Annotated in this window: 48 protein-coding genes (1 of these 48 cut by a window edge); 17 read left to right on the plus strand and 31 right to left on the minus strand. The window is 69.3% G+C overall.

Annotated elements, in window-relative coordinates; translation table 11 throughout:
- The 6 genes from ATCM_RS07235 to ATCM_RS07260 all read right to left on the minus strand — a co-directional run.
- On the minus strand, nt 1-598 hold a 598-nt coding region (locus ATCM_RS07235), incomplete at its 3' end, for a response regulator transcription factor (RefSeq protein ID WP_207911790.1).
- 304 nt (nt 599-902) lie between these two features.
- The gene (locus ATCM_RS07240) at nt 903-1,592 is read right to left on the minus strand and encodes a response regulator transcription factor (protein WP_207911791.1); all 690 of its coding nucleotides are present in this window, start codon (nt 1,590-1,592) and stop codon (nt 903-905) included.
- Between the two features lie 178 nt (nt 1,593-1,770).
- Nucleotides 1,771-4,350: a fimbria/pilus outer membrane usher protein gene (locus ATCM_RS07245; protein WP_132863767.1), complete on the minus strand. Its 2,580-nt coding sequence runs from the start codon at nt 4,348-4,350 to the stop codon at nt 1,771-1,773.
- Nucleotides 4,351-4,541: 191 nt separating this feature from the next.
- Entirely contained in the window at nt 4,542-5,291 is a 750-nt protein-coding gene (locus ATCM_RS07250; RefSeq protein WP_132863769.1) for a fimbria/pilus periplasmic chaperone, read from the minus strand.
- Nucleotides 5,292-5,398: 107 nt separating this feature from the next.
- Nucleotides 5,399-5,920, minus strand: coding sequence for a fimbrial protein (locus ATCM_RS07255; protein WP_132863771.1), 522 nt, complete (start codon nt 5,918-5,920; stop codon nt 5,399-5,401).
- 503 nt (nt 5,921-6,423) lie between these two features.
- A complete protein-coding gene (locus ATCM_RS07260) occupies nt 6,424-7,659 on the minus strand; it encodes an EAL domain-containing response regulator (RefSeq protein WP_165931141.1) in 1,236 nt (411 codons plus the stop codon).
- A gap of 177 nt (nt 7,660-7,836) precedes the next feature.
- Between ATCM_RS07260 and ATCM_RS07265 the strand changes: the two genes are divergently transcribed.
- Nucleotides 7,837-10,836, plus strand: a complete 3,000-nt coding sequence (locus ATCM_RS07265; RefSeq protein WP_165931142.1) for an ATP-binding protein — start codon at nt 7,837-7,839, stop codon at nt 10,834-10,836.
- A 28-nt stretch (nt 10,837-10,864) separates the two neighbouring features.
- On the opposite strand, the gene ATCM_RS07270 is transcribed toward ATCM_RS07265, so the two are convergent.
- The 4 genes from ATCM_RS07270 to ATCM_RS07285 form a co-directional block, all read right to left on the minus strand.
- Nucleotides 10,865-11,863 (minus strand): fimbrial protein, encoded by a 999-nt coding sequence (locus ATCM_RS07270; RefSeq protein ID WP_132863776.1) that lies wholly within the window; start codon nt 11,861-11,863, stop codon nt 10,865-10,867.
- A gap of 675 nt (nt 11,864-12,538) precedes the next feature.
- Nucleotides 12,539-12,841: a monooxygenase gene (locus ATCM_RS07275; protein ID WP_132863778.1), complete on the minus strand. Its 303-nt coding sequence runs from the start codon at nt 12,839-12,841 to the stop codon at nt 12,539-12,541.
- A gap of 95 nt (nt 12,842-12,936) precedes the next feature.
- The gene (locus ATCM_RS07280) at nt 12,937-13,956 is read right to left on the minus strand and encodes a fimbrial protein (RefSeq protein WP_132863780.1); all 1,020 of its coding nucleotides are present in this window, start codon (nt 13,954-13,956) and stop codon (nt 12,937-12,939) included.
- A 663-nt stretch (nt 13,957-14,619) separates the two neighbouring features.
- The gene (locus ATCM_RS07285; protein ID WP_132863781.1) at nt 14,620-15,369 is read right to left on the minus strand and encodes a ferredoxin--NADP reductase; all 750 of its coding nucleotides are present in this window, start codon (nt 15,367-15,369) and stop codon (nt 14,620-14,622) included.
- A gap of 98 nt (nt 15,370-15,467) precedes the next feature.
- On the opposite strand from ATCM_RS07285, the gene ATCM_RS07290 reads away from it, so the two are divergent.
- From ATCM_RS07290 to panE, 3 genes are all read left to right on the plus strand, one after another.
- Nucleotides 15,468-16,418 (plus strand): ABC transporter ATP-binding protein, encoded by a 951-nt coding sequence (locus ATCM_RS07290; protein WP_132863783.1) that lies wholly within the window; start codon nt 15,468-15,470, stop codon nt 16,416-16,418.
- Nucleotides 16,415-17,221, plus strand: coding sequence for an ABC transporter permease (locus ATCM_RS07295; RefSeq protein ID WP_132863785.1), 807 nt, complete (start codon nt 16,415-16,417; stop codon nt 17,219-17,221). Before ATCM_RS07290 ends, ATCM_RS07295 begins: the two co-directional genes overlap by 4 nt.
- A 263-nt stretch (nt 17,222-17,484) precedes the next feature.
- Nucleotides 17,485-18,423: a 2-dehydropantoate 2-reductase gene (panE, locus tag ATCM_RS07300; protein ID WP_132863786.1), complete on the plus strand. Its 939-nt coding sequence runs from the start codon at nt 17,485-17,487 to the stop codon at nt 18,421-18,423.
- Between the two features lie 9 nt (nt 18,424-18,432).
- Here panE and ATCM_RS07305 read toward each other — a convergent pair whose 3' ends face one another.
- On the minus strand, nt 18,433-19,224 hold the full coding sequence (locus ATCM_RS07305; protein WP_132863788.1) for a TatD family hydrolase: 792 nt from the start codon (nt 19,222-19,224) through the stop codon (nt 18,433-18,435).
- 245 nt (nt 19,225-19,469) lie between these two features.
- On the opposite strand from ATCM_RS07305, the gene hrpB reads away from it, so the two are divergent.
- Both hrpB and ATCM_RS07315 read left to right on the plus strand, forming a co-directional pair.
- Nucleotides 19,470-21,986 (plus strand): ATP-dependent helicase HrpB, encoded by a 2,517-nt coding sequence (gene hrpB / locus ATCM_RS07310; protein ID WP_132863790.1) that lies wholly within the window; start codon nt 19,470-19,472, stop codon nt 21,984-21,986.
- Between the two features lie 194 nt (nt 21,987-22,180).
- Nucleotides 22,181-22,543: a hypothetical protein gene (locus ATCM_RS07315; RefSeq protein ID WP_132863792.1), complete on the plus strand. Its 363-nt coding sequence runs from the start codon at nt 22,181-22,183 to the stop codon at nt 22,541-22,543.
- Nucleotides 22,544-22,615: 72 nt separating this feature from the next.
- Here ATCM_RS07315 and ATCM_RS07320 read toward each other — a convergent pair whose 3' ends face one another.
- A complete protein-coding gene (locus tag ATCM_RS07320) occupies nt 22,616-23,161 on the minus strand; it encodes a pseudouridine synthase (RefSeq protein WP_132866098.1) in 546 nt (181 codons plus the stop codon).
- Nucleotides 23,162-23,214: 53 nt separating this feature from the next.
- Nucleotides 23,215-24,717 carry a PLP-dependent aminotransferase family protein gene (locus ATCM_RS07325; RefSeq protein ID WP_132863794.1) on the minus strand — a complete coding sequence of 501 codons (1,503 nt, stop codon included), beginning with the start codon at nt 24,715-24,717 and terminating at the stop codon, nt 23,215-23,217.
- A 116-nt stretch (nt 24,718-24,833) separates the two neighbouring features.
- Here ATCM_RS07325 and ATCM_RS07330 point away from each other — a divergent pair, with 116 nt between their 5' ends.
- Together ATCM_RS07330 and glyA are read left to right on the plus strand one after the other, a co-directional pair.
- Nucleotides 24,834-26,108, plus strand: a complete 1,275-nt coding sequence (locus ATCM_RS07330) for a benzoate/H(+) symporter BenE family transporter (RefSeq protein WP_132863796.1) — start codon at nt 24,834-24,836, stop codon at nt 26,106-26,108.
- A complete protein-coding gene (glyA, locus tag ATCM_RS07335; protein WP_132863798.1) occupies nt 26,101-27,387 on the plus strand; it encodes a serine hydroxymethyltransferase in 1,287 nt (428 codons plus the stop codon). The genes ATCM_RS07330 and glyA overlap by 8 nt, the downstream gene beginning before the upstream one ends.
- Before the next feature lie 63 nt (nt 27,388-27,450).
- Here the strand turns inward: glyA and ATCM_RS07340 are convergent, their stop codons facing one another.
- Nucleotides 27,451-28,308, minus strand: a complete 858-nt coding sequence (locus ATCM_RS07340) for a class I SAM-dependent methyltransferase (RefSeq protein WP_132863799.1) — start codon at nt 28,306-28,308, stop codon at nt 27,451-27,453.
- 186 nt (nt 28,309-28,494) lie between these two features.
- On the opposite strand from ATCM_RS07340, the gene ATCM_RS07345 reads away from it, so the two are divergent.
- Nucleotides 28,495-29,454 carry an aldo/keto reductase gene (locus ATCM_RS07345; protein WP_132863801.1) on the plus strand — a complete coding sequence of 320 codons (960 nt, stop codon included), beginning with the start codon at nt 28,495-28,497 and terminating at the stop codon, nt 29,452-29,454.
- Between the two features lie 81 nt (nt 29,455-29,535).
- Entirely contained in the window at nt 29,536-29,823 is a 288-nt protein-coding gene (locus tag ATCM_RS07350; protein ID WP_132863803.1) for a hypothetical protein, read from the plus strand.
- A 57-nt stretch (nt 29,824-29,880) separates the two neighbouring features.
- Here the strand turns inward: ATCM_RS07350 and ATCM_RS07355 are convergent, their stop codons facing one another.
- On the minus strand, nt 29,881-30,783 hold the full coding sequence (locus tag ATCM_RS07355) for a LysR family transcriptional regulator (protein WP_132863805.1): 903 nt from the start codon (nt 30,781-30,783) through the stop codon (nt 29,881-29,883).
- A gap of 123 nt (nt 30,784-30,906) precedes the next feature.
- Between ATCM_RS07355 and ATCM_RS07360 the strand changes: the two genes are divergently transcribed.
- Nucleotides 30,907-32,121, plus strand: coding sequence for an MFS transporter (locus ATCM_RS07360; protein WP_132863807.1), 1,215 nt, complete (start codon nt 30,907-30,909; stop codon nt 32,119-32,121).
- Between the two features lie 63 nt (nt 32,122-32,184).
- Nucleotides 32,185-32,988, plus strand: coding sequence for a 2,5-didehydrogluconate reductase DkgB (gene dkgB / locus ATCM_RS07365; protein WP_132863809.1), 804 nt, complete (start codon nt 32,185-32,187; stop codon nt 32,986-32,988).
- Between the two features lie 218 nt (nt 32,989-33,206).
- On the opposite strand, the gene ATCM_RS07370 is transcribed toward dkgB, so the two are convergent.
- The 3 genes from ATCM_RS07370 to mgtE all read right to left on the minus strand — a co-directional run bounded on the left by ATCM_RS07370 (nt 33,207) and on the right by mgtE (nt 38,194).
- Nucleotides 33,207-33,905 (minus strand): alpha/beta fold hydrolase, encoded by a 699-nt coding sequence (locus tag ATCM_RS07370; RefSeq protein ID WP_132863811.1) that lies wholly within the window; start codon nt 33,903-33,905, stop codon nt 33,207-33,209.
- Nucleotides 33,906-33,978: 73 nt separating this feature from the next.
- Entirely contained in the window at nt 33,979-36,678 is a 2,700-nt protein-coding gene (locus tag ATCM_RS07375; protein WP_132863813.1) for a bifunctional acetate--CoA ligase family protein/GNAT family N-acetyltransferase, read from the minus strand.
- A 145-nt stretch (nt 36,679-36,823) separates the two neighbouring features.
- The gene (mgtE, locus tag ATCM_RS07380) at nt 36,824-38,194 is read right to left on the minus strand and encodes a magnesium transporter (protein WP_132863815.1); all 1,371 of its coding nucleotides are present in this window, start codon (nt 38,192-38,194) and stop codon (nt 36,824-36,826) included.
- A gap of 322 nt (nt 38,195-38,516) precedes the next feature.
- Here mgtE and ATCM_RS07385 point away from each other — a divergent pair, with 322 nt between their 5' ends.
- Nucleotides 38,517-40,325 carry a monovalent cation:proton antiporter-2 (CPA2) family protein gene (locus ATCM_RS07385; protein ID WP_132863816.1) on the plus strand — a complete coding sequence of 603 codons (1,809 nt, stop codon included), beginning with the start codon at nt 38,517-38,519 and terminating at the stop codon, nt 40,323-40,325.
- Nucleotides 40,326-40,530: 205 nt separating this feature from the next.
- On the opposite strand, the gene ATCM_RS07390 is transcribed toward ATCM_RS07385, so the two are convergent.
- On the minus strand, nt 40,531-43,869 hold the full coding sequence (locus ATCM_RS07390; RefSeq protein WP_132863818.1) for an ankyrin repeat domain-containing protein: 3,339 nt from the start codon (nt 43,867-43,869) through the stop codon (nt 40,531-40,533).
- Nucleotides 43,862-44,137 (minus strand): YcgL domain-containing protein, encoded by a 276-nt coding sequence (locus tag ATCM_RS07395; RefSeq protein WP_132863820.1) that lies wholly within the window; start codon nt 44,135-44,137, stop codon nt 43,862-43,864. The genes ATCM_RS07390 and ATCM_RS07395 overlap by 8 nt, the downstream gene beginning before the upstream one ends.
- 243 nt (nt 44,138-44,380) lie before the next feature.
- On the opposite strand from ATCM_RS07395, the gene ATCM_RS07400 reads away from it, so the two are divergent.
- From ATCM_RS07400 to ATCM_RS07410, 3 genes are read left to right on the plus strand one after another with little or no spacing between them, the layout of a single operon-like run.
- Nucleotides 44,381-45,583, plus strand: a complete 1,203-nt coding sequence (locus ATCM_RS07400; RefSeq protein WP_132866099.1) for a beta-ketoacyl-[acyl-carrier-protein] synthase family protein — start codon at nt 44,381-44,383, stop codon at nt 45,581-45,583.
- Complete coding sequence (locus tag ATCM_RS07405) at nt 45,583-46,380, plus strand: beta-ketoacyl synthase chain length factor (RefSeq protein ID WP_132863822.1); 798 nt, start codon at nt 45,583-45,585, stop codon at nt 46,378-46,380. The genes ATCM_RS07400 and ATCM_RS07405 overlap by 1 nt, the downstream gene beginning before the upstream one ends.
- Nucleotides 46,373-47,161: a glycosyltransferase family 2 protein gene (locus ATCM_RS07410; protein ID WP_132863824.1), complete on the plus strand. Its 789-nt coding sequence runs from the start codon at nt 46,373-46,375 to the stop codon at nt 47,159-47,161. Before ATCM_RS07405 ends, ATCM_RS07410 begins: the two co-directional genes overlap by 8 nt.
- An 11-nt stretch (nt 47,162-47,172) precedes the next feature.
- Here ATCM_RS07410 and fabG read toward each other — a convergent pair whose 3' ends face one another.
- From fabG to ATCM_RS07450, 8 genes are read right to left on the minus strand one after another with little or no spacing between them, the layout of a single operon-like run.
- Nucleotides 47,173-47,898, minus strand: coding sequence for a 3-oxoacyl-ACP reductase FabG (fabG, locus tag ATCM_RS07415; protein WP_165931143.1), 726 nt, complete (start codon nt 47,896-47,898; stop codon nt 47,173-47,175).
- 34 nt (nt 47,899-47,932) lie between these two features.
- Nucleotides 47,933-48,364, minus strand: a complete 432-nt coding sequence (locus ATCM_RS07420; protein WP_132863827.1) for a phosphotransferase — start codon at nt 48,362-48,364, stop codon at nt 47,933-47,935.
- Nucleotides 48,351-50,711, minus strand: a complete 2,361-nt coding sequence (locus ATCM_RS07425; RefSeq protein WP_132863829.1) for an MMPL family transporter — start codon at nt 50,709-50,711, stop codon at nt 48,351-48,353. Before ATCM_RS07425 ends, ATCM_RS07420 begins: the two co-directional genes overlap by 14 nt.
- Complete coding sequence (locus tag ATCM_RS07430; RefSeq protein WP_243693973.1) at nt 50,687-51,340, minus strand: LolA-related protein; 654 nt, start codon at nt 51,338-51,340, stop codon at nt 50,687-50,689. The genes ATCM_RS07425 and ATCM_RS07430 overlap by 25 nt, the downstream gene beginning before the upstream one ends.
- On the minus strand, nt 51,252-52,220 hold the full coding sequence (locus ATCM_RS07435) for an acyltransferase (protein ID WP_132863831.1): 969 nt from the start codon (nt 52,218-52,220) through the stop codon (nt 51,252-51,254). The genes ATCM_RS07430 and ATCM_RS07435 overlap by 89 nt, the downstream gene beginning before the upstream one ends.
- A complete protein-coding gene (locus ATCM_RS07440) occupies nt 52,217-52,513 on the minus strand; it encodes a beta-hydroxyacyl-ACP dehydratase (protein ID WP_132863833.1) in 297 nt (98 codons plus the stop codon). Before ATCM_RS07440 ends, ATCM_RS07435 begins: the two co-directional genes overlap by 4 nt.
- A gap of 50 nt (nt 52,514-52,563) precedes the next feature.
- The gene (locus tag ATCM_RS07445; RefSeq protein WP_132863834.1) at nt 52,564-53,286 is read right to left on the minus strand and encodes a ketosynthase; all 723 of its coding nucleotides are present in this window, start codon (nt 53,284-53,286) and stop codon (nt 52,564-52,566) included.
- A gap of 5 nt (nt 53,287-53,291) precedes the next feature.
- A complete protein-coding gene (locus ATCM_RS07450) occupies nt 53,292-53,561 on the minus strand; it encodes a phosphopantetheine-binding protein (protein ID WP_132863836.1) in 270 nt (89 codons plus the stop codon).
- Nucleotides 53,562-53,760: 199 nt separating this feature from the next.
- Here ATCM_RS07450 and ATCM_RS07455 point away from each other — a divergent pair, with 199 nt between their 5' ends.
- Entirely contained in the window at nt 53,761-54,771 is a 1,011-nt protein-coding gene (locus ATCM_RS07455) for a pteridine-dependent deoxygenase (protein ID WP_165931144.1), read from the plus strand.
- 25 nt (nt 54,772-54,796) lie between these two features.
- On the opposite strand, the gene ATCM_RS07460 is transcribed toward ATCM_RS07455, so the two are convergent.
- The 3 genes from ATCM_RS07460 to ATCM_RS07470 form a co-directional block, all read right to left on the minus strand.
- A complete protein-coding gene (locus ATCM_RS07460; protein WP_132863838.1) occupies nt 54,797-56,137 on the minus strand; it encodes an AMP-binding protein in 1,341 nt (446 codons plus the stop codon).
- 94 nt (nt 56,138-56,231) lie between these two features.
- Nucleotides 56,232-57,245, minus strand: coding sequence for a cytochrome d ubiquinol oxidase subunit II (gene cydB / locus ATCM_RS07465; RefSeq protein ID WP_132863840.1), 1,014 nt, complete (start codon nt 57,243-57,245; stop codon nt 56,232-56,234).
- Between the two features lies 1 nt (nt 57,246).
- Nucleotides 57,247-57,671: the final stretch of a cytochrome ubiquinol oxidase subunit I gene (locus ATCM_RS07470; protein ID WP_132863842.1), read on the minus strand. The gene runs 964 nt beyond the window's last position; the window shows 425 of its 1,389 coding nt (coding positions 965-1,389); the start codon falls outside the window, past its right edge — the gene reads right to left on this strand; its stop codon occupies nt 57,247-57,249.

Genomic DNA, 57,671 nt, shown 5'->3' on the forward strand with positions numbered 1-57,671 from the left:
CGCGCTTGAGGCCGAGCTTGAGCATGGCCGCACCCTTCTGGCTGCTGATGGTCTTCTTGCTGCGGTTGAGCCGCTCGGCGATCTCGTTGACGGTCATGCCCGATACGTACAGCCGGATCACTTCCAGCTCGCGTCCGCTCAATGCATGGATCTGCGCGCGGCTGGTGGTGATCGAATCGGCCACCTCGGCGATGGTCGGCGACAGGTAGCGGCCATCGGCGTAGGCCACGTGCACGGCTGGCATCAGGTGGCTCATCGAGTCGGACTTGCTGAGGATGCAGGTGATGCCCAGCTTCAGCAGCGAGTGCACGATGCCGGTGTTGTCCAGCATGGTCAGCACCACGATGCGCAGCTCGGGGAAGCGCTGGCGGATCAGCCGGAACAGGAACATGCCGTCACCGTGCCGGCCACCGGGCATCGCGTAGCCGGTGATCAACACGTCGCACTCCACCCGGCCAAGCAGCTCCAGCAGTTCGCTGGAATTGCGCGCGGTACCCATGATCGATGCGCCACCGGAGGCTTCGATCACGTGATGGATGCCGGCACGGACGGCGGAATGATCGTCCGCGATGACGACCCGGAGGCTGAGTGGTTTCATGATGGTCAGAGTGGTGAAGGTAGGCGGGCCGATGCACCGTGCAGGCACGCGCGGACATCGTCGTGTGCCTGGACCGACCCGTTGGTTGTTCCGGCACAATTTGTTAATTAAATGTATGTGCGGGCGCACAACGATGTAAGCGCCCAGGTCCGAAACCGGTCAGGCGGCCGATAGGACAGGTCTGAATTGATGCACGCAAGGCATCATCCGCCGTTCAAAGCGTGATCTTCGTGGGTGCATCCTTGCAAAAGAAACTGCTTATGCCGCGTCGTCGTGGCTCACGCCATGGACATGCGGGCCGCACTCATTCCACGGCCGGGTCGACGCCGCCCGACGATGCCGGTGCGACCAGACCATTCTCCATCGCGTAACGGAACAGGTCCACGTCACGCTCCACGCCCAGCTTCTCCATCGCCTTGGCCTTCTGCGTGCTGATGGTCTTCTTGCTGCGATGCAGGCGCTCGGCGATCTCGTTGACGGTCAGCCCCGACGCGAACAACCGCACCACTTCCGCTTCGCGCTGGCTCAGCACGCCGTCCGGGTTGCGGCTGCGGCGGTTCCAGTCGACGCCGCTCACCACCCGTTCGATGCTCGGCGAGAAGTACCGGCCCTGCGTGCGCGCGGCATGGATGGCCGGCACCAGGTGGGTGATCGCATCGGACTTGCTGACGATGCACTGCACGCCCTGGGTCACCAGCGTGTGCAGCACCGCCGGGTTGTCCAGCATGGTCAGCACCACCAGCTTCACGTCCGGGAAGCGACGCCGCATCAGGCCGAACAGCGCCACGCCGTCGCCCACCTCGCCGCCAGGCATGGCGTAGTCGGAAACCACGACGTCGCACGGCACTTCGGCCAGCAAGGCCATCAGTGCCGTCGAATCACCGGCCGTCCCCACCAGTTCGATGGTCGATACCGAAGACAGTTCATGCCGCACGCCGGCGATCATCCCGGGATGATCGTCGGCCAGTACCACCCGGATCCTGAAACTGTCCACGCCACCCCCTCCAACGACCACCGCCCGCCGGCCGGTTCCGCCCTTGAAGGGTGCACCCATCGGCACACATGGGGACCATGTGCTGGGGCGATTCTATGTCAGTGGCCAGCCCGCCGCGCAAGCGCGTGCAAGCGCCGGCGGACCTGCTGCGACGTGCAGGCGCAATCCGTGGCGCGGCTCACTCGCCGCTGACGAAGTTCCACACCGGCGCGGCGTCGTCCTCGCGCAGATCGGCCACCTGCGTGACGCACTGGCCCGGCACCACCTGGATGCCCTCGTCCTTGCCGCGTGCCGGCAGGTGATAGTCGATGCGGCACAGCGCGCGCGCATCATCGGCCCAGCGCACGGTCAACGTGCCGGTCTCGCGCAGGCCACGCACGAAGATGCGACCGCCCTGCCCGACCACGCCGACTTCGCGGTCATCCTCGTCGATGACATTGGCGCCGAACGGCAGCACCGAACCGTCCTGTCGGCGTACTTCCAGCACCGCAGAGCGCCCGGACTCGGTGGCGAAGCGCACCTTCGCCACGGCACCGGCGCGCGGAGTTACCTGCTGGCTGTTGAGCTTCAGTTCCACGTCCGTGGACAGGCCCTTCGGGTCGATGCTGATCGTGTTCGCGCGGTACGGGGTCAGGTACGGGATGACCGCGTAGCCGCGCCCGTCCACCTTGACGCCGGCGGCGTTGAGCAGGCGCGCGCCCTTCGCATCGGGCACCTCGACGATGCCGAAGGTTTCCGACAGCGGCTGGGACAGCGTCCAGCCATCGGCATGGATCACCACCGCGCCGCGCGCGCCCACCGATGCCTGCGAGTGGTGGCTGCCCACCGCCATGCTGGCCTGCAGGTCGGCCTTGCCAGCGCGGTACATCAGGTTGGCATTGAGGTCGGAGGTGCTGTCGATGTCGCCGCCGCGTGCATGTGCCAGCGACAGGCCGTAGGACAGCTGGTTCTCCTCGCCCATGGTGCCGGACAGGGTGCTCTGCGCACGCGAGCGACCGCCATCGTTGTAGGACAGGTTGTTGCTCAGGGTCCGGGACCGACCTGCGCTGCCCAGCGGCACCGTCAGGCTGGCATAGTACTGGGTATCGGCGCGGCCATCGGCGCTGTGCTGGCGATTGGCCGAGATGCCGTAGTTCATCCGCCCCAGCGAACCGCTGTAGCCGAAGGAGTAGTTCACGTCCGAGCCGGGCCGGTTCCAGTAGTCGGACAGCGACGCGGTGGCATGCAGGCGGCCATGGCGCTCGCCCAGGCGCTGCCCCATGCTCAGCGAGGCGCGATTGCGCTGGCGCTGCGGTGCCCAGACATCGCTGTGGCGTTCGGCCTCACGTGCCTGCATCGCTTCGCCCAGGCCATAGAAGCCGCCGGTCGAGTAGCGGTACGCCGCGATCGCGACGTGGGTACCGGTGGCGGCGATGTCGCGTGCATAGCTCAGCCGGTAGCTGGCCCCGCGCACCGCGTTGCCATCGGCCAGGACGGTGGAGGACTGGGTTACGTCAGCGCCCACCGCGCCGAGGCGGGTGTTCAGGGCCACGCCCACCATGCCGGCGGCATAGTCCGGCGCGGCGGTGACGCCGGCGTAGCCGGTCACGCGGTTGGACAGGCCACGCTGCCAGGTGCCCTGCGCGAACAACGGCTCATCGCGGCCCTGATGCTGGCGCAGCTCACCCATCGTGGCGCTGAAGCGGGTCGCCCCTGGGCGCAACGACAACGGCACTGCGGCAAACGGCACCGAGAACATGCGCTGGCTGCCATCGGCTTCCTGGATGGTGACCTCCAGGTCACCGCCGTAACCGGTAGCGTAGAGATCATCGATCTCGAACGCACCCGGTGCCACCGTGGTCTCGTGGATCAGCGAGCCGCCCTGACGGATCGTGATCCTGGCATTGCTGTTGGCCACGCCACGCACGGTCGGCGCGTAGCCGCGACGCGATTCGGGCAGCATGCGGTCGTCGGTTTCCAGGCGCACGCCACGGAAACCGACCGAATCGAACAGGTCACCGCTGGTGAAGGCCTCGCCGAGGGTCAGCTCGGCCGACAAGGCCGCCACCTCGCGCTTGGCATAGGTGGCCATGGCCTGGTAGTCGCGCTGGCCCCGGGTGTCGAAGCTGTAGGAGCCGTCATGGCGCAGGCGCCAGCCCCCCACGTTCAAACCGGCATTCACGCCAAGGTAGCCGCGGGTGACGGCGGCGTTGCCCCGCATCTTCTGCTGGTAGACATTGAAGCTGTAACCCAGCGAGGCGGCGTTGATGCCGGCATCCCAGTTGGAGGGATCCACGTAGCCACGCGCGCGACGCAGCATGGCGGCCTGCGGGATGCTCACCTCCAGGCGCTGCGCGGCGAAGTCGAAGTGCACGCGCGCATCGGCGATGACGTCCTCGATGCGCTCGCAGGCGGCCGCCGCGGCCAGGCGGTCGCGGATGGCAGGGTCCAGCAGCGACATGTCCGCGCCGAACCGGGCCAGCAGCGATTCATCGATGCAGGCCACCGCGTCGGTACCCGCCTCGAGGCTGCGGAACGTGACGTCCGCACGTGCGACGTAATCGCCGTTGACCTGCAGGTCGGCGCGATAGACACCGGGCAGCACCACGCTGCCCCGCTCGAAGCGGGAGATGTCCACGTTGCGGCCGCCACCGGCGACCAGGAACTCAGTGTCGAACTGGACCACGGCCGCGGCCGACATCGCCGTTTCCTGCCCCATCGCTTCCAGGCACTGCGTCGCGAGGATGGCAACGATCAGCGCCGGCAGGCGGCGGCGCACGGGGGTTGCAACGGGGCGGTGGCAAGCGGCGGCAGGCAGGTTCACGGCAATCTTCCAGGTACGCACCAGGCGTCCCCATGCCGGGGCACCTGCTGATCGATTCGGGATCCGCCCAGCGGCCGCTCCGTGCCGGAAGCCGCTGGTGCGGGAAAGTGGGGGTCAGCGGGGTGCCGCCACTGGCGGCACCTGGTTCAACGCGTGGGCGCGCTGACCGGCTGCACGCCTTGGGACGCACCGCCCCAATCATTGATCGCGCTGTACTGCACTTCGGTGCGGGCAAGGACGGCGGCGTCCGAAGCGGCCAGCGGGAACAGCTTGCTGCTGCCCGGCGCGACGTGGCCTCCGCCGGCATCAAGGGTGCCGTTGCCGGTGCCCAGGCTGATGCTGCCGTAGTTGACGTAGTACGGCGTCGGGTTGCTGGCCTTGAGCGCGTAACCGGTGCCGTCTTCCTGCCGGCGCAGCTCCCAGCGAACCGCGGCGGGGGCATCGGCGGCCTTGCCGGGCAGGCCGGCGGGGCGATACATCACCTTGATCCGGGTGCGCACCGCCAGCTGCAGGCGGTTGGCATCGTCATTCACCTTCGGCGGCACTTCCAGCACATTGAGCCAGTACAGGCTTTCCCTGTCACTGGGCAGGGCCGCCCCGGTGTGCAGCAGGCGCAGTGCCTGGCCGTTGCCCGGGTCCAGCCGGAACATCGCCGGGGTCAGGGTGAACGGCACGTTGATCGTTTCCGGCGATGCGGCGGCATCCCCGTCATCCAGCCAGGCCTGCACCAGCGCCGGCAGCTGCCCCGCGTTGTTCAGTTGAACCGTTGCTTCCTTGTCCTGGCCCGGAAAGATCACGCGGGCTCCTGCAATCACCACGCTTGCGTCGGCCTGCGAGGCAAACATGGCCAGTGCGACACTGGTGAACATCATCAATGTACGGATACCGTTGTTCATGGTCGTTTCTCCTGGGGGCCGTGGGACCCGGTTGCCGCGCCGTCGTCCGAAGGAGACGGCGCAGCGGAAATCCGTGCGTGGCGGCAGTGCCGCCACGCGGCTTCGGCTTACTCGTAGGACATGGTGTAACGGACGCGGGTCGCCACCGCGCCGGCTTCGGCGCCACCCAGCGAGTAGTACTGCGCGTAGTAGTTCAGGACAGCCGAACCACCGGCCAGGTCAACCTTCTGCGAACCCTGATTGCCAGCGGCACCCAGCATGATTTCATTGTGACTGTCGTTCAGCAGGGCCACTTCGACGTTCTTGGCACCGCCGGTGTCGACGCGCAGACGGCCGTTCTCGTTCACCTGGGCATCGGCTTCGAAGAAGGCCGAGATCTTGCCGGTATCCGGGGTGCAGCCGCTCACTTCGATCTTGAACGGGGTACGGCCGGCGACAGCGCCACTGGTGGCCAGCGAAGCAGCCGAGACGGTCGGCAGGACCACGTTGAAATCGGCATTGCCGCCGTTGATGGTGCAGGTGACGGCGGTCACGGCGCCGGTGAACTCGATGGTGCCGTCGGCGGCCTGGGCGGCCGGGGCAGCGAACAGGGCGAGGGCGAGGGCCGAAGCAAGGGAGAACTTGTTCATTTCAGTATTCCTGGATTGAGGGATTGGATTTCAACAAGGGCCTGACTTCCGTCCGGCCGGTCGTGCCGTGCGCCGTCTTGTCAGGGCAGGGGAAGTCTAGGGAGCAGGTTGCGGCGAGATAATCAGCGATGTCCGAATCCATGCAGCCTCAGATAAGACTTATCTGAAACAAATGAAATCGATTCGTTGAAAGGGTGCGCGATGCAATCGTGACGGGAATTACGCTATCGCCCGGGAGGAATCCCGACGCGCCCGCAAGCGACTCATTTGCACTGAAAAAGCCTTCCTCGCGAACCCGAACATTCCTACGACATCGTCTGCACTTGGCCTACCCCGCTTCGGTCGGCGACGTTGCACGGATGTGATGGCGTCACGACGCCTTCTGCTACTCGTGCACGATGCAGTGCGCTTCCGTCCGCAGGGCGCCCGCCATCGGCACACCGTTGCCGGAAACAAGAAGGGCCGGCGCAAGGCCGGCCCTTTCCAACGTGCGGCGTTGCCTGTCAGGCGTTGTCGCTACGCAGCACGTAACGCATGTAGGCGGCACGCGACATCGGCCGCGCATGCAGGTAGCCCTGGGTGACATGGCAGCCCAGGTTGCGCACCATCGCCAGGTCCTCCTGGTCCTCGATGCCTTCGGCCACCACGGTGGCCACCAGCTGCCGGCCCATGGCGATGATGCTGGCCAGCACGCTGCGCGCATGCACGTGCTCGCGTGCCTGCATGATCATCCCGCGGTTGATCTTGATCTCGTTGAACGGCGCACGCATCAACCGGTCCAGCGACGAATCGCCGGTGCCGAAGTCATCGATGGCGCACTGGAAACCACGCAACCGCAACTGCGCGACCACGCCGGACAGGGCCGCATTGCAGGCCGCGCCACCGTCCTCGGTGATCTCGATGATCAGCTGCGACGGATCCACCCCGGCCACCTGGGCAAGGTCGGCCACGCTCTGGGCCCATTGCACCGAACAGGCGACGCTGGCCGGGACGTTCACCGCCACCACCCGGCCGGCACCGTGCCCGTCCATGGCCATGACCTCGAAGGCACTGGAGAGCATGTACTGGGTCAGGCAATCCATCATCCCGGCCCGCTCGAAAGCCGGCAGGAAGGCATGCGGCCCCAGCACCCGACCGCTCGGGTGATGCCAGCGGGCCAGGACCTCGGCGCCGCGCAGCGCGCCGGTCAGCACGTCGTGCTGGGGCTGGAAGTACGGCTTGATCTGGTGCGACAACAGCGCCCGGCGCAGATCCTCGGCGCTGAAGCCATGCATCGACGGTTCCTCCGGCCGGGCCGCCTGCGGTGCCTGCGCGGCGCGGATGGCCTGTTCCTCCAGCAGGTCCTGCACCAGCATCGCGTCCAGCGGCTTGCGCAGCGCAGCGACCACGTTGAGGTCGCGCGCGGTGGCATGGCAGGACGCGGCATGCAGGATGCGGCACGGATGGTTGCTCATGATCACCACCGCGGCCTTGCTGCCACGGTCGGCCAGCAGGTCGATCAGCTGCATGCCGGTGACATCGGGCAGGTCCAGGTCCACGAACACCACGCCCCAGTCATTGCCGCGCAGCGCCTCGATGCCCGCGGCACCGGCATGCACGCCCTTGACCCGGTCGGCGCCGGCGCGTGCCAGCATCTTCATCACCGACGCCAGATGGAGCTCGTTGGCGTCCACGACCAGCGCACTGGGGACCGGCAGGGCAACGGTGGCAGGAAGGACATTGCGGATCTGGGCGTTCATGAAGGCGTCTCCGGGCAGTGGGCGGGGTACCGTCTGTTGCGTCGGGGGACATTGTTCCAACCGCTCGTACCCGCCCATATCGGCCCAGTCTTATTCTTCTCCCCAGCAGGTAGGACATCCGCTCAGGCGTGCCCGGTTGACCCTATGATGGAGCGCCGTTCAGCCAAGGGGCACGGGATGACAACACCGCCGGAACGCGTGGGCCGGGGCCGCGATGCCCTGAGCCTGCTCAGCCGCCACCAGCGGCTGCTGCTGTTCGTGGGCGGGCTGGTGACCTCGCTGGTGCTGGCCACCGTCACCGCGGTGATGCTGTACGCGCAGGTCAACGACTACGTCGGCGAACGCCAGGCCGAGTTCGTCATGCGCCGCACCGCGTTGCGTTCGCTGTTCGCCGTGCACGAAGGCGCCATGCGCATCAATGTCCGGCAGGAGGAGTACGCCTGGGCCAACCGGCAGGCCCCGGACCCCGCGCTGCTGGCCGCCTTCAGCGCCCATCACGGGCGGATGGTGCTGCAGCGCAACCGCAGCTTCCCGGCGGTGCTGGTGCGTGGTGACATCGACGCGGCGCACCCGCTGCAGGTGCACGCGCCTTACCTGCGCCTGGCCGACGAAGTGAGCTACCAGGCCGGTGCCTATTCGCATGCCCTGCTGGCCTCGGGCTACTTCTACAACCCCGACGGCAGCTTCATCGGGCTGGGCCCGCTGCAACCGGGCGACACCGCCACGCGTTTCGACACTGCCGGTGCCGCCGAGCTGATCGGCCAGGTGGCGCCAGACCTGGGCAACCTGCAGGACCCGCACGTGGTCGCGCGCCTGCTCGACCCTGCCCTGCCGTTGTGGCTGCCGCCGTCCACCGATCCGCTGAGCGGACAACCCTCGGTGCGCCTGGTGCAGGGCGCGGCACAGGACGGGAAGCTGTTCGCGGTGTTCGTCGCCGCGTACCCTTCCGCGTCGTTCGCTTCGCGGCTGGCGACCGCACGCCCGCACGAGGCGCTGCTGATCGCCGACCATGACGGCCGCATGCTGATGGGCCCCAACCCGGGCACGTTGCCGCCTGCGCTGCTGCGCACCGCGCTGGCACAGCCGCCGGCGGACGAGGCGTTCAGCTACCAGGACGGCCAGTTCATCGCCAGCGACGTGCTCTCGGCCAGCGGCTGGAAGCTGGTCCATGTGTTCACCTGGCGCACCGTCCTGGCCGATCTGTGGCCACGGCTGGCGGCCTACGCCGGTGCGATGCTGCTGGTGATCGGCTTCGTCTGGACGGTGCTGCTGTTGATCGACCGCAAGGTCTTCAAGCCCGGCTACGCCCGCTCGCTGCGCATCATCGAGAGCGAGGACCTCAACCGCACGATGGTGACGACCGCCCCGTTCGGCCTGTCGCTGCTGGCGCCGGACACCGGCCAGGTGCTGTTGCAGAACGCGGTGATGGATTCCTATGCCGGGCAGGTACGCGCCGGCGATGCCCCGCTGCACCAGCAACTGCTGCGGTGGTTCGGCCCGGTCGGTGCGACGTCACCTGCCCGCGAAGCCGAGTTCACCCTGGCCATGGCCGATGGGTCGCACCGCGACCTGCTGGTGGTGGCCGTGCCCACCCGCTTCCAGGGACGGCAGGCACTGCTGTGCAACTTCAAGGACATCACGCTGCGCAAGAAGGTCCAGCAGGAACTGGAACAGGCGCGCCGCGCCGCCGACGCGGCCAACCAGGCCAAGTCGGCGTTCCTGGCCACGATGAGCCACGAGATCCGCACACCGCTCAACGCCATCCTCGGCAACCTCGAGCTGCTGGAACGCTCGCCGTTGTCCGGCAGCCAGCTGCAGCAGGTACGCACCGTCACCTCGTCCTCGTCCGCGTTGCTGGGCATCATCAACGACATCCTGGATTTCTCGCGGGTGGAATCCGGGCAGATGCAGCTGGAATCCATCGCCTTCGACCTCAGGGCCCTTGCCGTCGAAACGGCGGCATTCTTCACGCCCATGGCACAGGCCAAGGGCCTGGTGCTGGACACCAGCCTGGACGATGGGCTGGCCCCGGCGTACCGCGGCGACCCCACCCGCATCCGCCAGATCCTCTACAACCTGCTGGGCAACGCGCTCAAGTTCACCCATGAAGGCGATGTGTTGCTGGAGCTGTACCTGCAGGACGAGGACCGGCCGGATTCACCCTTGGTGATCGGCGTCAGCGATACCGGCATCGGCATGAGCACCGAGCAGCAGGCCGGGCTGTTCCAGCGCTTCTCGCAGGCGGACAGCTCCATCGCCCGTCGCTTCGGTGGTAGCGGCCTGGGCCTGGCCTTGTGCCGGGCGCTGGTCGAGCTGATGCAGGGCGGCATCCAGGTGCACAGCGTCCTCGGCCAGGGCAGTACCTTCCTGGTCACGCTGCCGCTGGAACCGCTGCAGGCGGCAGCTCCCATTCCGGAACCGTCGCTGGCTGTTGAACCGCCGCATAGCCAGCGACGGGTGCTGGTGGTCGACGACCATCCCGCCAACCGCGAGCTGATGCGGATGCAGCTCGACGCCCTCGGCCAGCGGGCCGACATCGTCGCCAGCGCGGCCGACGCCTTGGCCCTGCAGGAACGGCAGGCCTACGACGTGGTGTTCACCGACCTCAACATGCCCGGGATGGACGGCTGCATGCTCGCCCACGCCCTGCGCGCGCGTGGCTTCGTGCAGCCGATCATCGCCATTACCGCGCATGCCTCCGCACATGACCGGCAGCGCTGCACGGAGGCCGGCATCAGCGAGGTGCTGGTCAAGCCGATCCTGCTGGAAAGCATCGGCCGCATCCTTGCGCAGGACCGCCCAGCGGCAACGGCGTCCGCCGCAAATGCCGCGGCCTCCGACCTTGCCACGGGCCCGCTGCCCGCCGCCGTGCACGCGGCCCTGGACAGTGCGTTCGAGCAGTCACTGGCGACACTGGATCAGCTGCTGGATCCCGCGGGCCAAGCCAATGCGACGAACGCGACGGTGCCCGGCGATGACCCCATCCACGCCATCGGCCAGCAGCTGCACTCGGTGCGCGGCGGCTTCGCGCTGGTCCATGAAACCGAGCTGGTGGCGCGCTGCGCCCGGATGGAAGCGTTGCTGCTGCAGCGTGACCTGGGCGCAGTGCGCGCCGAGCTGGTCCACCTGCGTGAACAGGGCCGCCGGGCCTTGCAGCAGCGCAAGCCAGGGGCCTGAACCCAGCTGCCACCGGTGCCGGGAGGCATCATTCGTAGCTCAGCACGAAGGTGGCTTTGGCATTCGCGCTCCCCGGTGTGATTTCTGCCCGTGTCTGCACGTACCGGGCCATCAACGGGATCTCGAAGCGGCCGTTGTGGGTGCGTCCGGCAAACCAGCGTGCATCGGCGGCCGGCTCGCCGGCGTTGCCGCCATAGGACAGCAGCGTGCCGCCGTGGAGCACCTGCAGGCCCACGCCCACAGCGGTCGAGCCTGGGGTGAGGGACAGCTGGGTGGAGCGGTTCGCCGGATCGCTCTGGTCCATCAGCACCCCGTACACCGCCGTGGAAATCTGCGGACGCCCGCCACCGCAGTCGACGGCGATGCTGAAGCCCCGCTCGCCCACCGTGGTGCCGATGCCGTTGAACTCCTTCAGCCGGGCCGAGCCCATCGGCACGGGCACCAGCGGCGTGGCGACCGTGCAGGTCGGCCGTCCCGCGTCCACATTGGTAGCGCCCTTGAACGCGAACACGCGCCATTGATGGTTGCCGTTGCTGGTCAGGTAAGCACCGCCCTGCAGCCCGGCAAGCGAACCCGACTGGCTGATCGGCCCGGTCTTGACCAGCTGCAGGCGCCCCGGCCAGCTATTTGTGTCTTTCTGGGGAAAGACAAAGCGGTTCTCCAGCGGAAAGGCGACGCCATTGAAGTAGAAGCGGATACCCACGCCGGGGATGCCGCTCTCGTAGGTGTTTTCGCCGAGATAAGCCCCGCTGGAGAGCATGTACTTGTTCGGAACCTCACCGGAGAGACCCGGGCAACGGGTCTCGGTGGGGGCCTGCAGGACCAAGGTCCCGCTGATGTCGGCCAGTACCTTGCCGTCGCCGAGGTCCGGATTGATGGTGATCGTCTCCGGCAGGGTCATCACGAAGGTCGTCGGCAGCCCGGTGTTGGTGGTGCAGACCTCGGCCATGGCCGTGCCACTGGTCGCCAGCAGCCCGGCCAGGACGAGCCACCGCGCGTTCGCGCATGCATTGCTTTTCATCGACATGGTTGTGCCTGGATCGAAATGGAGTGAAAGGGAGGCGACCCGCTTGCGCCACGTCACACGGTGCACCCGTCACCGGCCTCGGCGACGGCCTGCACGGCGACCAGGCTTTGCGAGGGCCGCCATTCTTTCAACCATGGCCATCGGAAACGATCAGCGATATCCGAATTCGTATGGAGAATTTCTAGGACCAGTCCCAGTTGGATGCCAAATCACCATCAATACTTGATCCCAGCTCGCACATTCGGTTCCGACCGAAAGTACGTAGATGCATCCGTTCGGCTATGTGTCGATGATGAATGCCCTGCGCACACCTTCTCGATCAAGGCTGTTGCAGATCAAGAAAGTCGGCACTTCCGACTGATGGGGCGTCAACCGTCACGCGCTTCATTGACGAAGCAAGGTCCGGCGATGGAGACAACGCCTCCTGACCGGAGCCCAAGCGCCTCGGCCTTCACGCAGGAGGCAATGCACGCCCGCGGCGGCAGCCACCGTAACAGGCGAGCGCATCGACGCCTTGGGCTTCCCTGATCAGACAGCAGTGGTCACCGGTGAAGTGCAGTATGTCTACTGAAACCACCGTGTTCAGATGAACCGCTGCAAGAGCGCCCCCATCGGGACTTCGTGCGTCCGGACTCGCGTGGCATCACCGCAATCGGCGCCCTGCCCTGCAAAGGCCTACAACGGAGCCCGGTCGATGGCCGACAGCGGCTCGTTGACGACGAAGATCAATCCCCGCACCTCCGAGATGCCGAACGTCGCCAGGCGTGCGGCGTGCATGTCGAGGTAGGCCTGCGCCTCTTCCCGGCCTTGGAACAGATAGACGCCACCGGCACGGCCGCTTGCCTCATCCTCGGTCCAGATCTTCCAGATCAGCCCCTTCTCCGTGGCGATCGATGCCGCCAGGTCCTGCATGGCGTGCGTCATCTCCACGCCCCAGGGGCCGGCATAGGCGAAGTCAACCTGGAGCAGATACTTCACGGGAACTCCTTTGGGTTTCGCTTCAAGGGAAGAGAGGAGATCGCCAAGTCTTCCGGCGATCGGTCCTCTCACACCGACATCCATGTCCGAGCCGATTATTCGTAGCTCAGGGTGAACGTGGCGCGCGCGTTGGCGGTGCCCGCCGAGACGACTGACCCGGTCCGAACATAGCGGGCCGACAGCGGGATGCTGTACTCACCGACGCCGGTCGATCCTGCCAACCAGCGATTCTCGGCATCGGAATGCTTGGAGTCAGGGCCGAAACGGATCACGTTGCCCTTGAAGAGTACCTGTACCCCCAGTCCACTCGCCGTTGAGTCGGCACTGAGTTTCAACGCATCATCCCGATTCTCCGGATCGCTCTGGTCAGTGAGCACGGCATGCACATCGACCTTCGACCCCGCTGCGCCGCCGGCACACTTCACGCCAATGGCGAGATCGCCCGCCGCCGATACCGAACCCATCTCGGTGAACTGGCTTCTGTACACCGGCGCCATCGACACGCTCACCAGCGGCGTAGTCACCTGGCAGGTAGGGATGCTGATTTCCAGCTTTGGACCGTAAATGGTGAAGCGCGTAAAGACAGTGAGATAGTTGGTGCCCACGCCCGCTTCGGCAATTTCGGTGCGGGCATAGATGGTCGGCAGGGTCCCAGGCGCCGGTATGGGGCCGATCTTGACCAGCTGGAGAATTGCCTTGCTCGGAGACGGTATGTACGTTGCGGGAGTCAAGGTGCCCTCGTAGGGAAACCACCTTCCGATGGGGTGCGCAAAGCGTATACCGATCCCCGGGACGCCTGTGTCATAGACATTGTCACCCAGATGGGTCAGGCCGGTGATCAACGTGACGGTGGGCGACGCGGTACCGGAGCACCTGACCGTCGCCTTCCAGTTCAAATACATCGTGGGTTCCAACTCTGCCAGGACCGCTCCGTCCGGTGCATTCGGATTGATCTTCACGGTCGTCCCCGATGCCTGCGCGACGAACTGAGGCGATCCAACATTGGTCGAAGTGTCATTGGACGAAGTACAGTAAATCGCTGCCTTTGCCGTTGCCGGCATTACCATGGCGGCTATCACGAACAGCCACGCGGACGGGAATTTGCAGGCTTTCATTGGACTACTCCATAGGTTCCAGTGATGAGGAAGCGGGCGTATCGCAATGAGAGCGCCCAGGTTTCATCGCACTGGCCCAAAGCCATGCGCGCTGCAGGAAGCCACCGTCGAACAACGGGTTCGCAGGAGAGTTCGTTGCCGTGCAATTGTTTCAATCGCACGGCGATACTTCGATCAGCCCGGCCCCAATATGGGGTGCGCACCCTTAGGAAAAGTCCTATCTCAGACACCCCTGCAGTGATCGCGATACCGGTACCGGTCCGCATGCATGCGTGCGTGCGTAGTGCTACGTCCACACGTACGACTGACGCAGCACGTGTCGCCCGCCGGCAAGCGCGATGTCTCGCTAGGGGATCTATTCACTTCACATGCAGGGTGCATCGTGGCGCTGGCCTGACGGGGCCAAGGATGCGCATCCGGATCCGTGCGAGGAGTCATTCCCTTCGATGGGACTGAGCGGGAATGCCACGGCATCGTGTCCCTGTGCGGTCCACGGCCATCGTGGAGTTCATTCACGCCTGGCGCGCGATTGTCCCGGTCACGGGCAGCATTGTCCCAGGGATGAAATGTGCCAAAGCGGACATGCGGTGACAGCACCTCGTCCCCGCACCCTGCCGTCGCATGCGGAGCGCTGCCGACGTGCAGCGCCCGATCAGACCGGCCTTACTTACTGCTGACGTACTTCTCGCGGCGGATCTGCGGCGGCGGCAGGCCGGCGGCCTTCAGCAGCTCGGCGCAGGCATCGACCATGTCCGGGTTGCCGCACAGGTAGGTGATGTCGCGCGTCGGGTCCGGGCCGATCTCGGCCAGTTGCTGCTGCACGTAGCCCTTGCGCACATCCGGGTGCGGGTCGGCCGGCAGCTCGCGCGACAGGCAGGGCATGTAGCGGAACCCCGGGGTGGCCTCGGCGAAGGCACGGAAGTCCTCGCTGTAGAGCAGTTCCTGCGGGGTGCGGGCGCCCTGCAGCAGCACCACTTCCACGCCGCGCTCGGCGATGGCCCGGCGCAGCAGCGGCAGCATCGAGCGGTACGGGGTAACGCCGGTACCGGTGGCGATCAGCAGGTAGCGGCCGTTGTGGTCGCCGGGGTTCAGGCAGAAGCGCCCGAACGGGCCGCTGCCGGTCAGGTGGCCGCCCAGCTCCAGCCCCTCGAACAGGGCCGTGGCGGCGCCGCCGGGCACGAAGCTGACCGCGATTTCCACCGCCTCACCCGGGCCCAACGCGTGGTCGTGGATGGTGGCCAGCGAGTAGCTGCGCTTGGTCGCGGTGCCGTCGGCGTACTCGAAGTGAACCTGAATGAACTGGCCGGGCTGGAAATCCAGCGGTTGCCCATCGTCACGGACGAACTGGTAGTGGCCAACGGTGGGCGCCAGCATGCGGCGTCCGACCAGCTTGAGGGGGAATTGGGCAGGCACGAAGGGAAAGCTGTGTTTGACCGGGCAAAGCCGCAGGGCCTTCTATAATACCGCTTTGCATTCACGCGGCGCCGCAGACCCGGCGCGAAGGCCCGAGCTTGGACTCCCGAATCCCCCCCGCAGCCCCCGCGCTGCGCATCACCGATCTGCGCAAGACCTACGACAACGGCGTGCAGGCCCTGAAGGGCGTGTCGCTGGAAGTAGCCCCGGGCGATTTCTTCGCCCTGCTCGGCCCCAACGGTGCCGGCAAGTCGACCATGATCGGCATCATCTCCTCGCTGGTAAACCTCAGCGAAGGCCAGGTGGAGGTCTTCGGTAGCGACCTGGTCAGCCAGCGCAGCGCGACCATGCGCCTGATCGGCCTGGTGCCGCAGGAGATCAACTTCAACCTGTTCGAGAAGCCCTTCGACATCCTGGTCAACTACGCCGGCTTCTACGGCATCCCGCGCGCCGAGGCCGAGGTCCGCGCCGAGCAGGAGCTCAAGCGCGCGCACCTGTGGAACAAGGCGCAGATGATGAGCCGCACGCTGTCCGGCGGCATGAAGCGGCGGCTGATGATCGCCCGCGCGATGATGACCCGCCCGCGCCTGCTGATCCTGGACGAGCCCACCGCCGGCGTGGACATCGAGATCCGCCGCGACATGTGGAAGACGCTGCAGGAGATCAACGCCGCCGGCACCACCATCATCCTCACCACGCACTACCTGGAGGAAGCCGAGCAGCTGTGCCGCAACCTGGCCATCATCAACCACGGCCGCATCGTCGAGCAGGGCCCGATGCGCGGCCTGCTGGCCAAGCTGGACGTGGAAGGCTTCATCTTCGACATCGACGGTGAACTGCCGGCGCAGCTGCCGCACATCGAAGGCGCCACGCTGCTGGCCACCGACACGCACACGCTGGACCTGGACATGCCGCGGGCGATGGACCTCAACCGCGTGTTCGACACCTTCAACGCCGCCGGCATCCGCGTGCGCTCGATGCGCACCAAGAGCAACCGCCTGGAAGAGCTGTTCGTGCGCCTGACCGGCAACCTGGAGAACAACGCATGAACACCTCCGTCACGTCCTCTTCCGAGACCGCCACCGGTTCGCGCAACTGGGTGGCGCTGGGCACCATCGTCCGCCGCGAGATCAACCGCATCCTGCGCATCTGGGGCCAGACCCTGGTGCCGCCGGCGATCACCATGACCCTGTACTTCCTGATCTTCGGCGGCCTGATCGGCTCGCGCATCGGCGAGATGGGCGGCTACAGCTACATGCAGTTCATCGTGCCGGGCCTGGTGATGATGAGCGTGATCCAGAACAGCTACGGCAACATCAGCTCCTCGTTCTTCGGCGCCAAGTTCGGCCGCCACATCGAGGAGCTGCTGGTCAGCCCGATGCCGAACTGGGTGATCCTGGGCGGCTACGTGGCCGGTGCGGTGGTACGCGGCCTGATGGTCGGCGTGATCGTGCTGGTCATCGCGATGTTCTTCACCCCGGTGCGCATCCCGCACCCGCTGGTGACGCTGAGCACGGTGTTGCTGGGCGCGACCATCTTCTCGCTGGCCGGCTTCATCAATGCCGTCTACGCCAAGAAGTTCGATGACGTGGCGATCGTGCCGACCTTCATCCTGACCCCGCTGACCTACCTGGGCGGCGTGTTCTATTCGGTCACGCTGCTGCCGGGCTGGGCGCAGGCCCTGACCCACGCCAACCCGATCTTCTACATGGTCAACGCGTTCCGCTTCGGCCTGCTGGGCAGCAGCGACGTGCCGCTGTGGGTCTCCTACACGCTGATGCTGGGCTTCGTCGCCGCACTCACCGCCTTGGCACTGTGGCTGCTCAAGCGTGGTGTTGGCCTGCGCAGTTGAGCTGGCTGGGTTGTTCTGCACGAACGGCGCCGGAAGGCGCCGTTTGCTTTTGCGCTTCTGTTGTTGCGCTCTTGTAGGCGCGGCTTCAGCCGCGAAGCTGGTGGTGCTGCAGCCGCCGGAACAACTGCAGTTGCGGATGAAATGACGAGCGGAACCATTGCCAGCTCCGCGGCGGACGCCGCTCCCGCAGGGGCGCACCGTGCTGTCGCTTGCGCCTATCATGGCCCCACTCGCTTCCTGTTGATGGATGGACGTTCAATCCCATGCGTATCCTGATCCTTGGCGCCGGTGGCACCGGCGGTTACTTCGGCGGCCGGCTGGCGCAGGCCGGCGTTGATGTCACCTTCCTGGTGCGGGCCAACCGCGCCGCGCAGCTCGACCGCGATGGCTTGGTGATCCGCAGCCCGTTGGGTGATGCGGCGTTCCCGGTCGCACACGTCACCGCCGAGGCGCTGCCGGAACTGGCCCGACAGCGCCCCTTCGACCTGGTCATCCTGAGCTGCAAGGCCTATGACCTGGACAGCTCGATCGATGCCATCGCGCCGGCGGTGGGCCCGAAGACCACGGTGTTGCCGATCCTCAATGGCCTGCGCCACTACGCGGCGCTGGACGCGCGCTTCGGCCGCGACCGTGTGCTGGGCGGGTTGTGCTTCATCAGCGCCACCAAGGCCGGGGACGGCGCAGTGCTGCACCTGGACAAGCCGGCCAAGCTGACCTTCGGCGAGCGTGATGGCGGTACCGCCAGCGCGCGCGTCGCGGCATTGGCCGCGGCCTGCGCCCAGGCCGGCATCGACCATGTCGCCTCCGAGGACATCGCACGCGAGCAATGGGTGAAGTACACCTTCCTGGCCACGCTGGCGGCCGGCACCTGCCTGATGCGGGGTGACGTCGGCAGCATCGTCGCCACCGACCACGGCACCGCATTGATGCAGGCGCTGTACGCCGAATGCCTGGCGGTGGCCGCGCACGCCGGCCAGCCAATCCCGTCGACCGCCCAGCAGATCGCGCTGGGGGCGGTGACCAAGGCCGGCTCGCCGATCAAGGCCTCGATGCTGCGCGACCTGGAAGCCGGCCAGCGGGTGGAAGCGGCGCACATCGTCGGCGACATGCTCGACCGCGCGTGCGCCGCCGGGCAGACCGCCCCGCTGCTGCAGGCTGCCTACTGCCACCTGCAGGTCTACCAGGCGCAGCGCGGCGATTGAACCGCGTGCTCAGCCCGGCAGGCGAAAGAACGCACGCGTGGCGGCGGTGGCGTTGGCAGCGGTGACGGCCACGTCCTCGCCACGGTCGCGCGCCAGCTCCTGGACGATATGCGACAGGAACGCCGGCTCGTTGCGGCGGTCCTTGGGCATCGGCTTGAGCGTGCGCGGCAGCAGGTAGGGCGCGTCGGTCTCGATCATCAGCCGCTCGGCCGGGATGTGCTTGACCAGCTCGCGCAGGTGCGCGCCGCGACGTTCATCGCACAGCCAACCGGTGATGCCGATGTAGTAGTCGCGGTCCAGGTAATCGAACAGGTCGCCGCGCTCGGCGGTGAAACAGTGCACCACCGCCGGACCAAGCTGGCCGTCGAAGTTCTTCATCATCGCGATGAAGTCATCGTGGGCGTCACGCTGGTGCAGGAACAGCGGCTTGGCGGTGTCCACGGCGATCTGCAGCTGGCGTTCGAAGGCCTTGCGCTGCGCCGGGCGCGGCGAGAAATCACGGTTGTAGTCCAGCCCGCATTCGCCCACCGCGACCACTTCCGGGTGCACGTGCAGCGCACGCATCTCCGCATCGCACTCATCGGTGTACTCACTGGCGTGATGCGGGTGCACGCCGGCGGTGGCGTACAGGAAGCCGGGGTGGCGTCGCGCCAGTTCCAGTGCCTGCGGCGAATGCTCGCGGCTGGCGCCGGTGACCACCATCTGCACCACGCCGGCGGCGCGGGCGCGCTCCAGCACCGCGTCAAGGTCGCGTTCGAAGGAGTCATGGGTGAGGTTGGCGCCGATGTCGATCAGTTGCATGGAACGGGAACCGGAAAGCGGTAAAGGCGGTAATTGTAGTCGTTGTGCCGGGGGCGCCCACGGCGTGCGGCTTACCCCTCCCCAGCCCTCCCCTGCTACGCAAGGGAGGGAGCGGCTTCACGCGCCTGGACAGATCACAGCAGGTAGCGTTTTGCCCCCTCCCTTTCGCGTAGCGAAGGGGAGGGCCGGGGAGGGGTAAGCCCTTAACGCATGGCTCCACGTCATCGGCCTTCTACAATGCACGCATGGCATCCGAATTCCCCATTTCCCCCCTGCTCCCGCAGATCCTCCAGCAGTTGGCCGCGCAGCCACGGCTGGTGCTGGAAGCGCCGCCCGGCGCCGGCAAGACCACCCAGGTACCGCTGGCGCTGCTGGACGCGCCGTGGCTGGCCGGTCGCAGGATCATCATGCTCGAACCGCGCCGCGTGGCCGCGCGCAGCGCCGCGCTGTTCATGGCGCGCCAGCTTGGCGAGCCGGTCGGCGAAACCGTGGGCTACCGCATCCGCTTCGAGAACAAGGTCTCCGCACGCACCCGCATCGAGGTCGTCACCGAAGGCATCCTGACCCGCATGCTGCAGGACGATCCCCTGCTGGAAGGCGTGGGTGCGTTGCTGTTCGATGAATTCCACGAACGCCACCTGGCCGCCGACCTCGGCCTGGCCTTGGCGCTGGACGTGCAGGGCCAGCTGCGCGAGGACCTGCGCATCGTGGTGATGTCGGCCACGCTCGATGGCGAGCGCCTGGCCGATTTCCTGGATGCGCCGCGCCTGTCCAGCGAAGGTCGCAGCCATCCGGTCGAGGTCAGCCACTTCCCGGCCCGCCGCGATGAAGCGCTGGAAGCACAGGCCCGCCGCGCAGTGGAACAGGCGTTGGCCGAGCATCCCGGCGACGTGCTGGTGTTCCTGCCGGGGCAGCGCGAGATCGCCAGGGTGCAGGCCGCGCTGCAGGCGGCATTGACCGCTGCCGAGGCGGGCCGGAACGTCGATGTCCTCGCCCTGCACGGCGAACTGCCGATCGAACAGCAATCACGTGTGCTGCAGCCCGATCCGGAGGGCCGCCGCCGCGTGGTGCTGGCCACCAACGTCGCCGAGTCGTCGGTCACCCTGCCCGGGGTGCGCGTGGTGATCGATGCCGGGCTGGCGCGCGAGCCGCGCTACGACCCCAACAGCGGCTTCTCGCGGCTGGATGCGGTGGCCATCTCGCAGGCCTCGGCCGACCAGCGCGCCGGCCGCGCCGGCCGTGTCGCCGCCGGCTGGGCGTGGCGGCTGTGGCCGCAATCGCAACGGCTGGAGCCGCAGCGGCGCCCGGAGATGGCGCAGGTGGAACTGGCTGCGCTGGCACTGGAGCTGGCCGCGTGGGGCAGCGACGAGCTGCGCTTCGTCGACCCGCCGCCGGCCGGTGCACTGGCCGCCGCGCGCGAGCTGCTGCAGCGGCTGGGCGCCTTGAGCGCGGGCAACACCCTCACCGCGCTGGGAAAGCGCATGCTCGGCCTCGGCACGCATCCGCGCATGGCCGCGATGCTGTTGTCGGCCAGGAACCCGCGCGAGCAAGCGCTGGCCGCCGACCTGGCCGCACTGCTGGAAGCACGCGACCCGTTGCGCCAGGGCGGCGACGCGCTCGCCGCCCGCTGGCGTGCGCTGGCGGCCTTCCGCGCCGGCCGCGCACCGCACGATGCCAGCCGCAGCGCGCTGGCCGCGATCGATGCGGCTTCGAAACAATGGCGGCGGCGCCTGCGTTGCGACGCCACGCCACCCGGCAACATCGAGGCACATGAGCTCGGCGACCTGCTCGCCCATGCCTTCCCCGACCGCATCGCCGTGCAGCACCCCAGCGATCCCCTTCGTTACCAGCTGGCCAATGGCCGCAGCGCGCGCCAGTTCGATCACAGCGACCTGCGCGGCGAGCCATGGCTGGTCATCAGCGAACTGCGCCATGACCCGCGTGATGCACTGATCCTGCGTGCGGCCCCGGTCGATGAAACGCGCCTGCGCACCGACTTCCCCGAGCGCTTCCGGCAGCAGGACGTGGTGCGCTGGAACGCCGCCAAGCGTGCGCTGGAAGCGCGCCGCGAAAGCAGCTTCGAACGCATCGTGCTGGACAACCGCCCGGCCGGCCGCGTGGACCCGGCGCATGCCGCGCGCGCACTCACCGATGCGGTGCGCGAACTGGGGCTCGACGCGCTGCCGTGGACCGAGAACCTGCAGCAATGGCGCGCACGGGTGATGGGCCTGCGCGCGTGGATGCCCGAACTCGCCCTGCCCGACCTGGCCGATACCGCGTTGCTGGAAACGCTGGAGGACTGGCTGCTGCCGGCCTTCAACGGCAAGACCCGGCTGGACGCGCTCACCGAGGAGGAACTGGGCGAGGCCGTGAAATCCGGCATCGACTGGAACACCCGGCAGCAGGTGGACCGCCATGCCCCGGTGCGCATCAGCGTGCCCTCGGGCATGGAACGCCGCATCGACTATGCGCTGGACGACGACGGCATCAACCCCCGTCCGCCGGTGCTGGCGGTGAAACTGCAGGAACTGTTCGGCCTGGCCGACACGCCGCGCATCGCCGATGGCCGCGTGCCGTTGCTGCTGCACCTGCTTTCGCCCGGCGGCAAGCCGCTGCAGGTAACCGGCGACCTGAAGAACTTCTGGCAGAACACCTATGCCGAGGTGAAGAAGGAAATGAAGGGCCGCTACCCACGCCACCCGTGGCCGGATGATCCATGGAGCGCGACCGCCACGCATCGGGCCAAGCCGCGCGGGACGTGAGGCCGGGCGGGCGCCGGGGGCGGCAGTCCTCCCCTTGGCGGAAGGCAGGGAGGGGTGCCGTCCGCACCTCCATCACCCAAGCGTGAACGCACACGTTTCATCCCGCGCTCAGCCCCGCGCTTTCCGGCTAACATCCCCTACACGCCCGTGCAGCGAAACTGGGCGTCTGATCCTCGCAAACAAGGAGCCCCCACATGAGCAAGTTCAGCGATATCACCGGACCGGCCCTGGAGCGGGCAATGGAACTGGTCAACCATGCCGGCGGCAGCCTCAAGGGTGGCGGTGCCAATGCCGCCGAATGGCTGAAGGCCGGTGCCGCCATCGGCGCCCTGAAGACCGGTGGTCGTACCGTCAGCCGCGTCGCCCGCCGCAACCCGACCGCCACCGTGGCGGTGGCCGCCGTGGGCCTGGGCCTGATCGGTTACATGCTGTACCGCAAGAACAAGCGTGACAACGAAGCCATCGAGGCCAAGTCGCGCCAGATCGCGCAGCGTCGCCGCCACGCGCACGCGGCCAGCGTCACCGACGAAACCAGCGACATCGGCAGCGATACCTGAGCCGCGGCGGCAACGCCAGCAGTTTCGCAGGAGCGCAGCAACGGCCGTCGGCCGTGCTGCGCTTCTTTCGTTTCAGCGTGCGCCCACTTCCCGCCACTGCCCCGGCTGCAGGTCCTCCAGCGCATACGGCCCCATCGCCGCACGCACCAGCCGCAAGGTGGGCAGGCCAACCGCCGCGGTCATGCGCCGTACCTGGCGGTTGCGGCCTTCGCGGATCGTGATGGCCAACCATGCATCGGGCACGGTCTTGCGGAAACGCACCGGCGGGTTGCGTTCCCACACGGCCGGCGCCTGTTCCATCCGCTGCACGCCGGCCGGCAACGTCGGCCCATCGTTGAGCTGCACGCCGTCACGCAGCGCCTGCAGCCTGTCCTCGCTCGGCACGCCTTCCACCTGCACCCAGTAGGTCTTGGGCTGCTTGTGCTTCGGGTCGGTCAGGCGATGGGCCAGGTTGCCGTTGTCGGTGAGCAGCAGCAGGCCTTCGCTGTCGTAGTCCAGCCGACCGGCCGCGTACACGTTGGCCGGCAGGCCGAACCCGGCCAGCGTCGCGCGCGGCGGCTGGCTGCGGTCGGTGAACTGGCACAGCACGTTGAAGGGCTTGTTGAAGGCGATCAGCATGGAAACGGCGGGCGACGGGCGGGACGCCATTGTCCCATCCCCGCCGCGCGACGCTAGCGCGGCGCGCGCCGGCGCCCGGCCACCGTCCGCCGCAGCACCGCGGCAAGCTGCGCCACCGCCCCCTCCATCTCCGCCACCGTGTAGGCGGCGAAGCCGAGCAGGAAACCGGCCTGCGGCGTGCGCGTGGCATGCAGGGCGCTCAGTCCCTGCAGCGCGACGCCCGCCCGGCGCGCGCCATCCAGCACCGCCTGTTCGTCGATGCCGGGCCGGAGCAGGCAGGGCAGCTGCATGCCGCCCGCCGGCACCTGGGGCACCAGGTAGTCGGACAACTGCGTGCGTACCAGGTGCAGCAGTGCATCGCGCCGCTGCACGTAGAGATGGCGCATCGCCCGCACGTGCGCGCCGAAGTGGCCCGCCTCCATGAAGCGCGCCAGCGTCAGCTGGGTGAGCGTGGGGCTATGCCCGTCCATCAGGCTGCGCGCCACCGTCATCGGTTCCACCAACGCCGGCGGCAGCACCAGGTAGCCGATGCGCAGGCCCGGGAACAGCGACTTGGTGAACGTGCCGATGTAGAGCGTGCGCTCGTGCGGGTCCAGCCCCTGCACGCATGCGGTGGGCCTGCCGGCGTAATGGAACTCGCTGTCGTAGTCGTCCTCGATGATCCAGGCATCGTTGCGCTCGGCCCAGTGCACCAGCGCCAGGCGGCGGTCCAGCGCCAGCGTCGCCCCGGTCGGGAACTGGTGCGATGGCGTGAGGAACACTGCCCGTGCACCCGCCGCCAACTGCGGTAGCCGCTCCACCTGCATGCCCTCGGCATCGACCGGCACCGGCACCGGGCGCAGCCCCGCCGCATCGAAGGCACGCGCCGCGCCGTGGTACATCGGATCCTCGACCAGGATGCGCTCACCGGCATCGAGCAGCACGTTGGCGCACAGCGTCAGCGCCTGCTGCGAGCTGGTCAGCACCAGCACCCGTTCCGGCGTGGCGTGGCCACCACGTTCGAGGTTGATGTAGTCGGCGATCGCCCGGCGCAATGCCTCCACGCCCTGCGCCGGGCTGTGCGCCAGCACCGCGCTGCCGTGCGCGCGGATCACCTCGCGCTGCAGGCGTTCCCAGGTCTGCAAGGGGAAGTTCCGCGTCTCCGGCACGCCGGGCGCAAAGGCATGCTGCGTGGCGCCGGTGACCCCGCCGGTGGCGCGCAGCACCTGGCCGCGCGTGCTCAGCCGCACGGCCTGCCGCGGCGCGTGGCCACGCCGTTGCGCCTTGCCGCCGGCAAACGGCCGTGCACGCAGCGACACCCGACTGCCACTGCCCACCTGGCGATCGATGAAGCCCTCGGCATGCAATTGGCGGTAGGCCGCCTCGACCGTATCGCGGGATACCCCCAGCGACTGCGCCAACGGGCGCGTGGCCGGCAAGGGGCGGCCCACTTCCAGCGCACCGTCCAGGATCAGCTGGCGGATCGCCCGCTGGATACGGGCATGCAGCGCCAGCCCGGCATGGGCGGGGTCGCCGATGCCGGCCTTCACCGACTCCAGTTGCGCGTGCCTGAACATCGCCGTGGGGGTCTCCCGGGTTGCCGCAATGGTCTGCCTAGCAGGCCATAAGTGGAGGGGCGCAACATGCCATTGCCCACCTACAAAGACAACCTGCCTTCGTCCCCGGATGCCGGATGTCCCCGCTACCCTCCCCCCCTCCCGTTCCTTCCCCGGCACTGCGTGCGGCCGACCTGCTGCATCCGACCATCGCGGCGCTGGTGTCGGTCATCGTCAATTACGGCGGCACCTTCGTGCTGGTGTTCCAGGCCGCGCGCGTGGCCGGGCTGGGCCCGGAACTGACCGCCTCATGGGTGTGGTCGGTGTCCATCGGCGTGGGGCTGACCGGCATCGCGCTGAGCGTGTGGGCGCGCGCGCCGATCATCACCGCCTGGTCCACCCCCGCCGCCGCCTTCCTGGTCACCGCACTGGCCGGCGTCTCCTACCCGGAAGCCATCGGCGCCTATCTGGCATCGGCCGCCGCGTTCGTGCTGCTGGGCCTGTCCGGCGGCTTCGAGAAGGTGGTGCGCTGGATACCGCCAGGCATCGCGGCCGCGTTGCTGGCCGGCATCCTGCTGCCGTTCGGCATCGGTGCCTTCGCTGGCATCAACATCGACCCGCTGCTGGCCGGTGTCCTGATCCTCGCCTACCTGATGCTGAAACGGATCAGCGCGCGCTATGCGGTGGTGGGCATCCTGCTGCTCGGCATCGCGCTGCTGGTCGCGCAGGGCCGCATCGACCTGGCGGCGCTGGAGCTGAAGATCGCCACCCCGGTGTTCACCGCGCCGGCGTTCTCGATCAATGCCCTGCTCGGCGTGGCATTGCCACTGTTCCTGGTCACGCTCACCGGCCAGTACATGCCGGGCATGCTGGTACTGCGCAACGACGGCTACACGACCAGCGCCAACCCGATCGTCGCGGTCACCGGACTGGGTTCGCTGCTGATGGCCCCGTTCGGTGCGCATGCCTTCAACGTGGCCGCGATCACCGCGGCCATCTGCACCGGTCGCCACGCGCACGAGGACCCGCGCAAGCGCTGGCTGGCCGGCGTCGCCGCGGGCGTGTTCTACGTGATCGTGGGGGTGTTCGGGCTGACCCTGGCGGCGTTGTTCATGGCCATCCCTGCCACCTTCATCAGCACCCTGGCCGGGCTGGCGCTGCTCGGCGCGATCGGCGGCAGCCTGGCCACCGCCATGGCCGATGCGCGCGGCCGCGAAGCAGCGCTGGTCACCTTCCTGGCCGCGGCGGCCAACATCCAGCTGTTCGGCATCGGCGGCGCGTTCTGGGGGCTGGTGATCGGCCTGCTCGCCCACCTGCTGCTCGATGCACGCCTGCCACGCCGCCGCACGCGGCCCGCCGCCGGAACCGCCACGCACCCCCAGCCCACCGCACCGGAGGCCCCCCATGTATGACCCCCACCTGCGCCTGGACCAGTTCGACCCCGAGCTCGCCCACGCCATCGAGAACGAGCGCCGTCGCCAGGAAGACCATGTCGAGCTGATCGCCTCGGAGAACTACGCCAGCCCGCTGGTGATGGCGATCCAGGATTCGGTGTTCACCAACAAGTACGCCGAGGGCTACCCCGGCCGCCGTTACTACAGCGGCTGCGAATACGTGGACGTGGCCGAGCGGCTGGCCATCGAGCGCGCCTGCGCGCTGTTCCAGTGCGACCATGCCAACGTGCAACCGCACTCCGGTGCGCAGGCCAACGCCGCGGTGTTCCTGGCGCTGACCTCGCCCGGCGATACCGTGATGGGCATGAACCTGGCCCAGGGCGGCCACCTCACCCACGGCAACCCGGCCAACTTCTCCGGCCGGCACTATCGCATCGTGCCCTACGGGCTGGACCCGGCCACCGGCCTGATCGACTACGACGCGATGGAGCGCATCGCACTGGAAACCCGGCCCAAGGTGCTGATCGGCGGCTTCTCCGCCTATTCCCGGCACAAGGACTGGGCGCGCATGCGCGCCATCGCCGACAAGGTCGGGGCGTGGTTCTGGGTGGACATGGCCCACGTCGCCGGGCTGGTGGCCGCCGGCCTGTACCCGGACCCACTGCCGCATGCGCACGTGGTCACCACCACCACGCACAAGACCCTGCGTGGCCCGCGTGGCGGCCTGATCCTCTCGCGTGGGCAGGACGCGGCGTTCAACCGCCGGCTCGACGCCGGCGTGTTCCCGGGCGTCCAGGGCGGCCCGCTGATGCACGTGGTGGCGGCCAAGGCGGTGGCATTGAAGGAAGCCCTGCAACCGGGCTTCCGTGACTACCAGCAGCAGGTGCTGCGCAACGCGCGCGCGATGGCGGCGGTCATCCAGGCCAGTGGCTTCCCGCTGGTTTCCGGCGGCACCGACAACCACCTGATGCTGCTGGACCTGTCATCGCGGCCGTACACCGGCAAGCAGGCCGACCAGGCGCTGGCGCGCGCCCACATCACCACCAACAAGAACACGGTGCCGAACGACCCGCGTCCGCCGCTGGTCACCTCCGGCATCCGCCTCGGCACGCCGGCGGTCACCACGCGCGGCTTCGGCGTGCTGGAGTGCGAACTGCTCGCGCACTGGTTATGCGATGTGCTCGAGGCACTGGCGCAGGACGAGCACGCGCAGCGCCGCGTCAGCGAACGCGTCGCGCGCCAGGTCACCGAGCTGTGCCGGCACCATCCGGTGTATCGCCGCGCCACCACCGGCTGAAACGACGGCGGGAGGCGCAGGCATCCTGCGCCTCCCGCCCTGCTGCATGCCGCTTGCCGTGCTTCAGGGCTTCACGAAACGCAGCGTCATCCGGTCGCTCTCGCCGATGGCGGTGTACTTGCCGGCATCGGCGGCGGCGTGGTTGTTGGACGGCGGCAACGTCCACACGCCATTGGGATGGTCCTTGGTGTCGCGCGGGTTGGCATTGACCTCGCTGCTGGCATCGAGCTTGAAGCCCGCCGCCTCGGCCATGGCGATCACCTGTGCCTGCCCCACGTAACCGCTCTTGTCGTCGGCCGGCACGTCAGCCTTGGCGCGGTGCTCGACCACGCCCAGCGTGCCACCGGGCTTGAGCACGGCGAAGAACGCGCCGAACATGCCCTCGGCCTGGCCGCTGGAGCGCCAGTTATGCACGTTGCGGAAGGTCAGCACCAGGTCGGCCGAGTTCGGCGCGCCCAGCACCGGTGCGGCCGGGTCATAGGCCACTTCGACGGCCTTGTCGAACAGCGCCGGCGACTCGCTGAACTTCTTCGCCAACCCGTCGCGCGAGCGCTGCTGGTAGTCGCGCCCACCACCGGCCGGCAGCGCCGCCGGGTCCACGACGGCAGCCACGTACTTGCCGCCATCGCGCAGGTAGGGCGCCAGGATCTCCGAATACCAGCCGCCACCCGGGGTGATCTCCACCACGGTCTGGCCCGGCTGCAGGCCGAAGAATGCCAGCGTCTGCGCCGGGTGCCGGTAGACGTCGCGGGCCACGTTGGCCGGCGTGCGCGTGCTGGCATCCACGGCGGCCTGCAGCGAAGCCGGCACCTGGACCTGCGCGCTCGCGGCGGCACTGTCCCTGGCTTCCACCGCGGCACTGGACAGCAGTGCGCTCACGCCCAACAGACAGGCACACAACAACGGGGTTGGCTTGTTCATCGCGGACTCCGGCAAGGGGTGTGGCGCGAGCCTAGCACGCGCGCATTTGCATCGATGCACGCCCGGATGTTCACAATGCGTTAGCGCGTGGCCGTGCCGCGGAACGCAGTTTTCAATCCGTTGCCACGGAACCGGAACGTTCAGCCGTTATGCTGCAAGGCTCGGAGAAAAATCAGGGAGATACGCATGCCCCAGTACCGCGAACTTGGCCGTTCCGGCCTGCAGGTCGGCCCCATCGCCTTTGGCGGCAATGTCTTTGGCTGGAGCGCCGACGAGAAGACCTCCTTCGCGCTGCTCGATGCCTTCGTCGAGGCCGGCTTCAACCTGGTCGATACCGCCGACGTCTATCCGGCCTGGGTGCCGGGCAACCGTGGCGGCGAATCGGAAACCATCATCGGCCGCTGGCTGCAGCGCAGCGGCAAGCGTGACAAGGTGGTCATCGCCACCAAGGTGGCCAAATGGGCCGAGCACCCGGGCCTGTCGGCGGACAACATCAACGCCGCGGTCGAGGACTCGCTGCGCCGCCTGCAGACCGACGTGATCGACCTGTACCAGGCACACGAAGACGACGATGCGGTGCCGCTGGAGGAAACCCTGGGCGCGTTCGCGCGGCTGATCCAGGCCGGCAAGGTGCGCGCCATCGGTGCGTCCAACTACAGCGCCACGCGCCTGCGCGATGCACTGAAGGTGTCGGCCGACTACAACCTGCCGCGTTACGAGACGTTGCAGCCGGAGTACAACCTGTACGACCGCGCCGGCTACGAGGCCGAACTGGAACCGCTGGCGCGCGAGCAGTCGCTGGGCGTGATCAGTTACTACTCGCTGGCCAGCGGCTTCCTCAGCGGCAAGTACCGCAGCGCCGACGACGCCGCCAAGAGCAGCGCGCGGGGTGCCAAGGTGGTGCAGCAGTACGTCAACCCGCGCGGGCTGCGCATCCTGGCCGCGCTCGATGACCTGGCCGCCCGGCACAAGGCCACGCCGGCGCAGGTCGCGCTGGCCTGGCTGATCGCCCGCCCCGGCATCACCGCCCCGATCGTCAGTGCCACCGGCGTGGAGCAACTGCACGACGTGCTCGCCGCCGCGCGGCTGGCATTGTCGGCGCAGGAAATCACCCAGCTGGACCAGGCCAGCGCCGACCACACCTGAATGCGCAGGGCATTGGACGCCAGGGAGGGCGCCCAGTAGGATCGGCGGCACAGGGGGTAGACCGCGAATGGAGTCCTACCCATGAAGACCACATCCGCAGCCCAACGCGATTTCAACCGTGACGCCGAACTGGCCTACTGGCGCGGCGTGCATGCCATCGGCCGGCTGGGCCAACATGATTTCGACCATTACCAGCGCCTGCTGGAGATGGGTTACGACGTCTACCAGGCCTATCCGCGCGCCAACGAAGAGCAGCTCTACAAGGTGCTGCAGGACAGCTACCACCGCCACCAGCCGGCCCTGGCCGTGCCGTGGGACGAAGCCCGCTGGCTGGTCAGGCACGCCTGGCACCACGCGCAGCTGCACTGAACCGGTAGCGCCGGGCCATGCCCCGGCGCAGCCTGGCTGCGCGCTACCGGGCGCGGGTCATTGGGCGAACGGGGCGGTGCTGATCGCCTGCGCCAGGTGGTCCAGGAACGAGGTGATCCGCGCCGACACCGCGGTGTTGCGGTAGTACACCGCGTGGATGGGCTGGCCGATGCCCAGGTTCTGCCGGGGCAGCACCTCCACCAGCGTGCCCGCGTCACGGTCACGCTCGGTCATGAAATCGGACAGGCAGACGATGCCCGCGCCTTCCAGTGCCAGACGCCGCAGCGTTTCGCCGCTGGAGACCGCCAGCACCGGGCGCACGTGCAGCGGCCCGCCGTCAGCGCCGCGCACCGGCCAGTAATTGAGTGAATCCGGTTCGTTGAAGCCCAGCAGCGCGTGGGTTTCCAGCTGCGCCACGCTGCGCGGGGTGCCGTGCTGCTGCAGGTAGGCCGGGCTGGCCAGCACGCGCAGCCGGCTGTGCGCCAACGGCCGCGCGTGCAGGGTGGAATCGGCCAGCGGGCCGATGCGGATGGCCACGTCGGTACGCCGTTCCAGCAGGTCGATGTAGCGCTCGCTGCTGTTGAGTTCCAGCGCGACTTCCGGGTAGCGCGCACGGTAGCTGGCCACCAGCGGTGCGATCACGTGCAGCACGAACGGCATCGCCGCATCCACCCGCAACCTGCCCGAAGGACGCTCGCGGCGCGCCGCGATCAGCTCCTCGGCCGCCTCCACCGAGGCGACGATGGCCCGGCACTGCGCCAGGAACGCCTCGCCTTCCTCGGTCAGGTGCAGGCGCCGGGTGGTGCGGGTCAGCAACGTGGTGCCCAGCTTTTCCTCCAGCCGTGCCAGCGCCCGGCTCACCCCGGAGGTGGTCTGGTCCAACTGCTCGGCCGCGGCGGTGATCGAACCGGCGTCGATCACCGCGATGAAGGCCTGCATCTCATCAAGGGTGGTTTTCACGAGGAATGCGGCCAGCCGGGATAATTATTGACTCTAAATCAACAATCATTGCACCGGGAAGCGGTTTTTCCGCAACAGTGTGGCGCGCAGACTGCGCAGCCTCTTCCTCCACCGGTAATTCCCATGTCCCGTGGTATTCCCCTCGCCCTGTGGGCGCTGACGCTGGGTGCCTTTGCCATCGGCACCACCGAGTTCGTCATCGTCGGGCTGATCCCGACCATCGCCGCCGACCTGCAGGTCAGCCTGCCCTCGGCCGGCCTGCTGGTGTCCCTGTATGCGCTGGGCGTGGCGATCGGCGCGCCGGTGCTCACCGCACTGACCGGCCGGGTGCCGCGCAAGACCCTGCTGGTGGCGCTGATGGCGCTGTTCACCGTCGGCAACCTGATCGCCTGGATAGCACCGGGCTACGGGCCGCTGATCGTGGCGCGGGTGCTGACCGGCCTGGCGCACGGTGTGTTCTTCTCGATCGGCTCGATCATCGCCACCTCGGTGGTGCCGAAGGAGAAGGCTGCCAGTGCCATCGCCATCATGTTCACCGGGCTGACCGTGGCACTGGTGATCGGCGTGCCGCTGGGCACCTTCATCGGCCAGCACCTGGGTTGGCGCGCGACCTTCCTGGCAGTGGCGGCACTGGGCGTGATCGCCCTGCTCGGCAGCCTGCTGCTGGTGCCCAACAACCTGCCGCGCAGCGCGCCGGCCACCTTCGGCCAGCAGTTCGCGGTGCTGGCGCAGCCGCGCCTGTTGCTGGTCTACGCGATGACCGCGCTGGGCTACGGCGGCACCTTCCTGTCGTTCACCTACCTGGCCTCGATCCTGCAGGAAGTCAGCGGCTTCTCGGCCAATGCCGTGAGCCTGGTGCTGCTGGTGTACGGCGTGTCGGTGGCGATCGGCAACCTGTGGGGCGGACGCCTGGCCGACCGGCTGGGGCCGATCCCCGCGCTCAAGCGCATCTTCGCGCTGCTGGCGCTGGTGCTGCTGGTGCTCACCTTCACCGCCTACAACCCCGTGCTGGTGCTGCTGACCGTGCTGGCGATGGGCGCGGTGGCATTCGGCAACGTGCCGGGGCTGCAGGTCTACGTGGTCAAGCAGGCACAGCGCTTCGTGCCGCAGGCCACCGACGTGGCCTCGGGCCTGAACATCGCCGCGTTCAACATCGGCATCGCCATCGGTGCCTCGCTGGGCGGGCTGGTGGTGGACCACGTCGGCCTGATGCACACGCCGTGGCTGGGTGCGCTGGTGGTGGTGGGCGCCTATGGCCTGACCGCGCTGAGCGGCCGCCTGGACCGCCGCGATGGCATCGATGCACGCGCCGACGGCATCGCCGCCGCCGCACACTGAGTGACCGACTTTCCTTCGCGCTGCACGGCATCGCCGGCAGCGCCCTACTCCTGGAGATTCCTGATGAACGTTCCTTCCATTGGCCTGGGCACCTTCCGCCTCACCGGCGACGTACTGGGCGACTCGGTGCGCAATGCACTGGATGTCGGCTACCGCGCCTTCGACACCGCGCAGATCTACGACAACGAAGCCGACCTCGGCCAGGCCCTGGCCGCCGGCAAGGTGGCCCGCGAGGACCTGTTCCTGACCACCAAGATCTGGATCAGCAACTTCCACCACGACGCGCTGATCGCCAGCCTGCGCGAGAGCCTGCGCAAGCTGGGTACCGACCACGTCGACCTGACGCTGATCCACTGGCCCTCGCCGAACGATGAGGTGCCGATGCGCGAGTACCTCGGCGCATTGGCCGAAGCCAGGCAGCTGGGCCTGACCAAGGCGATCGGCGTCTCCAACTTCACCATCGACCTGACCCGCCAGGCCATCGACATCCTCGGGGCCGAGGCCATCGCCACCAACCAGGTCGAAGTGCACCCGTACCTGCAGAACCGTGCGTTGATCGCCTACCTGCGTGCGCAGGGCATCCACGTCACCGCGTTCATGAGCCTGGCCTACGGCGCGGTGCTGAAGGACCCGGTGATCCAGGCCATCGCCGACAAGCACGGCGCCACTACCGCGCAGGTCGCCTTGGCGTGGGCGTTGCAGCAGGGCTATGCGGTGATCCCGTCCTCCACCCGCCGCGAGAACCTGGCCAGCAACCTCAAGGCGGTGGCGCTGCAGCTGGATGCGGCGGACATGGCGCAGATCGCCACGCTGGACCGCGGTGAGCGCGTGGCCAACCCGCAGGGCATCGCACCGCACTGGGATTGATGCCTGTTGGTGGTCCCGGGCCATGCTTGGGGTTGGAATGGGGGCGCGTGCAAAGCAAAGGCGACCCCTCCCCAGCCCTCCCCTTGGCTGCGCCAAAGGGAGGGGGCAGAAGCGGGCGTGCCGCAATCTGACCGATCACCCAGAACCGCCCCCTCCCTTGCGCAGCAGGGGAGGGTTGGGGAGGGGGTGCTGTTGACGTTGCCGAACACCGCTCGGCGTCACGCCGACAACCACGCCCGCAGCGCGGCGCTGACCTGCTCGGGCTTCTCCAGTGGCGCCAGGTGCCCGCAGTCCTCGATCACCACCAGCGTGGCCTGCGGCATCAACGCCGCCATCTGCTCGCTGACCGCCAGCGGCGTGATCGCATCATTGCGCCCGCACACGATCAGCGCCGGACCCCGCCACGCCCGCAGCTCGGCGCTGCCATCCACGCGCGCGATGCGGCTCTGGCGCAGGAACACCTCCACGCCAAGCCGCGAGGTCATCTCGCGCACGGTACTGACCAGCGCATGGTCCTGCAGGCGCGAGGCGTCGATGTAGCTGCGCATGAGCTTGTCGCCGAAGCCGTGGAACGTGCCGGGCAGGCGCACGCTGTTCTGCTGCGCCACGCGCTGGGCCGCGCGTTCCGCGGAATCGGCCTTGTACGAGGTGTCCAGCAACGCCAGCCGCAGCACACGCCCGGGCGCAATGCGCAGGATTTCCTGGGCGATGTAGCCCCCCAGCGAGAAGCCGGCCAGCGCGAAGCGCTCCGGCGCCCTGGCCAGCACGTCCTCGGCGACGGCGCGCAGGTCGTCATGGCCGGTGAGGTCACCGACCTGGCAGTCGGCGATGTCGGCCAGGGCATCGAGCTGGGCACGCCAGAGCGTGGCGTCGTTCAACAGGCCGGGGAGCAGCAGCAGCGGGGTTCGTTGTTCCATGGCGCTAGTGTGAACCGGCCACGGGCAATCGTGTGACAACGCGCGTCACCGGCAGGGTGCTCCCGGCGATGCGTCAGCCTTCGTTGACCGGCAGCGCGACGTTCATGATGGTGGCATCGTCCGGGTCGGCCTTCACCTTGAAGCCCAGGCTCTGGCACATCGCCAGCATGGTGGTGTTCTCGCGCAGCACCTGGCCCTCGACCAGGTTCAGGCCCTGCCAGCGCGCGTACTCGATCATGATCTGCATCAGCTTCCAGCCAATACCGTGGCCCTTCAGGTCCGAGCGGATCAGGATGCCGTACTCGCCGCGGTTGTAATCGGCATCGGCATGCAGGCGCACCGCACCGAGCATGTCGCCGCTCTTCGGGTCGATGGCGACCAGCGCGATCGAACGCGCGTAGTCCAGCTGGGTCAGCCGGGCGATGAACTCATGGCTGAAATGCTTCACCGACTGGAAGAAGCGCAACCGCAGGTCGTCGTCGGTCACCCGCGCGAAGAACGCGCGGAACAGCGCGTCGTCCTCCGGCCGCACGGGGCGAATGAAGGCCTTGCCGCCATCGGACAACGCGATGGTGCGCTCCCACTCGGTCGGATACGGGAAGATCGCGAAGCGCGGATGGCCGCGGCCCTTGTGCAGGCGCTTGACCGGGGTGATGGCGATGCGCGCATCGAGCGCGATCACGCCGTTGCGGTCGGCCAGCAGCGGGTTGAGGTCCAGCGTGCGCACCTCGGGGATGTCGGCGGCCAGCTGCGCCAGCTTGACCAGCACCAGCGCCACCGCGCGCTCGTCGGCGGCCGGCACGTCGCCGTAGGCCTTGAGGATGCGCGAGACGCGGGTGCGGCCGATCACTTCGTGGGCCAGGCGCAGGTCCAGCGGCGGCAGTGCCAGGGTCTTGTCGTCGATGACTTCCACCGCGGTACCCCCGCGACCGAACACCACCACCGGGCCGAACACCGGGTCATCGGCGATACCGGCGATCAGCTCGCGCGCCTTGGGCCGGGTCAGGCACGGCTGCACCATCACCCCGTCGATGCGCGCCTGCGGGCGCAGTTCGCGCGCACGCGCGAGGATGGCGGTGGCCGCGGCCTGCACCGCCGGCAGCGTGCTCAGGTTCAGCCGCACGCCATCGACTTCGCTCTTGTGCGGGATGTCGGGCGAGAGGATCTTCACCGCCACGCTCATGCCCTTCTCCAGCATCGGCTGGGCCAGGTCCATCGCCTCGTGCGCGTCGCGCGCGACCATCACTTCCAGCGAGGGAATGCCGTAGGCCTGCAGCAAGGCATGGGTGGCCACCGGGTCCAGCCAATGCTGGCCGTTGGCCAGCGCCACGTCGACCAACCGGCGCGCGGCGGCGGCATCGACCACCAGGTCGGCCGGCAGGCTGGGCGGGGTTTCCATCAGCGCCGCCTGCGCCTGCCGGTACTTCACCAGGTGCTGGAAGCCGCGCACGGCCTCGGCCTCGCTGGGATAGGTCGGCACGCGCGCGGTGTTGAGGGTGACGGTGGCGTTCTCGTCGTTGCCCAGCCACACCGCGAACACCGGCTTGTCGCGCAGCTGCCGCGAGCGCAGCCCCAGCGTCTTGGTCAATGCCTGCGCGGCGTCGGCCGAGGAGGTGAAGGCCGTGGGCACGTTGATCACCAGCACCGCATCGTTGGCATCGTCGGACAGCAGCGCCTCGATCGCCGAGGCGTAACGCTCGCCGTCGGCATCGACCACGATGTCGACCGGGTTGTCGCGCGACCAGCCTTCGGGCAGCACCTTGTCCAGCTGCGCGATGGTGGCCGGCGACAGCTCCGCCAACGCCCCGCCCAAGGCCTGCAGCTGGTCCACCGCCAACCGGCCGACGCCGCCACCATTGCTCAGGATGGCCAGGCGACTGCCGGGGAAGGTCCCCAGCCGGCCCAGCGTCTCGGCCGCGGTGAACAGTTCGTCCAGCGCATTCACGCGTAGCAACCCGGCGCGATTGAAGGCTGCGCCATAGATCGCGTCGGAGGCGGCCAGCGCCTGCGAGTGGGTGCTGTTCTCCTCGTTGCTGGCCTTGGGCTGGCGGCCCGACTTGACCACCACCACCGGCTTGGCGCGCGCGGCCGCACGCGCGGCCGACATGAACTTGCGCGCGTCGCTGATCTGGTCGACGTAGAGCAGGATGGCGCGGGTGCGGTAGTCGGTGGCGAAGTAATCGAGCAGGTCACCGAAATCGACGTCCAGCGCATCGCCCAGCGACACCACCGCCGAAAAGCCGATCGAACGCGCCACGCCCCATTCCACCAGCGCGGCGGCGATCGCGCTGGATTCGGAGATCAGCGCCAGGTCGCCGGCCTGCGGTGTATGCGCGGCGATGCTGGCATTGAGCCGCGCATGCGGGGCAATCACGCCCAGGCAGTGCGGGCCGAGCACGCGCATGCCCTTGGGCCGTGCCGCGGCCTCGACCTGCGCGGCCAGCGAACCGGGGCCCTTGCCGAGCCCGGCGGTGAGGATGATGGCCGCGGCCACGCCGCGTTCGGCGGCCTGCGCCACCACCTGCGGCACGATGCTGGCCGGCGCGGTGATCACCACCAGGTCCGGGATCCAGGGCAGGTCCTTGAGCCGCTTGACCGTGCGCATGCCATCGATCTCGGCATGGCGCGGATTCACCCAGCCGATCTGCCCGGCGAAGGCCGCCGCCTTGAGGTTGCGGATGACCGCGCGCCCGGCCGAGCGCTCGCGCGGACTGCCACCGACGACGGCCACCGAACGGGGACGGAACACGGTCTGCAGGTGGTAGGTGCTCATCACGGTGCCTGTTGCGGGTACCGGGCAAAGGTACACGGCCCGGAGGTGGTCTGGCTTGCTCTGGATCAAGTGCCGATGAGCGCCAGAGCGCAGCCCTGCTGCGCTCTGGCGTGAAGCCCTGCCGGGCACGGCCCGTCACTACCGGCTACAGCAGCGTGCCGCCGAGGATCATCGCCGCGATGCTGAAATAGATGACCAGGCCGGTCACGTCCACCAGCGTGGCCACGAACGGCGCCGAGGCGCTGGCCGGGTCGAAGCCCAGCCGCTTGAGCACGAACGGCAGCATCGAGCCGGACAGCGAACCAAAGGTGACGATGCCCACCAGCGCGGCGCCGATGGTCACCGCCAGCAGCACCCAGTGCGCGCCGTAGTCATGCAGGCCGGCCAGCTGCCAGACGGTGATGCGCACGATCGCCAGCACCCCGAGGATGCCGCCCAGCACCATCCCGGTCGGCAGCTCGCGCAGCGCCACCCTCCACCAGTCGCGCAGGCGCAGCTCGCGCAGGGCCAGCGAACGGATCAGCAACGAGGTCGCCTGCGAGCCGGAATTGCCGCCGGAACTCATGATCAGCGGGATGAACAGGGTCAGCACCACCGCACGCGCCAGTTCATCCTCGTAGTGCTGCATGGCGCTGGCGGTCAGCATCTCGCCGAGGAACAGCACGCTCAGCCAACCCGCGCGCTTGCGCAGCATCTCGAAGAAGCCGATCTGCATGTACGGCTTGTCCAGCGCCTCCACGCCGCCGAACTTGTGCACGTCCTCGGTGGACTCGTCGATCAACGCATCCAGGATGTCGTCGACGGTGACGATGCCCAGCATCTGCAACTGCGCATCGACCACCGGGATCGCCAGCAGGTCGTGCCGGCGGATCAGCTGCGCGACTTCCTCCTGGTCCAGCAGCGGGCCCACCGTGACCGGCGGGTTGACCTGGGCCACGTCCAGGATCGAATCCTCCGGCGCACCGGTGATCAACCGGCGCATGGTCACCACCTGCCGCAACTGGCGGGTGAGCGGGTCCAGCACGTAGATCGCGTACACGGTCTCGCGGCTGCGCTCGACCTGTCGGATGTGCTGCAGGGTCTGGGCCACGCTCCAGTCGGCCGGCACGCCGACGAACTCGGTGGTCATCAAGGCGCCGGCGGTGTTCGGCGGGTAGCTCAGCAGCAACTGGATCGACTGCCGCGCCTCCGGCGCCAGCAGCGGAATCAGCCGTGCACGCTCGGCGGCGTCCAGCTCGTGGACGATGTCGGTGGCGCGGTCGTCGGCCATCAGCCCGAGCAGGGCCGCGGCGCGGGCCGGCGGCAGCGCGGCGATCAGCTCGCCGGCATGCTGCAGCTCGGGGGCCTCCAGCAGCTTGACCGCGCGTGGCACCGGCAATGCGGCCAGGGTGTCGGCCGCCTGCGGCAGGCCCAGGGTGTTGAGGTATTCCACCGCATCGGCGGTGTTGAAGTCGGCAAGGGGTGCACTCAGGGTGGCCGCGTCGGCCACCGGGCGCAGGAGCTGCTTCTGGTTCATGTGGATTCGCCTGTATGCATTGCGATCACGCAACGCCAGCAACGGCGAATCACCCCACTCAGGCGTTCGTCACCGCTGGCGTCGATCGAGATCGACTTCGACTGTCGCTGGACATGGGTTGGACTCCGGGAAGGTGCTGCGGGCCTGCCGCAGCGGCGCGAGTCTGTGCCTGTTGGCCGCCCGGGTCAACCCCGCGCGCGGGTACCGGCGACAGTGCATTGCGCGCGCATTCCTTTTCGTTGACGGGGCAGCCCCCATAATGAACGCAGCGGCCGGCCCACCCGGGCGGCCGGCCCGGTCTTACCTCAAGGAGCTCCACTTCATGCATGGCGGCGGTCTCGAACTCGCGCTGGTACTGCTGCTGGCCGCAGTGGTGGCGGTGCCCATCTTCAAGAAGTTCGGACTCGGTGCCGTGCTGGGCTACCTTGCGGCCGGCGTGGTGCTGGGCCCGCACGTGCTGGGCTTCGTGCAGGACGCCGACCGCATCCTCAACGCCGCCGAGATCGGCGTGGTGATGCTGCTGTTCCTGATCGGCCTGGAGCTCTCGCCCTCGCGCCTGATGGTGATGCGCAAGCCGGTGTTCGGCGGCGGCACGGTGCAGGTGCTGCTCAGCGCCAGCGTGCTCGGCGGCCTGTTGCTGATGTACCACTTCCACTGGAAGAGCGCGCTGGTGGTCGGCACCGCGCTGGCGCTGTCCTCCACCGCGGTGGGCCTGCAGCTGTTGTCCGAGCACAAGGCGCTGAACAGCGACTATGGCCGCTTCGGCTTCGCCATCCTGCTGTTCCAGGACCTGATCGCGATCCCGTTGCTGGCGGCGATCCCGCTGCTGGGCGGGGTCAAGAACGAAACCCTCACCTGGCAGGACGCGGCCATCGCGCTGGGCGTCCTCGCCGCGGTGATCGTGCTGGGCCGGCCGGTGCTGCGGCGGTTGTTCGCGGTGGTGGCGCGCACGCGCATGCCCGAGGTATTCACCGCTACCGCCCTGCTGGTGGTGCTGGGCACCGCGTGGCTGATGACCGAAGCCGGCCTGAGCGCCAGCCTGGGCGCCTTCGTCGCCGGCGTGCTGCTGGCCGACTCGGAGTTCCGCCACGAGATCGAAGCGCAGATCGAGCCGTTCAAGGGCCTGCTGCTGGGCCTGTTCTTCATCGCCGTGGGCATGGGCATCGACCTGAAGCGGGTCGCCGCCGAACCGGAGGTGATCGCCGCCGGCGTGGCCATCCTGCTGGCGGTGAAGTTCTCGATCCTGGTTGGACTGGGCTTGGCCGCGCGCATGTCGCTGCGCAACGCCCTGATGCTGGGCAGCGTGCTGTGGCTGGGCGGTGAATTCGCCTTTGTGGTGTTCAACGAAGCCGAGCGCGCCCTGCTGCTGGGGCGCATCAACCATGACCGGCTGGTGGCCATCGTCAGCCTGTCGATGGCGATCACGCCGCTGCTGTTGCTGGCCCTGCAGCGTGTGCTGCAGCTCAAGCCGGCGCATGCCGCGCCCGAGCGGGCCCCGGACGAAACACTCAAGGAGGCCGGCGCACAGCGCCCGCAGGTGATGATCGCCGGCATGGGCCGCTTCGGCCAGATCGTGGCGCGCCTGCTCACCGCCCAGCGCATTCCCTACGTGGCGCTGGAGGCCGACCCGGACACGGTGGAAGACATGCGCCGCTTCGGCAGCCAGCTGTACTACGGCGACCCGACCCGGCCGGACCTGCTGCGCTCGGCCGGTGCCGAGCACATCCGCGTGTTCGTGATGGCCATGGACGACCCGGACACCAACCTGCGCGCGGTGCGGCTGGTGCGGCGCCTGTACCCCGATGCCAAGATCCTGGCCCGCGCGCGCAACCGCCAGCATGCGTGGAAGCTGATGGACATGTCGGCCGAACCGTTCCGCGAAGTGTTCGGCTCCAGCCTGGAAGCCAGCGAGCGCGTGCTGACCGCGCTGGGCATTCCGGCGCATGTGGCCCAGGCGCACGTGCAGCGCTTCCGCGAACACGACGAGCAACTGCTCAAGGCCCAGCACCTGGTCTACGACGACGAGGCCGCGGTGATGCAGACCTCGCGCGATGCGCGTGCCGACCTGATGCACCTGTTCGAGGCGGACGTGGAGGAAGCGGAGGTCAAGCGCGAAGGCAACGGCGAGTAACGACCGACGGCCTTACCCCTCCCCGGCCCTTCCCTTGCCTGCGGCAAAGGGAGGGGGCGGTTCTGCCTGAACGGTCAGATCGCGGCACGCCCGCTTCTGCCCTCCCTTGCGCAGCAGGGGAGGGTTGGGGAGGGGTCCGCGCTTCACCGCGCAAACAAAAAGCCCGGCATCACGCCGGGCTTTTCGTTGCAGGACACCACGCGCCTCAGCCGCGATCGCGCAGGAACCGCGCCATCGACGAGACGCCCGGCACCGCCGGCTCGAACTCACCGGCCACGTCGACGAAACCGCGCATGATCGCGATGTCGCGCGGGCTGCGGTTGATCGCATCGCGCATGTCCGGATCCGCGCCGGCACGCAGCAGGCGCTGCACCAGCAGCGGCAGGCCATGCAGCGCGGCCAGGTGCAGCGGGCCGAAGCCGCGCGGGTCGCGCACGTCCAGCGCCACGTCCTCGTCGAGCAGGCGCTCGACCGCGGCCAGCACCACGTGCTCGTCGCAGGCAGTACCCGGTTCGGCGCGCGCACCCAACAGCAGCAGCAGCGGCGTGACCGTGCCAGCCGAGGCCTGGTCCGGCTCGGCGCCGGCCAGCAGCAGCGTGTCCAGCAGGGCCAGCAGGCGGGTGCGGTCGCGCGAGGTGAAGCCATACAGCGCCGCGCAGTGCAGCGGCGCCAACTGCTGGTCGTCGCCGGCATGCACGTCGGCACCGGCGGTCAGCAGCCGCGCGACGATGTCCGGCAGGCCCAGCGCGGCGGCCAGCATCAGCACCGTCACGCCACCGGGCAGGCGATGTTCCAGCTTGGCACCGGCCGCCAGCAGCGCGGTGACGATGGCGGTCTGGCGCATGCTCACCGCCGCCGACAGCGGCGTCGCGCCACTGGCCGCGGCATGCTGCGGGTCGGCCCCGCGTGCCAGCAGCAGGTCGACCACCGCCGCGTGGCCACCGCCGGCCGCGCGCAGCAGGCCGGTGCAGCCCTGCGCATCGACGGCGTCGACCGCGAACCCCAGGTTGATCAGGCGGCGCACGGCATCGGCATCGCCGGCCATCGCCGCGGCCGGCACGTCGGCCTCGCGCAGCGCGCGCAGCGGCAAGGCCCAGCCGCGCCAGTCCAGCCAGTCGGCCAGGTCACGGCGGCCGCTGGACAGCGCCACGCCCAGCGGGGTCTGGCCATCGGCGGCACGCGCATCCGGCGAGGCACCCTGCAGCAGCAGCTGCTTCAGCGAGGCCTCGCGTGCCAGCGCGGTGGCCAGGTGCAGGGCGGTCATGCCGTGGCTGTCACGGGCTTCGCGGTCCACGCCGTTGGCCAGCAGCCACAGCTGCAGCTTCAGCCAGCCCAGGCGCACGGCCAGGGACAGCGCCGGGTCACCGGCCGGCGACGCGCCGAACGGGTCGGCACCGCGCTCGAGCAGTTCCACGGCGAATTGTTCGGTGCCACGCGAGGCGTGGTCATGCTGCACGCAGGCCGCGAGCAGGCGGGTCAGGCCACCGCGACCGGCCGGCGAGACCCCGTGCCTGAGCAGCACCTGCAGGGTCGGCACCGCGTCCACGCCGCGCGAAAGCAACGCGAACATCGGCGTGTCGCCGCAGGCGTCGAGCACGTCCGGGCGCGCACCGGCACCCAGCAGCCAATCCACCACGCGCGGTTGCAGCACCAGCTCCGGGTCATGCAGCAGGCCGCCCAGTTCGTCGGCCGAACACAGCTTGGCCAGCGGCGCCATGCCGTCGACGTTGCCGAACACCAACGCCTCGCGCAGCAGCGCCAACGGCGCGCGGTCGTTGAGCACCGGCGACACCTCGCCCTGGCTGGCGTCGCCGGAGGCGGCGGCATCGCTGACCGCGGCCGGCAACGGGTAGCCGGGGTCCAGCAGCGAGACGATGCTCCAGCGGCCGGCGGCGGCGGCGTGGTCGATGGCACGGCGTCCATCATTGCCGGCCACGTCGGCGGCAATGCCCAGGTCCAGCAGGCGCCGGACCAGCGCCGCGGACACGTGTTCGGCGCGGCAGGCCAACAGCACCGCGTTGCTGCCGTCGCCATCGACCGCATTGACGTCGGGCTGGTGGGCGAGCAGGCGTTCCAGCACCCCGGCATGGCCCTGCGAGGCCGCGTCCAGCCAGGGCGTGCGGCCGTTGGCATCACGCGGCTCGACGTTGGCGCCGGCGTTGAGCAGGGTTTCGACGATATCGACATGGCCGGCCAGCGCCGACTCGTGCAGCGCGCTGCGGCGCTGGCGGTCGCGCGCGTCCAGCCGCGCCTTGTGCTTGAGCAGCAGCTGCACGCCGGCCGGGTCGTCGTCATCGGTGGCCGCGGCGGCGACCAGCACCGGCACGCCATCGACCGGCTCGACCTTGGCACCGCGCTCCAGCAGGAACTTGGCCAGGCGCCAGTTGCCGGACTGGCAGGCCACCGCCAGCGGGCTGTGGCCATCGTTGTTCAGCGCGTCGATCTCGGCGGCGGCATCGCGCAGCAGCGCGGCCACGCCCGGGTCCGAGCTGCGCGCGGCATGGTGCAGCGGGGTGTTGCCCTCGGCATCGGTGGCGCGCGGGTCGGCGCCGTTGGCCAACAGCGTCATCACCGCCTCGGGACGGCCGTGCCAGCTGTCGCGGGTCGCTGCCAGCAGCGGGGTCATGCCACGATGGCTCTGGTTGACGCCGACGCCGCGGCTGATCAGCGCACGCAGCAGGCGCAGGTCCGGCAGTACCGCGGCCAGCACCACTAGGCTGCGCTGGTCGCGCGACTCGGCCGGCGGCTCGGCGTGCGGGTCGGCACCGGCATCCAGCAGCTGCAGCGCGCGGTCGACGCGGCCGCCACGGGCGGCGTCGAACAGCTGCGGGACCAGCTCGTCCTGGGCGATCGGTTCCAGCGGTGCCGGCGTGGCGGCGGCCTCGGCGAACAGCTCGACGTCGGTGCGCCGTTCCACCCGTGCCTCGGCCACGGCGGCCGGCGATGCGACCTGCATGGCCTGCAGCAGGTGGTGCAGCAGCGGTGCCAGCACCGCGCTGGCGATGGCCAGCGGCCAACGCAGGGAGGTCGGCAGCAGGCCCGGCCAGGCCGGTGCGACGATGGCCGCGCACAGCACCACCAGGATCGTCGCCGCGCCCAGCCCCTGCCAGGAATCCAGGCCGCGCCCGGCCAGGGCGTTCCACTGCGTACGCAGCGAGCTGTCCTCGCGCTCCATCGCGTGCCACAACGGCCAGGTGCGCCACAGCGCCAGCACCGCCACGCTGACCGCCACGCTCAGCGCCAGCACCGCGGCCAGGCTGCCGCTGTCATGCAGCGCCGCCAGCGGCCAGGACACCAGCACCGCGACCATCGCCGCGCCACCGGCCCACAGGCCGAGCAGGCCGGGCAGTTCACGCTTGAACAGGGCCAGCGACGGCGCCACGGTGCGGCTGCGCCGCCACCAGGACACCGCCAGCGCGTAGGCCGGCTGTGCCAGCACGCCGCACAGTGCCGCGGCCACGCCACCGAAGCCGGTGAGCAGGGTCAGCACCACACCGATCGCCAGGGCGACCGCGACCGCACGGGTACGCAGGGTTTCAGTCATCGCGGCCGTCGATGCGGGCGATCTTCACCGGTGCCAGCGGTTGCGGCGGGAGCTGCAGGTGGAAACCACGCTCGGCCAGGTTGGCGCGCACCAGCGCGGCATCGACCTGGGCCAGGCGACGTTCGGGGGTCAGGGCAACCTCGAGCACGAAGGTGTACGGGGCCAGCGTTGCGCCCAGCGAGGCCGGGATCGCATCGAAATCATCACGCTTGGCCAGGTAGACGTAGGTGTCCTGCTTGCGTTGGCTTTTATAGACGTAGGCTTGCATGCCAGCGGGCTTGGCCCTGCATGGGAAGCTGATGATTGTGTCGGAAACAGGGCGCTGTTGAAAGGCGTAATCCCTGAAACGTCGGGCATTTAGCGCAACCATTGCATTCATTTTCATCAAAACGACGTGCAGGTCGGCACCGTTCCCGGCTGCCGCCGTCAGCTCGTATCCGGGCGGGCGTCTATATACTCGCGCCCCGTTGATCCCCTGGAAGCCCGCGTGCCTATCGCTGCCACCCCGCCCATCGCTGCCCTGGACATCCTGGCCTACACCGCCACCACCGCGCTGGGCGCGGGCCGGGATGCACAACGCGAGGGGCTGCGTGAACGCCGCAGCGGGCTGCGCCGCAACGACTTCGGCAACGCGCCGCTGGACTGCTGGATCGGCCGCGTCGAGGGCGTGGAGGCCGTCGCCCTGCCCCCCCACCTGGCCGAGCTGGACTGCCGCAACAACGCGCTGGCCTGGCTGGCGCTGCAGCAGGACGGCCTGCTGGAGGCCGTCGCGCAGGTCGTCGGGCGCCACGGCGCCGGGCGCGTGGCGGTGGTGATGGGCACCTCCACCGCCAGCATCGGGTCCACCGAGGACGCCTATGCGCGGCTGGTCGACGATGCCGACGGCACGCCCCGTTTCCCCCAGGACCTGCGCTACCGCGTGCGCATCCATACCCCGCACTCGCTGGGTGACTTCGTGCAGGCCGCCACCGGCCTGCACGGACCCTGCGTCACCGTGGCCACGGCCTGTTCGTCCAGCGCCAAGGTGTTTGCCCAGGCCGCGCGCCTGATCGATGCGGGGCTGGCCGACGCCGCCCTGGTCGGTGGCGTGGACACCCTGTGCGGCAGCGTGCTGTTCGGCTTCAACGCCCTGCAGCTGGTCGCGCCGACGCCGTGCCAGCCATTCGATGCGCGCCGGGTCGGGCTGTCGCTGGGCGAGGCCGGCGGCTTCGCCGTGCTGGAACGGGCCGGGGCCGGCCCGGGCACCGGCCTGCAGTTGCGCGGCTACGGCGAATCCAGCGATGCGCACCACATGTCCGCGCCGCATCCGCAGGGGCTGGGCGCACGCCTGGCGATGCAGGCCGCGCTGCAGCGCGCCGGCATCGAACCGGCCGCGGTCGGCTACCTCAACCTGCATGGCACCTCGACCCCGGCCAACGACAGCGTGGAGGCCGCCGCGGTGGCCGCGCTGTTCCCGGACAGCCTGCACGCCAGCTCCACCAAGGGCTGGACCGGGCACACCCTGGGCGCGGCCGGCATCGTCGAATCGGTGTTCGCGCTGCTGGCGCTGGAGCACGGCCTGCTGCCCGGCACGCTCAACAGCGAGATCCCCGACCCGGCCTGCGGCCCGCAGATCCGTTTCGACAATGCACAGGCCGACATCCACTACGCAATGAACAATTCCTTCGGCTTCGGCGGCAACAACTGCTCGCTGGTCTTCGGCAGGGCGCACTGATGCAGGCGCTGCAGGCAACCGTGGAAGGCATCGGGTTCTGGGGCAGCGGCCTGCCCGACTGGGACAGCGCCTGCGCCTGGGTCCGCACCGGGCAACGCCCGGACGCCCCGCCGGCACGGCCGGCCCCGCAGCTGCTGGCCGCCAACGAGCGCCGGCGCGCGCCGGGCACCGTGGTGGTGGCGCTGGAGGCGGCGCTGGCCGCCTGCCAGGCCGCCGACCGCGCGCCGGATACACTGTCCTCGGTGTTCACCTCCACCCACGGCGAGCTGTCGATCACCGACTACATGTGCGCCACGCTGGCCGACGACCCGCGCGCGATCTCGCCCACCCGCTTCCACAACTCGGTGCACAACGCCGCGGCCGGCTACTGGACCATCGGCGCCGGCGCGCATGTCCCGGCCACCGCGATCACCGCCGGGCCGTACAGCTTCGCCCAGGGCCTGCTGGAAGCGCTGGTGCAGTTGCATGCCGGCGAGGAGGCGGTGCTGCTGGTGGCCTATGACGGCAGCGCCAGCGGCCCGCTGGCCGAACCGGCGCCCAGCGAAGGACTGCTCGGCGCGGCGCTGGTGCTCTCGCGGGTTCCCTGCGCCGGCCTGCCGTCGCTCACCGTCCACCTGGACACCTGCGCCGACGCCCCCGTCGCCGACGCCGCGCCCGGTCCGCTCACCGCGCTGCTGCACGGCAATGCCATGCAGCCGATGCTGCCGCTGCTGGAAGCCCTGGCGATGGAAAGCGAACAGGTCCTGCTGCCGGCCGGTCGGCAGCAACAGCTGAGGATCCGCCTGGGCCATGAATGACCCCGTGCCGTTGTCCCCGAACGATGTCGCGGTACTGATCCCGGCGCTCAACGAGGCGTTGCGCATCCGCGAGGTCGTGCAGGGCGCGCTGGCGCTGTTCCCGCACGTGATCGTGGTGGACGACGGCTCGGACGATGACACCACCCAGCGCATCGCCGACCTGCCGGTCATCGTGCTGCGCCACCGCCAGCGTCGCGGCAAGGGCGACGCGCTGCGCACCGGTTTCCGGGAAGCCACCCGGCGCGGCCTGCGTGGCGTGCTGACCATGGACGGCGACGGCCAGCATGCCGCCACCGACCTGCCCCGCCTGCTGGCCTGCGCCAACCGCCACCCCGGCTGCATCATCATCGGCGCACGCCTGCGCAAGCGCGCCGCGCAACCGCTGTACCGGCGCCTGGCCAACGCCTTCGGCGACTGGGGCATCGCCTGGGGCACCCATTACCAGGTGGTCGACAGCCAGAGCGGGCAACGCTTCTATCCGGCCGAGGTGATCGCGCTGCGCGACATCCCCGCCGAGGGCTTCGTGTTCGAGGCGCAACTGCTGATTTCCGCCGCGCGGCAACTGGGCACGCGCTGCGTGTCGGTGCCCATCGACTCGCGTTACCGCTGCGCCGGCAGCGACGAACAGTTCCGTCCCAGCCACTTCCGGCCGCTGCAGGACCTGTACCGCATCACCCGCCACATCGTGCTGTTCGCGCTGCGCCATGGCCACGTCTGGCGCGTGTACCGCACCATCCGCGCCAACCCGCCGCTGATCGACGACGCCGACAGCCGCGACTGAGCCGCCGGGCCTCAGCCCATGCCGCCATTGATGCCGATCACCTGGCCGTTGATGTAACCGGCCGCATCGCTGCACAGGAAAGCGACCAGCGCGGCCACTTCCTCCGGCTTGCCGGCACGCGCGGCCGGCACCGCCTGCTTGATCATCTCCGGCGGGAATGCCTCGGCGGCCATCTCGCCTTCGATCACGCCCGGGGCGACCACGTTGGCGCTGATGCCGCGGCTGGCCATCTCGCGTGCCAGCGAACGGGTCGCGCCATGCAGGCCGGCCTTGGCCGCGGCGTAATTGCTCTGGCCGCGGTTGCCCAGCACCGCCGCCACCGAGGACACGCTGACGATGCGGCCCCAGCGCGTGCGTGCCATCGGCAGCAGCAGCGGCTGGGTGACGTGGAAGAAGCCGTGCAGGCTGACGTCGACCACCCGCTTCCAGCGTTGCGCGTCCATGCCGGCCATCGGCGCATCGTCATGGATGCCGGCGTTGTTGACCACGATCTGGATCGGCCCATCGGCCAGCAGGGCCTCCAGCGCCGCCGCCACCACCTGGCCATCGACCACGTCGAAGGCCACTGCCTGCGCGCTGCCACCATCGGCGTGGATCTGCTCGACCACCGCCTGCGCGCGCACCAGGTTGGCGTTGGCATGGACGATGACATGCGCGCCGTCGGCGGCGAGCCGGCGGCAGATCGCGCCACCGATGTCACCGCTGCCGCCGGTTACCAGAGCACGTCGTTGGGTCATGGGTAGGGGTTCCTGCAGAAAGGTAAGAAGGGAATCACGGCAACCGCAGCATCACCGCCGCACGGCCTTCGGCCAGCAGCCGCTCGCCATGGTGCACGGTGAAGGCGTACTGCTGGCTGCCATCGGCCTCGACCAGCACCTGCGCGTGGGCCAGCAACGGGCCATCCAGGTCATCGATGCGGGCCACGGCCAGCTGCACGTCACGCAGTGCCACCAGCACGCCGGGGGTCACCGCACCGCCACGCGCCTGTGCACGCAGGCCACCGTGCACGGCCATTGCCTGCGCACCGTACTCGCACAGGTGGATCGCCCCCAGCTGCCCGCCGTTGCGCAGCGGGTGCGCGGGATCGCGGTGATTGAAGGCACGCAGCCTGATCTGCTGCGAAGACCAGTCCAGCACCTCGTCCCACAGGCACATCCGGCCCTGGTGCGGCACCAGTTGCAGGATCTGCTCACGCCCGATCATCGGCCTGCTCCTGCAGTGGATGGCGCGACACCAGCAGCGCCAGCACGAAATTGCACACCACGCCGAGCGCCACCGTGCTGCCGATCGCGCGCAGCACCGGGATCGAGGACAGGCCCAGCAGGCTGAACACCAGCAGCGTCATCACGCTGCACACCAGCAGGCCATGCAGCGTGCGCAGCTGGTCGGCGTGGCTGTCGCCGGCGTGCTCGAAGAACAGGCCGTAGTCCAGGCCCAGCCCGGCGGCCAGGATCAAACCGATCAGGTGGAACAGGTTCAATTCCACGCCCAGGCCACGCAGCACCGCCAGCACCAGCAGCGTGCTCAGCGCCATCGGCAGCAGTACCCGCACCACCCGGCGCGGCGTACGCAGTGCCGCCCACACCGTGGCCGACAGCAGCAGTACCGCCACGGCCAGTGCGGCGAGCACGCGCCCGCGGTAATCGGCCACCAGCGATTCGGAGGCGTTCTTCAGGTCCAGCAACTCGCCGCCCTGGGCGCGTGCGGCGGCGGCCAGCGCGGCGATATCGTGCAGGCCACTGAGCGAGACCAGCGCGGTGCTGTGCTGTTGCCCCTGCACCAGCAGGCCGCCCACGGCGGTGGCCAGCGGCGTGCCCTGCAGGTCCTGCGGCTGCAGCGCCGGCGCGGCGCGTGCACGTGCGACATCGGCGAGGAACGGCGCGAACGCATCGCTGCGGAACGGCGTATCGGCGACCGCTTCGGCCAGCGCGGTGCGCAGCGTGGCCGCGTCCGGCAGCTGCCGTTGCCGCTGCTGCTGGGTGGCGGCGCTGGGCAGGTAACGCGCGGCCATGTCGTAGCGCTCCAGCGCACCCCTGCCGACCAGTGCATCCAGTGCCGGGCGCAGGCGCTCGCTGGCCTCCAGCGCGGCCTGCACGTCATTGCCGCGCAGGGCGATCACGTAGCGCACGTCCGGCGCGCCCAGCTCGCTGCGCAACTGGGCGTCACGCTGCAGGTCCTGCGGGTCGACCGGGGTCAGCCGGCCCAGGTCGTTCTGCCAGAACGGGCCCGGCGCCCACGACACCACCGCGCCGGCCAGCAGTGCCAGCGCCAGCAGCGACCAGCGCGGCTGTGGCAGGTGCCGGGTGTAGGCCCACACCCGCGCCAGCGGCCTGGAATCGGCGAAGTCGCGCGTGGCCGGGTCGACCAGCGCCGGCAGCACGAACCGGGTGGCCAGCGCCGCGGTGGCCAGGGCGGTGATGGTGAACACCGACAACTGCTTGAGCCCTTCCACCCCGGAGAACAGGAAGGTCAGGTAGGCGATGCAGGTGGCGATCACGCCGGTGCCCAGGGTTGGCCACAGCGCGCGCACGTTGTCCCAGGACGAGCGCCCCGGGCGCTCATGGCTGAAGAAATGGATGGGGTAGTCCTGCACCACGCCGATCAGGGTGAAGCCGAAGGCGATGGTGATGCCATGCACGCCCTCAAAGCCCAGTGCCACCGCCGCCAGGCCGGCCAGGCCGGCGCTGGCCAACGGCAGGAAGCCCAGGATCGGCATCTTCCAGCTGCGGTAGGCCAGCCACAGCAGCAGGACCATGCCGATCGTGTCGAGCGTGCCGATGGTGCTGGCTTCCCTGGCGGTGCGGTTGCCGATCTTCACCGAGAACGCGCCCGGCCCGCTGAGCTCGATGTGGCTGCCGCTGTTCCCGGCCGCGTGCGTGAACGCCGCCTGGATCGCATCCACCGCCGCCTGTTGCGCGCCCGGGTCGAAGCCGGCGGCGCGGGTCTGCACCAGCAGCAGTGCCTGGGTGCCAGTGTGGTCGAACCAGACCTCGTCGATGCGTTGCGGCGCGGTGGCCGGCTGCAGCGCTTCGGCCACGCGCAGGAGCTGCAGGGTGGGGTCGGAGGGCAGCAACGGTTCGATCAGGCCGCCGGCCGGCGAACCCAGGTCCTGCAACCGCGCCTGCAGCTCATCGCCCAGCGTGGCACGGGAGAACGCATCGGCCGGCAGCGCGTGGATCAGGTAGCGATACGGCAACAGGTGTTCGGGGAAGGCCTCCAGCCCGGCCTGCTCGCCATTGGCGACCAGCTCGAACTGCGTGTCGGCCGCCAGCGTGGCGCGCAGTTCGCGCGACTGCGCGGCCAGCTGTGCCGGGCTGGCCCCGGACAACGCCACCAACAGCAACCGCGCGCCCGGGCCTTCGCCCAGTTCATCGAGCAGCAGCTTCTGCGCGGGGGTGCGCGCATCGGGCATGAACTTGCGCAGGTCGCCGCTGACCTGGATGCGCGAACTGATCCAGGCCGTCAGCAGGCCCAGCAACAGCAGCCAGCCAATCGCCAGCCCGATGCGTTGCGGCGCGGTCAGCTTCAACGCGCACCACCGGCCTGGCACAGCGCGGCCAATGCGTCGGCCTGGCGCAGGTTGGCCGCCGCCGCCGCGGCACTGCCCAGCAACGTGCGCTGCAGGTCACCGCGTGCCGGCTGGGTCTCGATGCAGCGCAGCTCCTTGCCCTGGCCATGCAGCGTCACCGCGCGCACACGCCGTGCCAGCGCCTCGGCGCGCGGCGTCAGCACCAGCTGCCACTGCTGCGCGCTGCCGGAGGCCTGCAGCCGGTAGGCCTGCTCCAGCCTCGCCAGGTCGCCGGACAACAGCGCGCCGAAACTGGCCTGCAGGTCGGCCAGCTCGGGCACCCGCTGCAGCGAGAACACGCGCGGCGGCTTGCCGCTGCGGTCGATGCTGACCTGGCCATTGGCGATCGTGGTGGTCTCGGCATAGGGCGCGCGCACCTGGCGGACCAGCGTGGCCGCATCCGGGCGACGGTACTGGCCTTCCACGCGCAGCGGCTCCTTCAGCAGGGCCGAACCCCGCAGCTCGACGAAGCCGGTCTGGCTCGGCGCCGGCTGCGCGAGCTGGCGCAGGATCCAGCCGGCATCAACCCCGCTGGCCAGCGCCGGTGTCGCCAGGCTCGCCAGCAGCAGGCCGAGCAGATGGGGACGGAGTTTCGGTTTGCCAGAAATCATAGAAGTTGAACCAGTTGTAGGGAGCACCGTGCAGGTGATGCTCCAGCCTGTCGACGTAACGCTGGATAAGCGCGGTGAGGGCGTCTGCGCGCTGCGCGCGCGGGATGTCCACGCGCGCATCGAACGGCTCGAAGCACAGATCGTAGCGATTGCCGCCGCGGTACAGGCCGAAGGCGAGCATCACCGGCGCCTTCAGCACGCTGGCCAGCAACCACGGTGCGGCCGGGAATGGCGCCGGGCTGCCCAGCAGCGGCACCTTGACCACGGCCTCGCCCGGACGCGCGCGGTCCACCAGCAGCGACACGATCGCCCCTTCCTGCAGCGCCTGCTGGATGGCCAGCGCGATGCTCGGCCCGTCCTGCCCTGCATCGATGATGCCGGCGGCCAGCGCCGGGTCCAGCTCGGCCAGCAGCTCGCTGATGGCCGCGTTGTGCGAGATGTCCAGCAGCACCCGCAGCTTCAGGTCCGGGCGTTGCCGCGACAGCGCGCGCAACGCGTCGAAGCTGCCTAGGTGCGAGCCGAACAGCAGCACCCCGCGACCCTGGTCGATCTGCTCCAGCAGCTGCGCGGTGCCTTCCGTACGGATGTCGAACAGCCGTGTGCGCCCGGCCAGCAGGAACACCCGGTCCAGGATGGTCGCGGCGAAGGTGTGGATGTGGCGGGCCACGTCCCAACGGTGCGCGGGCCGGCCCAGCGCCCGCTGCAGGTAGTCGCGCGAGGCGCGCCGTTCGCTGCCGCGCACGCAGAAGAAGTAGGCGGTGATCGGGTACAGGCAGGCGCGGGCGATGCCCCGCCCGCCGCGCCGGGCGATCAGCCCGATCAGGCGGATGGCACGGCGCCCACCGCCTTCCGGGCGCTGCTTCCAGTCGGCGCCACTCATGCAACGGCCTCGTCAACCAGCACCAGCTCGCCACGCACCAGCACGGTGTCCTCGCGCAGCACGCGGAACTTCCAGCGTGGGGCCTGCCCGTCCAGTTCCACCCGCGCACACTCGCCCGGCAACAGCGGTGCCATGAACTTGACCTGCGGCAGCCGCAGCGCCGCCGTTGCCCGCCCGCTGTCGCGCGCGATGGCCTGCAGCACCTGTTCCAGCACCACCACGCCCGGCACCAGCGGCCGGCCCGGGAAATGGCCGGGCAGGCAGGGATGGTCGGGGGCAATCACGAACTGCATGGCGTCCAGTCGACGGGCCGGGCCGCACAGGATAACGACAGGGCCGCCACTCAGCGCAGCAGGTCGCGCCAGAACACCGGTCCCAGCTGGCCCATCTGGCGCATGAAATCCAGCGCGTTGCGGTACGGGCGCGTGGGGAACAGCCGCGAGCGCACCGCGTATTCCAGCGCGAAGAAGCCGCCGATCAGGCCCCAGTCGGCGATGTTGGCGCACCAGGACCACTGCTCGTGGGTGACCGGCCACCACGGCTGGAGGCCGAAGGCCGCCAGCAGCCCGTCGGGGACGGCGCTCATCGCCAGCCCCAGGTTGATCGCCGCCAGCAGGCTCAACACCACCGCCCAGGCCGCGGTCAGCCGCCGCGTGTAGCGCTCCAGCACCGCGGTGACCGGCATGCCGGCGCGCTGGTACAGGGCCTGCACGATGCGGCCGATCAGCGGCACCCGGCCGGGCAGCAGCGAGCGGGCAAACCCCCAGGCCACCAGCAGCGGGAACACCACCGGCGGGGCCAGCAGCAGCATCCAGGCCCAGCGCGAGGCCCCCACCCCGTACAGCAGCAGGCCGGAGGCGAACAGCGCCAGCCAGGCCGATGCGCGGCGCCGCGCCAGCGGCTCCAGCAGGCACAGCAGTACCAGGCCGAACAGCGCCAACGCCGCCCAGGCCCCCTCGCTGCGCAGGCTGGCCACGTGCGAGAGCACCGGGTAGGCCAGCAGCAGGATCACGCGCAGTGCCAGCGCCACCGGCCCGTGGCCGGGTTCATGGCTGGCCGGGTTCATCGTGCTCAGGCGGTCTTGTTGGCCTGCACGTGCGCCGACAGCGCGCGCAGCGAGGCGAAGATGCGGCGGTTGTCGTCGTTGTCCGAACGCAACTGGAAGCCGTAGCGCTTGCTGATGGCCAGCGCCAGCTCCAGTGCATCGATCGAGTCCAGTCCCAGCCCGTCGTTGAACAGGGCCGCTTCCGGGTCGATCTGCGCCGGGTCCACGTCTTCCAGGTTCAGGCTCTCCACCAGCAGCCCTGCCAGTTCGCGTTCGGCTTCGGTTTGTTGCGACATTTCCACTTCCACGACCAAATGAAGCCGCAACGATCCGGCATCGCCGCGCCCAGTGCAACCATGGCCGCAGCGGCGCGCAGGCTATCATTGGCCCCTCTGCAAGCCTGATCCACCGTGCAATGACGTCCAAGCTCCGTCCCCGCCCCGCCTTCATGTCCCACCTCCCGTCCCGCCCCGCGGGGCGACAGGACGGTGCGCGATGAACGCGCGCACCACCCCGGCCCAGGTGGCGGCACTGGACGTGGATTACGTCGACCCGGCGCGCCTGCCGGAGCTGCTGGCCGACGAGCACGTGCTGGCGATCTTCGGCTTCCAGGCCGGCGACACGGCACCGCCGACCGACGACCCGCGCTACCTGCAGGTCGGCCTGCAAGCGGTGGGAACGGCACTGCTGGAGGTCTGGCGCAGCCCGTACCCGGTCAGCCGCGGCCGCGATGCCGAGGGCATGGCCTGGGCCAGCGATGGCGCGCTGATGTTCGGCGCGATGCAGGTGGTCGAAGCCGCGCACGGCGGCATCCGCAACGCCGCCGAGCATGCCTACACGCACCTGCTGGCGGCCCTGCCCGCGCAGGGCTACCCGCACCTGCTGCGCATCTGGAACTACATGGATGCCATCATCGAGGGCGAGGGCGACCAGGAGCGTTACCGCCAGTTCTGCGTGGGCCGCGCCCGGGGCATCGGCACGATCGATACCGGCACCCTGCCGGCCGCCACCGCCATCGGTCGCGTCGATGGCGTGCGCGTGCTGCAGGTGTACTGGCTGGCCGCGCGCGTGCCCGGTACGCCGCTGGAGAACCCGCGCCAGGTCAGCGCCTACCACTACCCGCGCCAGTACGGCCCGCAGTCACCGAGCTTTGCCCGCGCCATGCTGGCCGCGGCCGGCAGCCGGCTGCCGCTGCTGCTGTCCGGCACCGCCAGCGTGGTCGGCCATGCGACCCTGCACGGCGACAGCACCGAGCGCCAGCTGCAGGAAACCTTCAACAACTTCGAGGCGCTGATCGGCGCGGCGCGGCGCCATCGTCCGGGCTTGCCGGAGCAGTTCGGCCACGGCAGCCGGCTCAAGGTGTACGTGCGCAACCTTGAGGAGGTTGCCGATGTGCGCCGGATGCTGGCGCAACGCCTGCCCGCCGACCTGCCCTACCTGGTGCTCAATGCGGTGGTGTGCCGGCACGACCTGCGCGTGGAGATCGACGGCGTCCACGACGCCTGAGTGTTGTCACCCGGGGCAGCGCAGGTCACTGCCCCAGCAGGGCCAGCACCGCATCGCGCGGCAGCTTGCCGGTTTCATTGCGCGGCAGCACGTCCACCCTGCGCAGCGGGCGCGGCAGGAACACCGGGTCCATCAACGCGCGCAGATCGCGCAGGATGTCCGCTTCCTCGCGCTCGGATACCACCAGCGCGGCGATGCGGCCCACCGCGTGGCCGGGTTCGGCGGCCAGCTGCACCACCACCGCGTCCCGCACGCCCGCCACTGCCTGCAGCTTGCGGGTCAGGTCGCCCAGCGAGGCGCGCTTGCCGGCGATTTCCAGCAGGTCCGCGCGCCGGCCACGCAGCACGAAACGCTGCGCCGGCAGCAGCTCCACCAGGTCGGCCAGCTGCACCGGCGTGGCCAGGTGCGCGGCCTGCACCAGGGTGCCGTCCGGTTGCGGGCTCAGCCGCACGCCCGGCAGCAGCTGCCAGGCCTCCTCCAGTGCGGTGCGGCGGCGCGCGATGATGCAGGTTTCGGTCGAGCCGAACATTTCCCGCACCTCGGTGTCGAAGCGCTGCTCGGCGGCGATGGCCAACGCCTGCGGCAGCGGTGCGGTGGCGGTGACGATGCCGGCCAGCGGCGGCAGCGACACGCCCGATTCCACCAGCGCCTTCAGGTGCACCGGGGTGGTGACCAGCAGGCGCGGGGCGGCCACCCCGGCCAGCGCCTGCGCCACGTCCTGCGGGAAGAACGGCCGCCCGGCCTGCAGCGTCGCCGGTGCCAGCAACGGCATCAGCACCGCCATCTCCATGCCGTACATGTGCTGGGACGGCACCGTGGCCACGATCGACGGCTGCGCCTGGCCCCACAGGTCCTGCAGCGCGGCCAGGTTCTGCGCGGTGCTGGCCACGAATGACCCCCAGTGCTTGGGGTTGGCCGTCGGCACGCCGGTGCTGCCGGACGTGAAGCCGATCGCCACGCGCTGGTCGGCGGCCAGCACCGGCGGCGCGCCCTCGGCCACCGGCAGCACCTCGGGCAGCATGACGCAGCCCTCGGGCAGCTGCCCGGTATCGGTATCGGCCAGGCAATAGGCATCGGCGTGGCGCTGCATCACGTCCTCGACCACCGCCCGCGCCCGCGACGGCGGCAACAGGTTGACCTGCCCGCGCACGGCCACCGCGCAGAACGCGACCAGGAAGCGATAGCGGTCCTCGCACAGGTTGACCACGTGCGCGCCGGCCGGCAGCCGCGCGGCCAGGCCGCGCACCTGCGCCAGGAAGGTGTCCAGGTCCACCTGCATGCCGGCATGGGCGGCGATCAGGCGCCCGCCGTCACCCACGGCAAGCGGTAGGGACGGACGCGGAACGGACACCGGGACATGCGACATGCGACTGCGACAACCTCTGTGGTGACACGGGCGCGGTGCGCCCGGCGGGCGGCCAGCTTGGGCGCAGCCCGCCCCGCTGGCAAGCCCGCGCGGTTCAGTGGTAGCCGGTGCCGGCGGTGACCTTGCCGCGGAACACGCGATACGACCACACCGTGTAGCCCAGGATCACCGGCAGCAGCAGCACCAGCCCGACCATGCTGAAACCCAGCGACGAGGTCGGTGCGGCGGCCTGCCACAAGGTCATCGACGGCGGCAGCAGGTACGGCCACATGCCCAGCACCAGGCCGATGAAGCCCAGCACGAACAGCGCCAGCGTCAGCAGGAACGGCGGCAGGTCGCGGCGCGGGTGCATCACGCTGCGCCACAGCGCCGCGGCCACCCCCAGGGTCAGCAACGGCACCGGCGCCAGCCACCAGAAGTTGCCATCGCTGAACCAGCGCTCCATCACCCCGGACTGCAGGAACGGCAGCCAGGTGCTGACCAGGCCCATGAACACGATCACCGCCACCGTCAGCGGCCGCGCCAGCGAGCGTGCCACTGCCTGCTCCCGGCCTTCGGTCTTGAGGATCAGCCAGGTGCTGCCGAGCAGCGCGTAGCCGGTGACCACCGCCGCGCCGGTCAGCATCGAGAACGGGCTGAACCAGCCGAACGCACCGCCGACGTAGCGGCCGTCCTCCACCGGCAGGCCCTGCACCAGCGCCCCGAGGATCACGCCCTGCGCGAACGAGGCCAACAGCGAGCCCAACGCGAACGACACGCTCCACAAGCGCCGCGAGCGATGCGCCTTGAAGCGGAACTCGAACGCCACCCCGCGGAACACCAGCGCCACCACCAGCAGCAGCACCGGCAGGTACAGGCCGGACAGCAGCACCGCATAAGCCTTGGGGAACGCCGCCAGCAGGCCGGCGCCACCGAGCACCAGCCAGGTTTCGTTGCCGTCCCAGATCGGCGCGGCGGTGTTCATCATCACGTCGAGCTGCTGCTCGTCTTCGGCGAACGGCGCCAGCACGCCGATGCCGAGCACGAAGCCGTCCAACACCACGTACATCAGCACACCGAAGCCGATCACCGCGAACCATGCCACCGGCAGCCAGGTCGTCATGTCCATGTCAGCGGCCCTCCAGCGGTTCGTCGGCACCGGACAGCGGGCGCGCCGGCGTCGGCAGCGCCTCCTCGCCGGGCGGATGCGTGTCCGGCCCATGGCGCAGGATCTTGACCAGGTACCAGATGCCCCAGCCGAACACGAACAGGTAGCCGACCACGTAGACCGCCAGCGACAGCACCGTCATCCACACGCTCTGCGGCCCGACCGCATCGGCGGTGCGCAGCAGCCCGTACACCACCCACGGCTGCCGGCCCATCTCGGTGACGAACCAACCGGCGACCAGCGCGACGAAGCCGCTGGGCAGCATCCAGTTCCAGCCACGCACCAGCCACCTGGACTGCAACAGCCGGCCGCGCCACAACTGCAGCGCCGACAACCAGGCCACCACCAGCATCAGCGTGCCGATGCCGACCATGATGCGGAACGCGT

Source organism: Stenotrophomonas sp. ATCM1_4 (genome assembly GCF_004348115.1).
Classification (GTDB): domain Bacteria; phylum Pseudomonadota; class Gammaproteobacteria; order Xanthomonadales; family Xanthomonadaceae; genus Stenotrophomonas; species Stenotrophomonas capsici.

What these genes read in the sequence shown, in the direction of transcription:
- ATCM_RS07250 (WP_132863769.1), bottom strand. Translation starts at nt 5,291, where the DNA reads ATGAACAACGGTATCCGTACATTGATGATGTTCACCAGTGTCGCACTG.
- ATCM_RS07255 (WP_132863771.1), bottom strand. Translation starts at nt 5,920, where the DNA reads ATGAACAAGTTCTCCCTTGCTTCGGCCCTCGCCCTCGCCCTGTTCGCT.
- ATCM_RS07260 (WP_165931141.1), bottom strand. Translation starts at nt 7,659, where the DNA reads ATGAACGCCCAGATCCGCAATGTCCTTCCTGCCACCGTTGCCCTGCCG.
- ATCM_RS07265 (WP_165931142.1), top strand. Translation starts at nt 7,837, where the DNA reads ATGACAACACCGCCGGAACGCGTGGGCCGGGGCCGCGATGCCCTGAGC.
- ATCM_RS07270 (WP_132863776.1), bottom strand. Translation starts at nt 11,863, where the DNA reads ATGTCGATGAAAAGCAATGCATGCGCGAACGCGCGGTGGCTCGTCCTG.
- ATCM_RS07280 (WP_132863780.1), bottom strand. Translation starts at nt 13,956, where the DNA reads ATGAAAGCCTGCAAATTCCCGTCCGCGTGGCTGTTCGTGATAGCCGCC.
- ATCM_RS07295 (WP_132863785.1), top strand. Translation starts at nt 16,415, where the DNA reads ATGAACACCTCCGTCACGTCCTCTTCCGAGACCGCCACCGGTTCGCGC.
- panE (WP_132863786.1), top strand. Translation starts at nt 17,485, where the DNA reads ATGCGTATCCTGATCCTTGGCGCCGGTGGCACCGGCGGTTACTTCGGC.
- ATCM_RS07305 (WP_132863788.1), bottom strand. Translation starts at nt 19,224, where the DNA reads ATGCAACTGATCGACATCGGCGCCAACCTCACCCATGACTCCTTCGAA.
- hrpB (WP_132863790.1), top strand. Translation starts at nt 19,470, where the DNA reads ATGGCATCCGAATTCCCCATTTCCCCCCTGCTCCCGCAGATCCTCCAG.
- ATCM_RS07315 (WP_132863792.1), top strand. Translation starts at nt 22,181, where the DNA reads ATGAGCAAGTTCAGCGATATCACCGGACCGGCCCTGGAGCGGGCAATG.
- ATCM_RS07320 (WP_132866098.1), bottom strand. Translation starts at nt 23,161, where the DNA reads ATGCTGATCGCCTTCAACAAGCCCTTCAACGTGCTGTGCCAGTTCACC.
- ATCM_RS07325 (WP_132863794.1), bottom strand. Translation starts at nt 24,717, where the DNA reads ATGTTCAGGCACGCGCAACTGGAGTCGGTGAAGGCCGGCATCGGCGAC.
- ATCM_RS07330 (WP_132863796.1), top strand. Translation starts at nt 24,834, where the DNA reads ATGTCCCCGCTACCCTCCCCCCCTCCCGTTCCTTCCCCGGCACTGCGT.
- glyA (WP_132863798.1), top strand. Translation starts at nt 26,101, where the DNA reads ATGTATGACCCCCACCTGCGCCTGGACCAGTTCGACCCCGAGCTCGCC.
- ATCM_RS07340 (WP_132863799.1), bottom strand. Translation starts at nt 28,308, where the DNA reads ATGAACAAGCCAACCCCGTTGTTGTGTGCCTGTCTGTTGGGCGTGAGC.
- ATCM_RS07345 (WP_132863801.1), top strand. Translation starts at nt 28,495, where the DNA reads ATGCCCCAGTACCGCGAACTTGGCCGTTCCGGCCTGCAGGTCGGCCCC.
- ATCM_RS07350 (WP_132863803.1), top strand. Translation starts at nt 29,536, where the DNA reads ATGAAGACCACATCCGCAGCCCAACGCGATTTCAACCGTGACGCCGAA.
- ATCM_RS07360 (WP_132863807.1), top strand. Translation starts at nt 30,907, where the DNA reads ATGTCCCGTGGTATTCCCCTCGCCCTGTGGGCGCTGACGCTGGGTGCC.
- dkgB (WP_132863809.1), top strand. Translation starts at nt 32,185, where the DNA reads ATGAACGTTCCTTCCATTGGCCTGGGCACCTTCCGCCTCACCGGCGAC.
- ATCM_RS07370 (WP_132863811.1), bottom strand. Translation starts at nt 33,905, where the DNA reads ATGGAACAACGAACCCCGCTGCTGCTGCTCCCCGGCCTGTTGAACGAC.
- ATCM_RS07375 (WP_132863813.1), bottom strand. Translation starts at nt 36,678, where the DNA reads ATGAGCACCTACCACCTGCAGACCGTGTTCCGTCCCCGTTCGGTGGCC.
- mgtE (WP_132863815.1), bottom strand. Translation starts at nt 38,194, where the DNA reads ATGAACCAGAAGCAGCTCCTGCGCCCGGTGGCCGACGCGGCCACCCTG.
- ATCM_RS07385 (WP_132863816.1), top strand. Translation starts at nt 38,517, where the DNA reads ATGCATGGCGGCGGTCTCGAACTCGCGCTGGTACTGCTGCTGGCCGCA.
- ATCM_RS07390 (WP_132863818.1), bottom strand. Translation starts at nt 43,869, where the DNA reads ATGACTGAAACCCTGCGTACCCGTGCGGTCGCGGTCGCCCTGGCGATC.
- ATCM_RS07395 (WP_132863820.1), bottom strand. Translation starts at nt 44,137, where the DNA reads ATGCAAGCCTACGTCTATAAAAGCCAACGCAAGCAGGACACCTACGTC.
- ATCM_RS07405 (WP_132863822.1), top strand. Translation starts at nt 45,583, where the DNA reads ATGCAGGCGCTGCAGGCAACCGTGGAAGGCATCGGGTTCTGGGGCAGC.
- ATCM_RS07410 (WP_132863824.1), top strand. Translation starts at nt 46,373, where the DNA reads ATGAATGACCCCGTGCCGTTGTCCCCGAACGATGTCGCGGTACTGATC.
- fabG (WP_165931143.1), bottom strand. Translation starts at nt 47,898, where the DNA reads ATGACCCAACGACGTGCTCTGGTAACCGGCGGCAGCGGTGACATCGGT.
- ATCM_RS07420 (WP_132863827.1), bottom strand. Translation starts at nt 48,364, where the DNA reads ATGATCGGGCGTGAGCAGATCCTGCAACTGGTGCCGCACCAGGGCCGG.
- ATCM_RS07430 (WP_243693973.1), bottom strand. Translation starts at nt 51,340, where the DNA reads ATGATTTCTGGCAAACCGAAACTCCGTCCCCATCTGCTCGGCCTGCTG.
- ATCM_RS07435 (WP_132863831.1), bottom strand. Translation starts at nt 52,220, where the DNA reads ATGAGTGGCGCCGACTGGAAGCAGCGCCCGGAAGGCGGTGGGCGCCGT.
- ATCM_RS07440 (WP_132863833.1), bottom strand. Translation starts at nt 52,513, where the DNA reads ATGCAGTTCGTGATTGCCCCCGACCATCCCTGCCTGCCCGGCCATTTC.
- ATCM_RS07445 (WP_132863834.1), bottom strand. Translation starts at nt 53,286, where the DNA reads ATGAACCCGGCCAGCCATGAACCCGGCCACGGGCCGGTGGCGCTGGCA.
- ATCM_RS07450 (WP_132863836.1), bottom strand. Translation starts at nt 53,561, where the DNA reads ATGTCGCAACAAACCGAAGCCGAACGCGAACTGGCAGGGCTGCTGGTG.
- ATCM_RS07455 (WP_165931144.1), top strand. Translation starts at nt 53,761, where the DNA reads ATGAACGCGCGCACCACCCCGGCCCAGGTGGCGGCACTGGACGTGGAT.
- ATCM_RS07460 (WP_132863838.1), bottom strand. Translation starts at nt 56,137, where the DNA reads ATGTCGCATGTCCCGGTGTCCGTTCCGCGTCCGTCCCTACCGCTTGCC.
- cydB (WP_132863840.1), bottom strand. Translation starts at nt 57,245, where the DNA reads ATGGACATGACGACCTGGCTGCCGGTGGCATGGTTCGCGGTGATCGGC.